We start from the raw sequence: 55,376 nt of genomic DNA on the forward strand, positions 1-55,376 counted from the left end.
TTCTGGCCTTCAGGACCGGTCTGGTGCGTCTTGAGCTGCATGCCGAGGATTTCGCCGGCGAGCTTCTTGACGTCTTCGATCGACTTGGCGACCTTGACGCCACCGCCCTTGCCGCGGCCACCCGCGTGGATCTGGGCCTTGACAACCCAAACCGGGCCGCCGAGCTTCTGAGCGGCTTCGACCGCCTCCTGCACTGTGTACGCCGGAATGCCGCGCGGCACAGGCACGCCGAACTTGGCAAGAATTTCCTTGCCTTGGTACTCGTGAATCTTCATGAGGGTGTCTCTCGGAACGAGGTTTAGAGAACGGGAGTATTTGGCTGTTGTCCACGGGCCACGGCGCCCAGAGGGCGGGGGCGGCGAACAGCGAAGGACTGTATCATGGGGCGCCGTACCAACGTCAGGCCCGCCACTGTGGTCAATACGTAGTTTCTCCAGAGGCACCCTCCGAGGCTCCCATCATGGTCAAGGTCTTCATCGACGGCGAAGCCGGTACCACCGGCCTTCAGATCCGCGAGCGGCTGCAGAATATGCCGCACATCGAACTGGTCAGCATCGCGCCCGAGCTTCGAAAAGACGTCTCGGCCAAGCGCGACCTGATGGCCGGCGTCGACCTCGTCGTGCTGTGCCTGCATGACGACGCGGCGCGCGAATCCGTGGCGCTCATCGACCAGCTCGAAGGCCGCCGCCCGAAGATCATCGACGCCTCCACCGCACATCGCACGGCTGCAGGGTGGACGTTCGGCTTTCCCGAACTCGTGGCCGGGCAGAAGGACGCCGTGGCCAAGGCCGAGCGCGTGGCCAATCCGGGCTGCTACGCAACCGGGGCCATCGCCATCGTCCGCCCGTTGATCGACGCAGGACTCCTGCCGCCCGACTTCCCGATCGCCCTCCCCTCGGTCAGCGGCTATTCCGGCGGCGGGCGCAGCATGATCGAGGCTTACGAGAGCGGCGCTGCGCCCCTGTTCGAGACCTATGCGCTGGGGCTCAAGCACAAGCACATTCCCGAGATCATGAAGTACACCGGGCTCACGCGCCGGCCTGTTTTCATCCCCTCGGTGGGCAACTTCAAGCAGGGCATGCTGGTGCAGCTTCCCCTGCATCTGGATGACCTGCCCGACCGTCCCAAGGCCAGCGACCTGCACGATGCGCTGGCGGCCCACTACGCCAAGAGCAACACGCCGGAACAGTTCGTGAAGGTGCTGCCGCCGACCGAGGACGGCAAGATCGACGCCCTGTCGCTCAACGACACCAACCAGCTCGACATTCGCGTGTTCCCGAACGAAGACCACCGCCATGCGGTCGTCATTGCCCGGCTCGACAATCTGGGCAAGGGCGCGAGCGGCGCGGCGGTGCAAAACCTTAAGCTGATGTTGGGGGTTTAGGCTCGCCCCCAGGCTTACTCACTTCGTGTAGACGCCACCCCCTGCCGGGGGCAACACCAGCGGCCCGGCGAAGCCGGTTCCGCGGTGTTTCACGAAGTGGCCTGGCCTCCCGGCCCTAAGGTCTACTCGTCTGGGTCGTGGCGCAGCACCTTCGCGACCACGGCACTGGCGAATCCGCGCGCAAGGAGAAATCGCACCTGCCTGGCGCGTTGTGTCGCGTCCTGCGGTAGTTCGCCGAAGCGGCGCCGCCAGACTTCCCGCGCCCGTTCCAGCTCGCTGCCTTGAAGGCTCGCGACCGCTTCCGCGACCGCCTCGGGGGCGATGCCCTTGTGCAGCAGTTCCTGGCGCACGCGTGCGGCACCGTGGCGCCCTGCCCGTTGGTGCAGGACTGACTGGACCACCCTCGCCTCGTTGATGAAATCCTTGGCGGCCAGTTCGTCGAGCGCGAGCGCCAGCGTGCCTGGCTGTTCCTCGTACTTCGCGAGCTTGCGTTCGAGTTCGGCGCGCGAATGCTCCCGCTGGCTCAGCAGTCGCAGTGCGCGCCCCTTGAGAGATGGAGCGGCAAATGCCATGGCTTGGATTGAATCGCTTCGGATCGAAGCGCACCCGCCGCTCAGGGCGGGTGGCGCGGGCGGGATCGCCCCTTACTTTTCAGCCGACGCGTCAGGCGCCTCGGCCAGGAGCAGCGGGATGCCCAGGGATTCGCGCACCTTGTTCTCGATCTCGCGCGAGAGCTCACGGTTCTCGCGCAGGAACTCGCGTGCGTTGTCGCGGCCCTGCCCGATCTTCTCGCCGTTGTAGGCGTACCAGGCGCCCGACTTGTCGACGATCTTGGCGGCCACGCCCATGTCGATGATCTCGCCTTCGCGGCTGATGCCCTCGCCGAACAGGATGTCGAACTCGGCCGTCTTGAAAGGTGGCGAGACCTTGTTCTTGACCACCTTGACCTTGGTCTCGTTGCCGATCGCCTCGTCGCCCTTCTTGATGGTGCCGATGCGGCGGATGTCCAGGCGCACCGAGGCGTAGAACTTCAGCGCATTGCCGCCGGTGGTGGTTTCGGGCGAACCGAACATCACGCCGATCTTCATGCGGATCTGGTTGATGAAGATGACCATGCAGTTGGTCTTCTTGATGGTGGCGGTGAGCTTGCGCAGCGCCTGGCTCATGAGGCGGGCCTGCAGGCCGGGCAGCGAGTCGCCCATCTCGCCTTCGATTTCGGCCTTGGGCGTGAGCGCGGCGACTGAGTCGACCACGATCAGGTCGACCGCGCCGGAACGCACCAGCGAATCGACGATCTCGAGCGCCTGCTCGCCGGTGTCGGGCTGGCTGATGAGCAGGTCGGAGAGATTCACGCCGAGCTTCTGCGCGTACTGCACGTCGAGCGCATGTTCCGCATCGACGAAGGCGCAGGTGCCGGCCTGGCGCTGCATTTCGGCGATGACCTGGAGCGTGAGGGTGGTCTTGCCGGACGATTCCGGACCGTAGATCTCGATCACCCGGCCGCGCGGCAGGCCGCCGACGCCGAGCGCGATGTCGAGGCCCAGCGAGCCGGTGGAGACCACCTGGATGTCTTCCAGCGCTTCGCCTTCGCCGAGCCGCATGATCGTGCCCTTGCCGAACTGCTTTTCGATCTGGGCCAGTGCGGCCTGGAGGGCCTTGGCCTTTTCGCTGTTGGCGACCGAGATGCTTGCGCCCTTGACGACTGCGTCCATGTGGAAAACTCCTTGAATATCAATGGGTTGTGTCGGATTCATCCCGCTGCTTTTAATTACAGGCTGGATGCTTGAACAGTAGTGTAGAGGGCAATGAAAGCGAGTAAGCCTGTTTTTTGGTCAGTTTGCTTTACTATCGAAGCCCCATGGTAGATCCCATTTTTCCGATCGATCACGACGCCTGGCGCCAGACCCACCTGGGACGCCTGCTCGGCCATGCGATGCGCCGTTTCGACGAGCGCGTGCTCGCATTGATGGCCCATGACGCCGACGTGCCGCTGGCGCTGTCGAACCTCGCGGCGCGCGCACAGGTGAGCGCCGCGCACATCCACATCACGCGCCACCTCTCCCGCGATGGTTCGCGCCTGACCGAACTCGCCGAACGCGCCGGCATGACCAAGCAGGCGATGGGCACGCTGGTCGACCAGTGCGAGGCTTGGGGTCTGGTCACGCGCGGGCCTGATCCGCTCGACGCACGCGCGCGCCGCGTGCTGTTCACCGCCGACGGCCTGGCGTGGCTGGAGGCCTTCCGCAACGCCGTCGCCCAGGCGGAAAGGGAGTTCCGCGCCAGCGTCGGCGACGAGATCGCCACCGTGGTAACCATCGGTCTCGAAGCCTATGCCGCAGCCTAGAATTCGCTGGGAGAGTCGGTGGGTGGAAGATCCGGCGGCAGTGCAAGCCGCGATGTCTGGAGGCACGGCATGCGAATACTGATTGCGGAAGATGACCAGGTGCTGGCGGATGCCCTCCTGCGCAGCTTGCGCACCTCCGGCTCGGCGGTCGACCACGTCGCGACCGGCTCGCAAGCCGACGCCGCGCTGATGACCAACAGCGAGTTCGACCTGTTGATCCTCGACCTCGGCCTGCCCAACCTGCACGGCCTCGAAATCCTCAAGCGGCTGCGCGCACGCGGCTCGCAGTTGCCGGTGCTGGTGCTGACGGCTGCCGACAGCGTCGAGGAGCGCGTCAAGGGTCTCGACTACGGCGCCGACGACTACATGGCCAAGCCCTTCTCCCTGCAGGAACTCGAGGCGCGGGTGCGTGCGCTCACCCGCCGCGGCATGGGCGGCACCAGCAACGCGATCAAGCATGGTCCGCTGGTCTACGACCAGGCCGGCCGCGTCGCCACCATCGACGGCAAGATGATCGAGCTCTCCGCGCGCGAACTCGGCCTGCTCGAAGTGCTGCTGCAGCGTGCTGGCCGCCTGGTGAGCAAGGACCAGCTGGTCGAGCGCCTGTGCGAATGGGGCGAGGAGGTCAGCCTCAACGCGATCGAGGTGTACATCCACCGCCTGCGCAAGAAGATCGAGAAGGGCCCCGTGCGCATCGCCACCGTCCGCGGCCTCGGCTACTGCCTCGAAAAAATCCCCTCTTGATGCCCCAGGGCACATCGCGCTTGAACTCCTCGGCCGGCGCAGCCCGGCCCGTTGGCGAAACACCGCGGAACCGGCTTTGCCGGGCCGCCGGTGTTGCCCCCGGCAGGGGGTGGGCGGCTACACGAAGTGAGCAAGCCTGGGGGCGAGCGTGAAACTTTTTCAGCGCGCGCAGCGTTCGCTCTTCGGCGAGATCCTCGACTGGATGCTCACGCCCTTGCTGCTGCTGGTGCCGGTCAGCATCGGCGTCACCTGGCTGGTGGCACAGGGCATCGCGAACGCGCCTTTCGATCGCGCGCTGGAATCCAACATCCAGATCCTCGCCAGACTGGTCGACGTCGAGAACGGGCGCGTCCAGTTCGTGCTGCCGCAGCCGGCACGCGAGATTCTCGGCGGCGACGACACCGACCACGTGTACTACCAGTTGCTCGACGAGCAAGGTACGTTGCTCAGCGGCGAGCGCGACATTCCGTTCCCGGGCACGGACGATGTGCCGACACCCGGCGTGGTCTACCTGAGCAACGGCCAGATCCATGGCAAGCCGGTGCGCGTGGCATCGCTCTGGCTGGCCGGCGCCACGCCGGATGCGCCGCCGACGCTGTTGCAGGTGGCCGAGACCCGCGAGAAGCAGTCGGTGCTGGCCACCGAGATCATCAAGGGCGTGCTCTTGCCGCAGTTCGCGATCCTGCCATTGGCAGTGCTGCTCATCTGGCTCGCCCTGGTGCGCGGCATCAAGCCGCTGTCCGTGGTGGAGGCGCGCATCCGCGAGCGCCGGCCGGGCGACCTGAGCCCGCTCGACGAATCCTCCGTGCCGCTCGAGGTGGTGCCGCTGGTGCTGTCGGTCAACGATCTGCTGAACAAGCTCAATGACTCGATCGGCACCCAGAAGCGTTTCCTGGCCGATGCCGCGCACCAGCTCAAGACGCCGCTGGCGGGCCTGCGCATGCAGGCCGACCTCGCGCAGCGCGAAGGCGCCAATGCCGACGAGCTGAAACAGTCCCTCAAGCAGATCGGCCGCGCGAGCGTGCGCGCGACGCACACGGTGAACCAGCTCCTGTCGCTCGCTCGCGCCGAAGGCAGCGGCGCCAATATCGGGCGGCAGCCTTGCGACCTTGCGCGGCTCACGATCGAGGTCGTGCGTGAAGCCGTGCCGCGTGCGATCGACAAGCGCATCGACCTGGGCTACGAAGGCGCGGAAGCGGGCGCGCCGGGCGTGACGCTCGAAGGCAACCCGACGCTCCTGAAGGAGCTGGTGCGCAACCTGCTCGACAACGCAATCAACTACACGCCCTCCACGCCGGAGCGGCCGGGCGTGATCACCGCCCGGATCCTGGCCGACCCCTTCGGCCGCATCGTCATGCTGCAGGTCGAGGACAACGGGCCGGGCATCCCGGAAAACGAGCGCGAACTTGTCTTCCAGCCCTTCTATCGCGTGCTGGGCAACGAGGCGGACGGCTCCGGCCTGGGCCTGCCGATCGTGCTGGAAATCGCGCGCCAGCATTTCGCGACGGCACGACTGGAAGACGCGCACCCCGGTCAGCATCCGCCGGGCACGCTGGTCAGCCTGCGCTTCGACGCGAATGAAAGCGAGCGTCCTGCCGGCCGGCCCCGCGTCTAGGGCTTCGAAGGCTCTTCCTTGCGAATCTGCAGCATCTGCGGCCGCACTTGCTGCGTCAGGCGCTGCGGCTCACGCTCGCTGAAACGGGCGGGCTCCGTGCCGAACAGGGCGAGCGCGCCGCGGGTCCAGGCGTAGTAACCCAGGTTTGCCGCCAGAAGCAGGACGACGATCAGACGCATCATCATCGCGGCGCGCGCACGGGCCGCACGCTGACTTCCGCGCTCGTGATCGTCTTCATGCCCGATGCCGTGCGGACCAGCAGCTCACCGCCCCAACCCACGCCCTCGCACAGGCCCTCGGTGCCGTCGCTGAGCTGAACCTCGCGGCCGCGCAGGATGTCGCGGGCTGCGAAGCGGGAGGCAAAAGGCACGAATCCCTTCTCGTCGAAGACCTGGATGTCGCGCACCAGTGGCAGCGCCACATCGCGCAGCACCTCGGATGGTGTCGCGAGCGGGCGCCATTCCTGCAGCCACGCCGGCGCAGTGCTCAGCCCGCTGGCCTCGCGCGGCCCGATGTTGATGCCGATGCCGATCACCAGATAGCGCTCCGCGGCATCCGGCTGGAGCAGGGCGGTCTCGATCAGGATGCCGCCGAGCTTGCGCTCATGGACCCACAGGTCATTGGGCCACTTGAGCGCGAGACCGGTCGTTCCGGAAGGATCGAGACTCTCCGCAATGCTGACGCCCACGGCGAGCGAGAGCCCTGACCAGTCGCGTGGCGCCAGCGGCAGGCCCAGCGAAAAAGTCAGCGATGCCGGTTCGAGCCCATCCTGGGCGCTTTGCCACTCTCGGCCCAGGCGGCCCCGTCCGGCGGTCTGCCGCTCGGCCACCAGGAGCACCGGCTCGCGGCGGCCGTCGCGAGCGCGTCGCATCAATTCGCTGCTGGTCGAATCGATCTCGCCGACGACCTCGACGCGCAAGCCGGGCAACAGCGGTGCCAGTGCGCCGGCGATCTCGTCCTCGAACCAGGGCGCGGCCATGGTCAGCCCTTGCCGGTCTTCGCAGACTTGCCGTCCTTGGCGGCCTTGGCCTTCTTCGATTCCTTGCGAGCCTCGCCGCTTTTCCTGCTCTGCTTCTTCTCGGCCTTCTTGCCGAGCTTGTCCTTCTTCTTGCCCTTCTTGTCCTTGTCGTCCTTCGGGGACAGCAAGGTGCCGCGGCATTTGTCGGAACCGCACCAGCACGGAAACTCCGCCTTGAGCTTCTTCGTGTACGGCTCGTCGATGATCAGCCCGTAGTCATAGCTCAGCTCTTCGCCGGCCGCGATGTTGCGCAGCGCCTTGATGAACACGCGGCCATCCTGCTCGTCGGCTTCGCAACTGGGTTCGCAGGAATGATTGATCCAGCGGGCCGCGTTGCCGTTCACGCCGCCGTCGATCACACGGTCGTCATCGATATGGAAGTAGAAGGTGTGATTGGGCTGGGCCGGATCGTGCGGATGGCGGCGAAGCGCCTCCTTCCAGCTGATGACCTCGCCCTTGTATTCGATGAGCGTTTCGCCCTCCGCTATATCCTGCACGGCAAAGACGCCGTTGCCATGCACGCCGGAGCGCCGGGTCTGGATGCGGCGGCCGCCGGAAATGGGAGATTTGGATGGCATCGCCGAAGTCTGTTAGTTTGAATATGTACGCATGCGCGTGCGCGTACGCACGCGAGAAGCGCCAGATTGTAAGGATGACTCGTTGATGAAAACGTTGGTGATTGCAGAGAAGCCGTCGGTGGCCCAGGACATCGTCCGGGCGCTCACGCCCGTGGCTGGCAAATTCGACAAGCACGAAGAACACTTCGAGAACGAGAAGTACGTCGTGACCAGCGCCGTGGGCCACCTGGTGGAGATCCAGGCGCCCGAGGAGTTCGACGTCAAGCGCGGCAAGTGGAGTTTTGCCAACCTGCCGGTGATTCCGCCGCGCTTCGATCTCAAGCCGGTCGACAAGACCAAGACCCGCCTGAACGCGGTCGTGAAGCAGGCCAAGCGCAAGGACGTGACCCAGCTCGTCAACGCCTGCGACGCGGGCCGCGAGGGCGAGCTGATCTTCCGGCTGATCGAACAGTACGCTGGCGGCAAGTCGCCGCTGGGCAAGCCGGTCAAGCGGCTGTGGCTGCAGTCGATGACGCCGCAGGCGATTCGCGACGGCTTCGACCAGTTGCGTTCGGAGCAGCAGATGCAGGGCCTGGCCGATGCCGCGCGCTCGCGCTCGGAGGCCGACTGGCTGGTGGGCATCAACGGCACGCGCGCCATGACCGCATTCAATTCGCGCGACGGCGGGTTCTTCCTGACCACCGTGGGCCGGGTGCAGACGCCGACGCTTTCGGTCGTCGTCGAGCGCGAGGAGAAGATTCGCAAGTTCGTCAGCCGCGACTACTGGGAAGTGCACGGCAGCTTCCTGGCCGAGGCGGGGGAGTATCCGGGCAAGTGGTTCGATCCGAACTGGAAGAAGCCGCCGCCCGGCCCGGACGGCGTGCCCGACCCCGAGCAGCGCGCCGACCGCGTATGGAGCGAGCGTGAAGCCCGCGAGATCGCCGACGCCGCGCGCGGCAAGCCCGCCACCGTCACCGAGGAAAGCAAGCCCACCACGCAGGCTTCGCCGCTCCTGTTCGACCTGACCTCGCTGCAACGCGAGGCCAACAGCCGCTTCGGCTTCAGCGCCAAGACCACGCTGGCGCTGGCGCAGAGCCTCTACGAACGTCACAAGGCGCTGACCTACCCGCGTACGGATTCGCGCGCGCTGCCCGAGGACTACCTGCCGGTCGTCAAGCAGACCATGGGCATGCTCGCCAACAGCGGCATGCGCCACCTCGCGCCCTTCGCGCAGCAGGCGATCGACGGCAATTACGTCAAGCCTTCGAAGCGCATCTTCGACAACGCCAAGGTCAGCGACCACTTTGCGATCATCCCGACGCTGCAGGCGCCGAGCGGGCTCTCCGACGCCGAGCAGAAGCTCTATGACTTCGTGGTCCGTCGCTTCATGTCGGTGTTCTTTCCGAGCGCCGAATACCAGGTGACCACGCGCATCAGCACCGTCGAGCAGGCAGGCAGGAAGTACCCGTTCCGCACCGACGGCAAGGTGCTCGTGAAGCCGGGCTGGCTCGCCATCTACGGCAAGGAAGCCCAGGACGACGAGAAGGAAGACGACAAGGACGGCAAGCGCCTCGTCCCGGTGAAGCCCGGCGAAGTGGTGAAGGCCGCGTCCGCGGACCTCAAGGCCCTGAAGACGCGCCCCCCGGCGCGCTATTCGGAAGCCACGTTGCTCGGCGCGATGGAAGGCGCCGGCAAGACCATCGACGACGATGAACTGCGCGAGGCCATGCAGGAGAAGGGCCTCGGCACCCCGGCCACGCGCGCGGCCATCATCGAAGGTCTGCTGGCCGAGAAGTACATGCACCGCGAAGGCCGCGAGCTGATCCCGACGGCCAAGGCCTTCCAGCTCATGACGCTGCTCCGCGGGCTCGGCGTGGAGGAACTCTCCAAGGCAGAGCTCACCGGCGAATGGGAATACAAGCTCGCGCAGATGGAACACGGCAAGCTCAGCCGCGAGGCCTTCATGCGCGAGATCGCCGAGATGACGGAACACATCGTCAAGAAGGCCAAGGAGTACGACCGCGACACCGTGCCCGGCGACTACGCCACGCTCGCCACGCCGTGCCCGAACTGCGGCGGCGTGGTGAGGGAAAACTACCGCCGCTACTCCTGCACGGGCAAGGCTGGACAGGAGCCTTGCGGCTTTTCCTTCGGCAAGTCACCTGCGGGGCGCACCTTCGAAGTCGCAGAGGCCGAGCAATTGCTGCGCGACAAGCACATCGGTCCGCTCGAAGGCTTCCGGTCCAAGGCCGGCTGGCCCTTCACCTCCGAAATCATCCTCAAGTTCGACGACGAGGCGAAGAACTGGAAGCTGGAGTTCGACTTCGGCGACGACAAGAACGCCGAGACCGGCGAGATCGTCGACTTCAGCGGCCAGGAGTCGCTCGGCCCGTGCCCGAAATGCGCCTCCCGCGTGTTCGAGTACGGCAGCAACTACGTGTGCGAGAAGTCGGTGCCGACGGAAGCCCAGCCCACGCCGAGCTGCGACTTCAAGACCGGCAAGATCATCCTGCAGCAGCCGGTGGAGCGCGCACAGGTCGAAAAGCTGCTCGCCACCGGCAAGACAGACCTGCTCGACAAGTTCGTCTCGATGCGCACGCGCCGCGCGTTCAAGGCTTTCCTGGCGTGGAACAAGGAAGAGGGCAAGGTGACCTTCGAGTTCGAGCCCCGCACCAGCAAGTTCCCGCCGCGCAAGACCTTTACCAAGGCCGCACCGGCCGCGGCAAAGAAGGCGGCCGCGAAGACGCCCGCAGCCAAGAAGGTCGCCGCGAAGAAGGCGGCCACCCCCAAGGCCCCCCGCAAGCCCGGCGCCGGCCTGAAGCCCAGCGACGCGCTGGCTGCAGTGATCGGCGCGGAACCCGTGGCGCGCACCGAAGTCATCAAGAAGCTGTGGGACTACATCAAGGCCAACGGGCTGCAGGATGCGACCAACAAGCGCGCCATCAACGCCGACGCCAAGCTGAAGCCCGTGTTCGGCAAGGACCAGGTCACGATGTTCGAGCTCGCCGGGATCGTCGGCAAGCACCTGGCCTGAGACAGGAGATTCACATGAGGCAATTCTTCGCCATCTCGTTCGCGACCGCCCTTTGCCTGCTTGCCGGCTGCGCGTCGGGTTCGGGCGGCAATGGCAGTTCGGCGAGCACGGACAACACGGGCGGCAGCGGCATCACCGTGTTCGGCACGATCGATGGCGGGGTGAGCCACTACAAGAACCAGAGCCGCTAGCCCATCAAGAGCGCCTGACGCAGCAGCCTCGCGGCGCGGTTGCGGATGCGGCCGGGGGCGGTGCGTAGCGGCCCCCGCGGACTGACCTTGGCGGTCGCGCAGGCCCAGAGGAAGTCCTCGAGGATGGCCGTATCGTCGACTGTATCGGTCGCCCCGTACTGGTGGAACTCAGGGTGCCATTGCGTCGCTGCGATGTAGCTGCGCCCACGGTCGGGGCGACGTCGGATGGCCTCGGCCACGTGGTCCGGAATGCTCCAGGCCTCGACCTCGAAGCCGGGAGCGAGGTCCTTCACGCCCTGGTGATGGATGCTGTTGACCCGCGCAGTCTCCATGCCCGGATAGAGGCTCGAAAGCCGGGATCCCGGGGTAACGCGAATTTCATGGAAGTTCTGGTCGTAGGTCACGGGGTCGCGATGCCGCTGCGCGTTGGGGTGCTGCACCTCGATATCCTGGTAGAGCGTCCCGCCAAAGGCCACGTTGATCAACTGCAAGCCACGACACACGCCGAAGATCGGCTTGCCGGCCTCCTCGAAGGCCTCGACCAGCGCCAGGTCGTAGAGATCGCGGACGCGGTCGCCGATCCATGCGTCCTTGAGCGGCACCTCGCCATAGCTGCCGGGCCAGACGTCGGCGCCGCCGTGCATCACGACGCCGTCGAGCCATTCCGCGTAATGGGAGAGCTTGGTGTCGCCACGCGCCGTTTCACCGGTCGGGCAGGGGACCATCACGACCATCGCGCCGGCGGACATCAGCCAGTGCGCGATCGATTGCTCCACGTACTGCAGCGTCTTGTTGGTGAACAAGGACCGTGCGGGGTCGGCATGGGAGAAGCAGGCGGACAGGCCAATCTTCAGGCGCCCGGAAACCGTTTGTGACATCGCTCTTTCGAGGCGCCGCGCGAGGCGAGACGCCCTCGGGTGGACAGACACCCGATTGTGAAACGTTCTTTCGCGGAACGCACCCGCCAAGCTCGTCGCGGCGTGTCGGACACCGCCTTGCGTTGCTTCGGCGCAAACCGGTGCATCATTTGCGTCGATTTGACCAGGAGACAACCGATGAAGACCATCAAGGGCCCTGCCATTTTTCTGGCCCAGTTCACCGGCGACACCGCGCCCTTCAACTCGCTCGATGCCATCGCCGGCTGGGCCGCGGGACTCGGCTACAAGGGCGTGCAGATCCCGAGTTGGGACGAACGCATCTTCAATCTGAAGAAGGCCGCGGAGAGCAAGACCTACTGCGACGAAGTGAAAGGCACGCTTGCGAAGCACGGGCTCGAGATCACCGAGCTCTCGACCCATCTGCAAGGCCAGCTGATCGCGGTGCACCCGGCTTACGACGCAGGCTTCGACGGCTTCGCCGCGCCCGAAGTCCGCAACGACCCGGTCAAGCGTCAGAAATGGGCAGTCGAACAGCTGCACTACGCCGCACGGGCATCGGCCAACCTCGGGCTGACGGCCCACGCCACCTTTTCCGGCGCACTGGCGTGGCCCTACCTGTACTCATGGCCCCCTCGCCCGCCCGGCCTCATCGAGGAGGCCTTCGACGAACTCGCCCGACGCTGGAAGCCGATCCTCGACCGCTTCGACGAGTTCGGCGTCGACGTCTGCTACGAGATCCATCCAGGCGAGGACCTGCACGACGGCGTAACTTACGAGATGTTCCTCGAGCGCGTGAACAACCACCCCCGCGCCTGCCTGCTGTACGACCCGAGCCATTTCGTCCTGCAGCAGCTCAACTACCTCGACTACATCGACCATTACCACGAGCGCATCAAGATCTTCCACGTGAAGGACGCCGAATTCAACCCGACCGGCAAGCAGGGCGTCTATGGCGGCTTCCAGTCCTGGCTGAACCGCGCCGGCCGCTTCCGCTCACTGGGCGACGGGCAGGTGGACTTCGGCGCCATCTTCTCGAAGATGGCCGCCTACGACTTCCCCGGCTGGGCGGTGCTGGAATGGGAGTGCTGCCTCAAGCACCCCGAAGACGGCGCACGCGAAGGTGCCGAGTTCATCGCAAGACACATCATCCGCGTGGCCGACCGCGCTTTCGACGACTTCGCCGCCGGCAGCATCGACAAAGCCGCCAACAGAAAAACCCTAGGCATCGCTTGAGCCAAGGCCCGCGAAGCGCGGCCCGTTCGTGAAACACCGCGGAACCGGCTCCGCCGGTCCGCCGGTGTTGCCCCCGGCAGGGGGTAGGCGAAGCGACACGAAGTGCGCGCAGCCTGGGGGCGAGCCTCTATATGCCTTCGGGCTTGCGCAAAGTCTGCATGCGATCGACCGCGTGCACCTTCACTTTTCGCACCTCGGATCCCTGCTGCACGGTGAGTTCGACATCTGCATCGGCATCCGGGCGCTTCCAGAGCTGCTTGTAGAAGGCCTCGAGCGTCGTGACCTCGATACCGTCGATTTCCAGCACTACGTCGCCGGGCTGCAGACCCGCTTCGAGCGCCGGCCCGGAGCGGTCGACCCGCACGATTTCCACATGTCCCCCTCGCTCCGAGGACGACAGGCCCAACCATGGCCGGATGCTGGCACGTGTCCTGCCGGTGGACTGCATCTCCGCCAGCACTGGGCGCAGAAGGTCGACGGGAACGAACATGTTGCCCGGCAAGGTGCGATCCGGCCCGCCGGCTTCCAGTACGAACAAGCTGCCAATGCCGAGCAACTCCCCATTGGCGTTGAAAAGCGAGGCGCCGCTGTGATTCGCGACCGGCGGGCTGGTGAAGATCGCGGCGTCGATGTGATATTCCCAGTAGCCGGAGAACGGGCGCGTCCCGACAAGTCGCGTGAATCCCACCTCCGTGCCGCTGCTGCTTCCGGTGGCCACGAGCAAGGGCTGCCCGGCCTTCAGGGTGGACACGCCGCCCAAGGGAACAGGCTCGACGCCCCGCAGCGGCACCAGGGGTCGAACCAGCCCGAACCCGGTCGCGATGTCATAGGCCACCTGGCGCGCGGGCAGGACACGCTCGTCCTGAGTGACGACTTCGATGGTTTCGGCTTCCAGCAACAGGTAGCCGATGGTGAGGATCAGCCCGTCGGACCCGATCACCACGCCCGAACCCGAGCGACGCTGACCCAGGCTGTCGGCCGAGGTGGCACCCTCGGTCGCGGTGACGTTGACGGCGACGACTGCGTCCCCGGCACGCTTGAGCGCCTTGATCTGCACCTTGGCGGATGGGCTCTCTGGCGAATTGGTGGCCGGAGCGGCCTGGAGGCACAGGAGCGCCGTGCTGCTCGCGAGCAGGCAGCCGATCCATCGAGCGCGAGCACCTGAAAGCCAGTGGGCCCGCGAAGATCGAACAGGTGATCCTTGCATTTGCATGGCCGCGCTCCTTGGAACGATGGTCCCCCCATGGTGCGCCGCAAGCGCCGTGCTCGCAAGTCCGGCTCTTGCGAGGCAATGCCGTCTACCGGCCGGCCTATGCCAGGCTGTCACGCCACTGAAATAGCAACTGTCGTGCCAGATCAGCTAGAATCGGGGGTTCGTTTCGATACCACGACGAAGCACTTCGTCAATTCGCTGGCTGGCCTGGAGATTCCAGGCCCTTTCATTTCAAGCCGGCCCTCACAGTGTGTTGGTGCGCCAGATCGGGCGCCCATGATTGCCACCACTGCCTTCGTACTTGTTGAAGCGAACAGCGCGCTGTCCGCTCCGGTGGGCGCCATTTCCGGCCGGCCTGCGCTCGTTTTTTCAATTGTTTTCAGCGTTACGCGGCGTCGCGTGGCGCAAGGCTTTCATGGACATCATTCAACACAGCATCGCAGTGGGCAAGTATCTGGTCTCACCGCTCATCAAGGACCTGGACGACGGCCGTTTCGCGGCATCCGTGTCGATCCGGTCCGGCCGCGGAAGTGGCATGCACGATCGCGTCATGCGCTTCACGCCAAGCTTCGGCAACCGCGCCGCCGCAGTGCGCTATGCCGTCGACCAGGGACTGGGCTGGGTGCGCGAGCGCACGGCCCCGAGAGTGCACTGCGCCGCTTGAACCGCCCCCCCTTTTTCCTATCCAATCACGACAACCATTCAAGAAGGTAATTCATGCCCAAGGAAGAACTGATCGAAATGAACGGTGCAGTCACCGAAGTGCTGCCTGACTCGCGCTACCGCGTGACCCTCGACAACGGCCACCAGCTGATCGCCTACAGCGGCGGCAAGATGCGCAAGCACCACATCCGCATCCTGGCCGGCGACAAGGTGTCGCTGGAGCTTTCGCCCTACGACCTGACGAAGGGCCGCATCACGTTCCGCCACCTGGAACGCCGCGGTCCTCCGCCGGTGAACAGCGGCGGCAACAACTCGCAGCGCCGCTGATCCTCGCAGTGACCGGTTCCGCCACCGACTTCGCCACGCTGCCGCTTTCGCCACAGACGCTGGCGAACCTGACGCAGCTCGGCTATTTGCAGATGACGCCGATCCAGGCGGCCAGCCTGCCCGTGGCGCTCCTCGGCAAGGACCTCATCGCTCAAGCCAAGACCGGCAGCGGCAAGACGGCCGCCTTTGCGCTGGCACTCCTGGCGAACCTCAACCCGCGGCGCTTCGCGGTGCAGGCCATGGTGCTGTGCCCGACGCGCGAACTGGCCGACCAGGTGACGACGGAAATCCGCCGCCTCGCGCGCGCCGAGGAAAACATCAAGGTGGTCACCCTCTGCGGTGGCGTCGCATTGCGCGGCCAACTCGCCAGCCTCGAGCACGGCGCGCACATCGTGGTCGGGACGCCGGGGCGGATCATGGACCACCTCGACCGAGGCAGCCTCGATCTCGAAGCCCTCAATACGCTGGTGCTCGACGAAGCCGATCGCATGCTCGACATGGGCTTCTTCGACGACATCGCCAAGGTCGCGCGGCTGTGCCCCAAGGAACGCCAGACGCTGCTGTTCTCGGCGACCTATCCCGAGGGCATCGCCAAGCTGAGCGCGCAGTTCATGAAGAGTCCGCAGCAGATCACCGTGCAGGCGCAGCACGACGAAGCCAAGATCCGCCAGCGCTGGTACGAGGTGAAGGACAGTGAACGTCTGCACACCGTGAGCCTGTTGCTGAATCACTTCCGCCCGCTCAGCACGCTCGCCTTCTGCAACACCAAGCAGCAATGCCGCGACCTCGTGCAGGTGCTGCAGGCCCAGGGCTTCAGTGCGCTGGCGCTCTTCGGCGAACTCGAACAGCGCGAGCGCGACCAGGTGCTGGTGCAGTTCGCCAACCGAAGCTGCTCCGTGCTGGTCGCCACCGACGTGGCGGCACGCGGCCTCGACATCGCCCAGCTCGAGGCGGTGATCAACGTCGATGTCACGCCCGACCCCGAGATCCACATCCACCGCATCGGCCGCACGGGCCGCGGCGATGCAGAGGGCCTGGCGCTGAGCCTGGCCAGCATGGACGAGATGGGCAGCGTCGGAAAGATCGAGCAGCTGCAAGGCCGCGAATCCGAATGGCATCCGCTCGACGAGCTCGCCGGTGACCCGACCCCACTGCAGCCGCCCATGGCCACCTTGCAGATCGTCGGCGGCCGCAAGGAGAAAATCCGGGCCGGCGACGTGCTCGGCGCGCTGACCGGAGACGCCGGCTTCACCAAGGAGCAGGTCGGCAAGATCAACGTCAACGAGTTCTCCACGTACGTGGCGGTCGACCGGCGCATTGCGCGCGAGGCCGCGCACAAGCTTTCCACCGGCCGCGTCAAGGGCAAGCCCGTCAAAGTGCGGCTGCTCGACGATGTGGCTTAATTACGTCCTTCGATTTCTTTTTACCGAGCTTTCCATGCCCAAGAAAATCCGCACCGAGGCAGACCGCATTGCCACCCCCAAGCCCGTTCCGATGGCCGGCTACAACGTCCCCAAGTCGGGCGGCGGCCAGAAGGTCAGCCTCGAACGCGGCACCGCAACCCGCAGCAAGAAGAACCCGGGCAAGCGCGCCAAGAAGGGCGGCTGATCGCAACTCGCGATTCCCGGGCTCCGGCCCTTGCCAGAACGCGCCTCCGGGCGCGTTTTTCTTTGGATGGTCCCGAAGCATGTCCGACGACTACCAGATCGACATTCCTCCCTCGTTCTTCGCGGTGTTCACCGACGCCAGACAGCGCCTGAGCGAGCCGATCGCCGTTGTCCGCCAGCGCTACGAAGTCTGCGAGGACCTCGCCAACCATCTGGTGCAGCACGCGCAGATCCTGCATCACGTCGAGGTGCCGTCGGAGAGCGAAATCCTGCGGCGAATTCTTGCGGGCCTGGAATCGCCGGATGCCGGCGTGTCGGGTGCGGAAGCACGCTGGATCGTGCAGCGGCTCGCCGAATTGCTCGGATGGGCCGCTCCTCCATTCGACGACACGCCCGCCCCCTGAGCGTCGTCAGGACGGCGCGCGCCTTGCCTTCTTCGCCGGAGCCCTCGACCTCGCGGACCAGCGTTGCCACGGCCCGAAGCTCGCCGGCGGAGGCGGAAGGGCGTCAGTCGACCTTTGCGCCCGACGCCTTCACCACCGCGCCCATCGCATCCCAATCGGCGCGCAGCAGCTTCTGGAATTCTTCTGCGCTCTGGCTTCGCGGCTCGACGCCCAGGCGCTTGAAGCGCTCCTGGATCGCCGGATCGGCCAGCACCTTGTTGGTCGCGGCGTTGAGGCGGTCGACCTCCGCCTTGGACGTGCCCGCCGGCGCGAGCAGGCCGATCCACGAGTCGAAGGCGTAGCCCGGCAGCCCGCTCTCTGCGACGGTCGGCAGATTCGGCAGGAAGGGGCTGCGCTCCTGGCCGGTAGATGCCAGCAGCTTCATGCGGGGATCGTTCTGGAAGCCGATCACGCCGATGCTCGACGAGATCACCGCCTGGACGCGGCCCGCGAGCACTTCATTGACCGCCTCGCCCGTCGACTTGGTCGGGATGTGCGTCATCTGCAGGCCCGACTTCGCCAGGAAGGAAGCCATCGCAAGATGGGTGGCGCTGCCATTGCCCGCCGAAGCGTAGTTGTACTTGCCCGGGTTGGCCTTGACCTCCTTGATGAAGTCGGCCGTGTTCGACACGTTGAGACCGCTCGCCACCGCGAGCACATAGCCAGCGTTGCCGATGTTGGCAACGCCCACGAAATCCTTCAGCGGGTCGTAGGGCAGCTTGCTGTAGAGGAAGCCCGCAATGTGATGGCTCGCCGCCGCGAGCACCAGCGTATTCCCGTCGGCCGGTGCCTTGGCCACGATGGCCGCACCCACCGTGCCGCCCGCGCCGGCGCGGTTCTCGACGATCACCGCGGCGTTGAGCGCGGTGCCCAGTTCGTTGTTGAAGGCGCGCGCGACCGTGTCCTGCACCGCGCCCGTTCCGAAAGGCACGACGATGTGGATCACGCGCTGCTGCGCAAGGACAGGGGCCGCGGCGCCGAGGGTGAGCGCGCCGGCTGCGGCGAGAAGGGCCGAACGTCGTGTGGTGTGGAGCGTCATCGTTGATTGCACTTTCCGGATCGGTGGTGGAGATTCAGGCGCCCGCGCCGACCGGGAGCCAGCGCTCCACCAGCTTCACGAAGTAGCTGGCACCGATCGGGATGATCTCGTCGTTGAAGTCGAACGAGGTGTTGTGGATGATGCAAGGTCCGGGTCCATGGCCGTCGAGCCGGTGGTCGCCGTCGCCATTGCCGAGGAAGGCGTAACAGCCCGGCCGTACCTGAAGCATGTGGGCGAAATCCTCCGCGCCCATCACGGCCGGAAAGTCGTCGGTCACCATGTCGTCGCCCACCACCTCGCGCATCACGCTCGCCGCGAAGCGCGCCTCGGCGGCATGGTTGACGACCGGCGGCGACGCGCGGTTGAAGGTGATCTCCGCCGTGCATTCGTGGGCAGCAGCCACCCCTTCGGCGACCGTGCGCAAGCGCGCCTCGATCTTGTCGAGCGCATCGAGCGAGAAGGTGCGGACCGTGCCGCCGACCGTGGCCGCATCGGGGATGACGTTGGGCGCGTCCGACCCGAGAAGCTGCGTGACGGCAAGCAGGGCCCGCTCCGTGCTCGCGATGGTGCGCGGCACGATGGTCTGCAACTGCTGCGCGAGCGTGACGACGGCGGCCACCGGGTCGATACCGGTGTGCGGCATCGAGGCGTGCGTGCCACGGCCGCGCAGGGTGATCCTGTAGGTGTTGCTCGACGCCATGAGCGCGCCTTCGTTGAGCGCAAAGCGCCCCACGTCGCCGACGGGGAAGTTGTGCAGCGCGAAGACCGCATCGCACGGAAAGCGATCGAACAGGCCGTCCTGGATCATCTTCTTCGCGCCTGCCTTGCCCATCTCCTCGGCGGGCTGGAAGATGAAGTGAACCGTGCCGTCGAACTGGCTGCCCTTCTGCGCGAGATGCCACGCGGCTGCCAGCAGCATGGTGGTGTGGCCGTCATGCCCGCAGGCGTGCATCCGCCCGGCGTTCGTTGATTTGTGGGCGAATTCGTTGGCCTCGTGCAGGGGGAGGGCGTCCATGTCCGCACGCAGTCCGATGGTGCGCTTGCCCGAGCCCCGACGCAGCACGCCGACAAGACCGGTGCCGGCGATGCCGCGATGGACCTCGATGCCCCATTCCTCCAGCAGCTTCGCGACTTTTTCCGACGTGCGGTGCTCTTCGAAGCCGAGCTCCGGATGGGCATGGATGTCGCGGCGGATCGCGACGAAACGGGTGACGTCCGCAAAGGAATCGGCAAGGTTCATGGGCGAGGCTGGAAAGAACGAGCCCGGATTCTGTCTCAGTCCGGCAACCCGCGCGCATCAGCAGTTGGCCCTGGCGACCCGAGGCCCTACGATGGCTCCAATTGCCCCCGATGGAGTTTCGACATGAGCAACGAGTTGCGCAACAAGCTGCACGAGCTGCAGGAGCTATCGAACAACGCGGCCGATCCGCAGACGCGGGCGATCATCGAGGCGCTGCGGTTGCAGACCGCGATCCTCAACGAGCGCCTGTTCCGGATCGAGCTTCAACTCACCGAAGTCACCAAGCGCTGGGACGCCGACCCCGCCTGAGCGGCGCCTTCGGCTCAGCCCCGGCGCTCGGCGTTGCGCTTGCGAGTGGCCGCGGCCTTCTTCGCCGAAGCGGACCGCTCCGCCGCGCTTCGGGACGCTGAAGCCGCGCCGCCCAGTCGCCCGCCCTTGTGGGCAGGCGCGTGGTTCTCCGCCTTGCCGCGGCCCGAGCCGCTCTTCTTGCCGCCGCCGGTTTCCGCGTTCACGGTCGCCCAGGCACGCCGCTCCGCTTCACCCTTCCCGACACCGCGATGCTCGTAGCCCTTCTCGATGTGCTCGGCCTGGCGCTTCTGCTTGTCCGTGTACGACGACTTGTCACCCCTTGGCATGGTGTTGCTCCTGTTGATCTGGGACGGCCTATGTTTGCCGGCCCGCGCGCGCAGCGGGTAGGAAGAGCAGGGCGGTCCGTGTCAGTGCCCGCTTTCACGGCGCGCAGCTGGCCGTTCGGCCGCTTCCTACAAGCGCGCGAACCGGCTACCTTTACGCTTGGGACATTCGACGAGGAAAGCGCGTGAAACGCCACAACACTTCAGCTATCGCCGGCCTCTCCGTGCTGATCGGACTGGCCGCGGCCACCGCGGGCTATGCCGCCCTTCGCCTGCGGGAATCGGCCCGGCTGGCACGCAAGAGCCACCCCTTCGACAAGCTCGCGAGCCCCGAGGGTGCCCGGCTGCTGGTGATCGGCGACAGCACCGCCGAAGGGACCGGCGCCAGCGATCCTGCGTACAGCCTGCCGGGCCTGCTGTGCCGCGCCAATCCGTCGCTCACGGTCGTCAACAGGGGCCTTGCCGGCGCGCGGTTCGAGGACTTCCTCCCCCAGCTGGAAGGCGACGAGCGCTTCGATGCCGTGCTGATCCTCGGCGGCGGCAACGACGTCATCCGCATGACGCGCGATGCAGCCCTGCGCGACAGCATCCGGCGCGTGGCCCAGCGCGCGCGTGTGCGGGCCGATCTGGTGGTGTTCATGCCGCCGGGGAATCTCGGGAGCGTGCGGTTCTTCTTCCCGCCGTGGAGTTGGTGGATGACCTACCAGTCGCGACGGCTGCATGCCATCGTCTCGGCCGAGGCCCAGGCCAACGGAGCCCTCCACGTCTCGCTGTTCCGCGAGCGTGAGGACGATCCGTTCGCGCGCCATCCCCACCGCATGAGTGCGCGGGACGGCCTTCATCCCAGCGATGCAGGCTACGAACTCTGGCAGCGTGAACTCGAAACGCAGGCGCAGTTGTCCGCCAAGCTCCGCAAGATCGGCCGCAACGCCGCCGCGCGCGGCTCCGCCTTCTGACCTTCCGAGAACGTCCTACCTTTGCGCCGCATACAGCGGCTGCACGCGCCACCATGCAGGCAGCAGCGCGCGGATTTCCTCCCGCGCAAAGCGGTCGTCCAGCAGGTACAGCACGCCCGCATCGGTCTCGGTGCGGATGACGCGGCCGGCCGCCTGCACGACCTTCTGCAGGCCGGGGTAGACGTAGGTGTACTCGTAGCCATCGCCGAACAGCGCGTGCATCCGTTCGCGCATGACCTCGTTCGGCTCGTTGTACTGCGGCAGCCCCAGGCTCGCGACGAAGGCGCCGACGAGTCGGTCGCCCGGCAGGTCGATGCCTTCGCTGAACGCACCACCCAGCACCGCGAATCCGATGCCCTTCCCGCCGGTCGCGAACCGCGCCAGGAAGCCATCGCGATCTGCTTCGCGCATCCCGCGTGATTGCGACCACGCCGGAATCTCCGGATGCCGTTCGGCAAATGCTGCCGACGCGCTCGCGAGGTAGTCGAAGCTGCTGAAGAAGGCGAGGTAGTTGCCCGGGCGCTCGGCATACTGGCTCGCAATGATGTCGACAAGCGCCGCCAGCGATCGGCCGCGGTCGCGGAAACGGGTGGAGACGTCCATCGCCACGCGCACCGTCAGTTGCTCGCTTCGGAAGGGAGAGCCCACGTCGAGCGTTGCCGTGTCCTCGGGCAGGCCCAGCGTGTCGCGATAGAACGAGAAGGGCGCCAGAGTGCCCGAGAAGCAGGCTGCCGAGTTGCAATCGGCGAATCGGCTCTGGAGGAACGGAGCAGGCACCAGGTTGCGGATCGCCAGGCTCCGTGCACCGTCATCGCCTACGCTGCATTCGAAGACCGAATGCTTGCCGAAGGAATCGGTGAGACGCGCGAAGCGGAGCAGTTCGAAAAAGGACTCCTGCAGCGGACCGTGTGCATCGTCCGGCCGCGACGTGAAGTGCTCGGCCATCGTGCCGACCGCATCGAGCAGCGCACGCGCGAAGCGTTCGGGGATCTCGTCGCGTGCCTCGTAGGCGACGACCTGGTCCCGCTGCAGAAGCTGCCATTCGCGCTGCAACTGCCCGAGCACCTTCTTGATGAAGGGCGGCGCCTTGCCCCGCACGGCATCCACGGCCGACGCCTCCAGTTGCGCCGAATACATGCCGCGCGCGCGATCCAGCAGGTTGTGCGCCTCGTCGACCAGCAGCGCGACGCGCCACTCTTCCTCCTTCATCAGTCCGAAGAGGAAAGCGCTGCCGTCGAAGTAGTAGTTGTAGTCGCCGACGATCACGTCGCTCCACTTCACCATCTCCTGCGCGAGGAAGTACGGGCAGACCTCGTGCGCGAGGGCGATGCGTCGCAGGGCGGCGCGATCGAGCCACGCGTCCCGCGCGGCCTCGCTGCGGGCCGCGGGAAGCCGGTCGTAGAAGCCGCGCGCCAGCGGGCAGGCATCGCCATTGCAGGCACGGCCGGGGTACTCGCAGGCCTTCTCGCGCGCAGTGAGTTCGAGCACGCGCAGCGGCGCCCGCTCGCGGTCCAGCGTGCGCAACGCGTTCAGCGCAATCGACCGGCCGGACGTCTTGGCAGTGAGGAAGTAGATCTTGTCCAGCTTCTGGGCAGGCCGGGCCTTGAGCAGGGGGAAGAGGGTGGCGACCGTCTTGCCGATGCCCGTGGGCGCCTGCGCGAGCAGGCAGCGCTCCGAGAGGGCCGAGCGATAGACGGCCTGGGCCAGGTCCCGCTGCCCCGAACGGAACTCGCCGTGCGGGAAGTTCAGCGCGCCGAGCGCCTGGTCGAGTTGCGCGCGATGCCCGACTTCCTGCTCGGCCCACGCGAGGAAGCGGCTGCCGAGCAGCTCGAAGTGCTCGCGCAAGCCTTCACGCGTGCAGGCATCTTCCAGCACCACTTCGCGTTCCGTGCCGAGGTCGAAATAGACGAGCGCCACTTCGACCCGCTCCAGCGCATCGCGCTCGCACAGCATCCAGGCGTAGGTCCGGGCCTGTGCCCAGTGCAGGGCGCGATGGTTGGCCTTGATGGCTTCGAAGTCGCCACGGAAGGTCTTGATTTCCTCGACGCGGCGGCGATGCGGGTCGTATCCGTCGGCACGCCCGCGCACGTGCAGCCGCTCGTATTGCGACGTGAGCGATATCTCCGTTTCGTAGGCCGGGCCTCGACGCGCCTGCACCGTGCGATGGCCGGCCTGCCCCTCCTGCGCGCTCGGTGCGGGGACGAAGCGCAGATCGAGGTCGCCCGCCTTCGCGGCGAATGCGCAAAGCGTCTTGACCGAAACGGTGAATGCTTGGGATGAAGAAATTGCGACGGCCATGCGAGGTCCAGCTCCTTGGGACACTGGATGGACGTACACATGTTAGCGGCGATTCGCGGCGCAGAATCCGGCTTTTCCAGGAGTCGCGATGGACCATCAGCAAACAGCCGAGCCCGTGAAAGCCGAGCTTGATCGCTTGATCTCCGAGTTTTTCGACGCCGTCTCGTTTGAAGCTGGCGCGCTGCCGGCCTACGAGCGCGTCCGATCGCTCTTCATCGAGTCCGGCTTGCTGATCAAGAACGTCGGCGCCACGCCGGAGATCTCGACAGTTCAAGGATTCATCGAGCCAAGGGAGGCCATGGTCCGCAAAGGCGAGTTGACGCGTTTCCGGGAAGAAGAGCTTTCCGAAGCCACGCAAGTGTTCGGCAATGTCGCCCAGCGCTTCAGCGCCTACGCCAAGTCCGGCACCGTGAACGGAAACGCTTTCGAAGCGCGCGGGATGATCTCGACCCAGTTCATCCTGACGCCTTCCGGCTGGAAGATGAGTGCAATGGCCTGGGACGACGAAAGACCCGGCCTTTCATTGGCAAGCCCGTTGGCAAAAGCCTGAGTTCGCCTACTTGGCCTTCAGCGTCAGCGCTGGTCCGCCTTCGACCGCGGTGGTCGCTGTCTGGCGACCATTCGAGGCTAGGTCGTTGCCAGGACTAGGCTTTCAAAGCCCGCTGTATCGATCTGCATGAAGGGGACCGTTTGCCTCACATGCAAACGAAATGGCCTCAGCGCAGCAGTCGTCCCACGAGGTGCGGCAGTGAACCGACGCCACTCGCCGCCCCACTGCCCTCGGCCCCAAAAACGCGCCGCACCAACGGCCCAACCTCTGTTCCCGACACCAGGCAGAGCGATCGCACCCCGATCAACCGCGCGGTCTGCACCGCATGCCGCGCGTCCTCCGCCAGATAGCCGGGCTCGTGGATATCAATGTCGTGCGGCTCGCCATCGCCCAGCACGATCGCGAAGCGGCGCGGTGTGGGCTCCCGGATGAGCGCGCGCGCAGCGTGGCGCAGCGCGGCACCCAGCCGGGTCGAGAAGCCCGGTTTCAAGCCCGCAAGGCGGCGCTGTGCCGACACATCCCACGGCTGGCCGAAGTCAAGCACGCGGCTGTGCCGGACGCCATGGCGGCCATCGGAGCAGAAGGCCTGGATCGCGACGCGCCATCCGGCGGCGGTCATGGCAGCTGCCAGTCCGGCGGCGAGGCGCTGCTGGAGTTCGAGCCCACTCTGCGCGTCGCCCGTGGTGTGCGGCTCGCCGCTTGATGCCGAAACGTCGACCAGCAGCATGGCAGCCGTTTGAGCGGGTGCGCGCCAGCGTCGCCGATGCACAGGCACATCATCAGCCGTGCGGCCCTGGCGCAGCGCGAGCATGGCCTGCACAGCGGCATCGAGGTCGATCTCTTCGCCCTCGCGCTCGCGTGGCTTCGCACAAGCCTGGCATGCGTTTGCGCGCAGTGCGCCCACGAGCCGGGCATCGACTTCCCGCCCGAAGTCCTTCGTCGTGGTGCCCTCGGCCGAAAGAATCTCAGCCACCGTGCTCCAGTCGCGCCGCTCGCGCGCGATGCGCCGATCCCATTCGGGGTAGCGCCACTGGAGCGACTCCGGCGACGACTCGGCCGTGGGCCGATCGCCATCGAAAGCCGCGCCAGTCGCAGCCCGCGCAGCGCCCGTGTGTTCCTCGTCGCTGTGCCACAGCCAGCGGTTGTCGTCGCGGTAGCTCGGCCCGGGTCGGTAGAGCCGCGCATTGAAGCCGATGCGCATCTGGCCAATGTCGTTGCCGAGGGCCGAGGCCAACTGCCGCAGCGCGCGCGGCGCCACCTGCGCGAGCACTTCGCCGCTGTCGTCCAGGTAGAAGCGGGCTCTGCCCTTGCGAACCCACGGATGCGGATCGTCGTAGGTCGGATCGATCAGTGCGCGCGCCAGGCGCAGCATCAAGGTTTCGAAATCGGTCCCGTCGGCGGGCGTCACCGTGTGCCAGGTGGCCCACAGCCGGCGTAGGCCCGGCAGGTCACGGCAGGCCAGGGCCTCGACCCTCGCGTCTTCCAGCAGGCCCAGGAGCGCCTGCGTGACCGGCGCGATCCCCTCGCGCACGAATACACTGCGCGAGAACACCAGATGCGCCGCCGCGTGGGCCGCCGCAGCACGCAGCCATTGGCCAGCGGTAGCCGCATCGAGGCCGGCGGGCGCGCCTGGCAGATGCAGGCCAAGCCGCGAGAGGAAGGGCAGTTCGGGCGGTTCGGCCTCGATGTCTGCTGGCGCAGCCGCACGCAGCAGCGGTGGCGTCACGTTCCACAGGAGGCGCAGATATGGGCCGAGCAGCGCCAGTTCAGAAGGAAGCATCGACGGCGGCCAGAAGGGCGTCGCGCAGCGGCGCGTCATCGGTGAGCGGCGCGACCAGCGCCATGCGGCAGGCGGCGGCAGGCGTCATGCCCGCGCGCACGAGTTGCGCGGTGCGCACGAGCATGCGGGTTGATGCGCCCTCCTCGAGCCCGTGGCCGGCCAGCCGGCGCGAGCGAACGCCGAGCGCCACCAACGCAGAGGCCAGCTCGACCTCAATGCCGGCTTCGTGCATGAGGATCTCGGCTTCCTCCTCGCACCCGGGATAGCCGAACTCGAAGCCGCAAAAGCGCTGGCGCGTCGATGCCTTGAGGCTGCGGCTGCCACCGGGGTTGTACGAAACGACCAGCGCGAAGTCGGCATGCGCGCGCACACGCTCGCCATGGCGCTCGAGCGGCAGCATGCGGCGCGTGTCGGTGAGCGGGTGGATCACCACCGCCGTGTCGGCCCGCGCCTCGACGATCTCGTCGAGGTAGCAGATGGCGCCATGGCGCGCCGCCAGCGTCAGGGGCCCGTCCTGCCAGCGCGTTCCTGCAGCATCGAGCAGCCAGCGGCCGACCAGGTCACCCGCGCCGGTGTCCTCGTTACAGGCCACCGTGACCAGCGGCTTGTCGAGACGCCAGGCCATGTGCTCGACGAAGCGGGTCTTGCCGCAGCCCGTCGGGCCCTTGAGCAGGACCGGCAAACGTTGCGACCAGGCGGCCTCGAAACGCTCGCATTCGTCGCCCGTGGCGCGGTAGTAGGGCTCCGCGTCGATACGCCAGGCGGCGAGCAAGTCGCTCATCACTTGTGGGTGCCTGCCGAATCTTCGTTCGGAATGCCTTCGACAGGCGCCTCGGCCGTGCCGACCGTGCTGCGCGTGAAGGACTCCACCATCTCGCGCGTGCCCTGGGGGTCGGCGATCCACTTGGCATAGAAGTCGTAGGGGCAGTCGGCCACGCCCTTGTCGCCCTCGCGCGAGTTGATCAAGCCGGTGTAGCCGCGGTGCACCAGCTTGAACAGGTGGTTCTCGGACTGCCCGTTTTTTCGGAAGTCGCGGATCAGCGATTTGCTGAGCGCCGCGTACTGGATGCCCATTTCCTCCTCACCGCATTCGCCCAGCGTGCGGCCGTCGAAGCCGATCAGCGCCGAGTGGCCGAAGTACGAATAGACGCCGTCGAAGCCCGCCGCATTGGCCACCGCCACGTACGTGTTGTTGGCGAAGGCCATCGCCTTGCTGATCAGGATCTGCTGCTCCTTGGCCGGGTACATGTAGCCCTGGCAGCGGATGATGAGCTCGGCGCCCTTCATCGCGCAGTCGCGCCAAATCTCGGGGTAGTTGCCGTCGTCGCAGATGATCAGGCTGATCTTCATGCCCTTGGGGCCGTCGCTCACGTAGGTGCAGTTGCCCGGGTACCAGCCCTCGATCGGCACCCACGGCATGATCTTGCGGTACTTCTGGACGATCTCGCCCTGGTCGTTCATGAGGATCAGCGTGTTGTAGGGCGCCTTGTTGGGATGCTCCTCGTGGCGCTCGCCCGTGAGAGAGAACACGCCCCACACCTTGGCCTTGCGGCAGGCCTCGGCGAAGATCTCGGTCTCTGCACCCGGCACCGCGGCGGCGTTCTCGTACATCTCGGCGCTGTCATACATGATCCCGTGGGTGCTGTATTCGGGGAAGATGACGAGATCCATGCCCGGCAGGCCTGCTTTCATGCCGACCACCATCCTGGCGATCGCCCTGCAGTTGTCGAGCACCTCGGCCCGGGTGTGCAGCCGCGGCATCTTGTAGTTCACGACCGCCACGCCGACGGTGTCCTTGCTGCTCGAGATATCGCCGTGAATCATCTGGACCTGCCTTGTCTTCGGGTTGGACAGGTCATTGTGCGAAGCGCCCCGACCCTGGCGAATACGTTGATTGACGTAGCACCTGCGAGGCGCAGAATGCCGGCGCAGGAGACAAGCGACGTGCGCATCAAGACGATGGCCTCGACTGTGGGAATCGCGCTCGCGCTCGCGGGCGCGCCGGTCTGCGCGCCTGCGGCGGGGGCGAAGCCTGCGCGCGCCATGCCTGTCGCAGTCAGCAAGGTACCGGCCCGCTCGCCGCTGGACAGCTACCCCGCCGAGATCCGCTACCTGTCGAACGATGCGCCCTTTGTGGTCTTCGACGTCTCCCCACGCAGCCTGGGCGGCACGTCGCGCGAGTCCGACGCGGTCACACTGAGCTTCGTGGCCACCGACACGCTGCGCCAGGTCCATGTCTTCGCCTTCGCGCGTGCTTCGCCCTCGGGGCCGACACAGATGGCCGCCGGCGTGCCTTGCGGCCCGCGCGAGGCCGGCTACTGGGAGTGCCGGGTGTCGGCACACGAACTGCTCGCGCGGCTCGATCCGGGCGACGGCGAATTTGGCCTGCGTATCGAGGCCGAGGGCACGGCCAAGGCGCACAGCACGGTACTGGTCACGATGCCGTTGAATCGGCCGCGAGCGCGCGGTCTCAGTGACTGATCATCCAGGGCCGCTTCGACGGAAATGCCTTGGCGCCGCTCGGCGCGGTCACGGTGGCGCCGCGCCGGGCGCCGCCGCAGCAGCCGCAACCCGAGGGATGGCGGAGTCGCGCGTAGTCGCCCGAGCGCTTGGGCTCGTGCGCGGCGCGCTCGTTGACCGCGATCGCGCGCCGGGTGCCATCCGCCATCAGCGCGAGCCGCGGCGCCGCCGACATCACGCGCGGCGAGTCCGCACCGCAGTCGGGGCAGGCGGCCGGCTCGTCGCGCCGGCTCACGCTGCGCAGGGCATCGAAGCCGCCACAGCCGGCACACTGGTAGTCGTAGGTCGGCATGGTGCTGCGGTCCTCAGAGGTCGTGCGACAGCGGCATGTCGATCTTGCCGTCGATGAACTTGGTCGGCCCGCTCGCGTTCGGGTTGATGTCGAAGTCGAAGATGCCGGTCGGCAGCCACAGGGTGGCGCAGGCGTTCGGCACGTCGACCACGCCGCTGATGTGGCCCTGCACCGGCGCGGTGCCGAGGATCGAGTAGGCCTGGGCGCCGGAATAGCCGAACTTCTTCAAGTACTCGATCGCGTTGAGGCAGGCCTGGCGGTAGGCAACGTTGACGTCGAGGTAATACTGCTTGCCGGCCTCGTCGACCGAGATGCCCTCGAAGATGATGTAGTCGTTGTAGGTCGGCGTGATCGGGCTCGGCTTGAAGATCGGGTTCTTGATTCCGTACTTGGCCATGCCGCCCTTGATCAGCGTGACCTTCATGTGGACCCAGCCCGCCATCTCGATGGCGCCGCAGAAGGTGATCTCGCCGTCGCCCTGGCTGAAATGCAGGTCACCGACCGACAGTCCCGCGCCGTCGACGTAGACCGGGAAGAACACCTTCGAGCCGCGCGACAGGTCCTTGATGTCGCAGTTGCCGCCGTGCTCGCGCGGCGGCACGGTGCGCGCGCCCTCGGCCGCGGCCTTGGCCCTCGCCTCGCCCGTGAGCTTGCCCATGTGGGCCGTGCCCGGCGATGGCGGGTTGGCCAGACCGGCGGTCGGCGCGCTGTCGATCAGCTGCTGCTCGCGCGCGTTCCACATGTCGAGCATCGGCTTGTCGGGCAGGCAGCCGATCAGGCCAGGGTGGATCAGGCCCGCGAAGTTGACACCCGGGATGTGGCGCGAGCTCGTGAACATGCCCTTGAAGTCCCAGATGGATTTCTGCGCCTCGGGGAAGTGCTCGGTCAGGAAGCCGCCGCCGTTCTTCTTCGAGAAGAAGCCGTTGAAGCCCCACAGGCTGTCTGGCTTGGCGCCGATGTCGAGCAGGTCGACCACCAGCAGGTCGCCGGGCTCCGCGCCCTTGACGCCCACGGGGCCCGACAGGTAGTGCACCGTCGTCAGGTCGATGTCGCGCACGTCGTCGGCGCTGTCGTTGTTCTTGATGAAGCCACCGGTCCAGTCGAAAGTCTCGAGAATGAAGTCGTCGCCCGGGTTGACCCAGCACGCCATCGGGATGTCCGGATGCCAGCGGTTGTGGATCATCTCGTTCTCGGTCGGCGACTTCGTCAGGTCGACCTTGATCAGCGTATCTGTCATTTGCAGTGGCTCCAGGGGTTGTGGTTGAACGAAAGGGTCATCAGACAGAGAGATAGGCCTTGATGTGGTTCACGTCGGTCTTGTCGCGCGCGGTCTCGTGCACGAGGCGGCCGCCCTCGATCACGAACAGCCGGTCGGCGACGTCGAGCGCGAAGCTCAGCACCTGCTCCGAGACCACGATCGTGATGCCGCGCATCTTGCGGATCTCGTTGAGCGCCTTCGCAATGTCCTTGATGATCGAAGGCTGGATGCCCTCGGTGGGCTCGTCGAGCAGCAGCACCTTGGGGTCGGTGACCAGCGCCCGCGCGATCGCGAGCTGCTGCTGCTGCCCGCCTGACAGGTTGCCGCCCTTGCGCCGCTTCATCTCCCACAGCACCGGGAACAGCGCGTAGATCTCCTCGGGGATGCGGCGCGTGGCGGAGTTCTCGAGCCCGGTCTGGATGTTCTCCTCGACCGTCAGGGTCGGGAAGATCATTCGGCCCTGCGGCACGTAGGCGATGCCCTTGGCGACGCGGCGGTAGCTTTCGTCGCGCGAGACGTCCTGGCCCGCGACCTCGATGCGGCCGCTCCTGATCGGCAGGATACCCATCAGGCTCTTGAACAGCGTGGTCTTGCCCATGCCGTTGCGGCCCATGATGGCCACGGTCTCGTTGGCGCGGCCCTCGAACGAGATGCCGTGCAGCGCCTCGCTCTGGCCATAGGCGACGTGCAGGTCGGTGACGTTCAGCATGCGAATTCCTTGATCGATCAGTGGCCGAGGTAGACGTCGATGACCTTGGGGTCGTTCTGCACCGCGTCCATGGAGCCCTCGGCGAGGATCTTTCCCTGGTGCATCACCGTGACCTTGTGCGCGATCTGCTTGACGAAATCCATGTCGTGTTCGATCACGATCACCGAGCGGTTGACGCAGATGCGCTTGAGCAGCTCGGCCGTGAGCTCGCGCTCGCGCGCGCTCATGCCGGCGATCGGCTCGTCGAGCATCAGTAGCTCGGGCTCCTGCATCAGCAGCATGCCGATCTCGAGCCACTGCTTCTGGCCGTGCGAGAGCAGGCCGGCCTCGGTGTCGAGCTTGTCGGCCAGCCAGATGTCCTCGGCCACCACCTGCACGCGCGCCTTGACGTCGTCGGTGCACTTGAAGGCCAGCGCGCCCAGCACGGAACGGCCGCTCGGGTAGGACACCTCGAGGTTCTGGAACACGCTGAGGTTCTCGTAGATCGACGGCGTCTGGAACTTGCGCCCGATGCCCAGCCGCACCCGCTTGTGTTCGGCCATCCTCGTGAGCTCGGTGTTCTTGAACTTGATGCTGCCGCCACTGGCCTTGGTCTTGCCGCAGATCAGGTCCAGCAGCGTGGTCTTTCCGGCGCCGTTGGGGCCGATGATCACGCGCAGTTCATTGCGGTCGATGTAGAGGGTCAGGTCCTCGATCGCCTTGAAGCCATCGAAGGAGACGGTCAAGTCTTCCACCGCGAGGGCGAAGTCGGTGTTGCTCATGGTGCGGTTTGCTCCGGGTGCGTCGGTGAAGATCAGGCGCGCTGGCTGCCGACGCCGTCGGGCAGCGGCGCGTCGTAGGCGACGCGCGCTGCGGCCGCCGCACCGGATGCGCCGGCCCGGGGCGGCAGCGCCTCGGGGTAGGCGGCGTGCGCCGCCGCCACGCGTTCGGCATTGGCCCTGCGGTCGGCCAGGCGGCCGAACCACCAGGGCTTGACCTTGTCTTCCCAGACGCCGGCCAGGCCCATCGGGAATGCCATCGTCACGCCGATGAAGAGACCCGCCATGAGGAACAGCCACAGGTCCGGGAAGCTCTCCGAGAACAGTGTCTTGCCCGCGTTCACGAGCAAGGTGCCGTACACCGCGCCCACCAGGCTCATGCGGCCGCCGACCGCGGCGTAGATCACCATCTCGATCGAGGGCACGATGCCCACGAAGCTCGGCGACATGAAGCCCACCTGCAGCGAGAACAGCGCGCCGCCGATGCCCGACAGCGCGGCCGCGAGGCAGAAGGCGAAGACCTTGAAGTTCGAGACGTCGTAGCCCGAGAACCGCACCCGGTCTTCCTTGTCGCGCATCGCCAGCAGCAGGGTGCCGAGCTTGCTGGTCTGGATCCAGCGGCACAGCACGATGCTCGCGATCAGCAGCGCCACGCAGAGGTAGTAGAGGATGTACTTCGCGCTGTCGGTGCGCGTGTCCCAACCGAGCACCGTCTTGAGGTCGGTCATTCCGTTGACGCCGCCGGTGTAGCCCTGCTGGCCAATGATCAGCACCGTGACGATCAGCGCCACCGCCTGCGTGATGATCGCGAAGTAGACCCCGCCGACGCGCCGCTTGAACATCGCGTAGCTGATGATCCAGGCCAGCAGCGTCGGCACCGCGATCACGAGGATCAGGGTCAGCGGCAGGCTCTTGAACGGCAGCCACATGAGCGGCAACTCGGTGATCTGGTTCCAATCCATGAAGTCCGGGATGCCGGGGGTCGACTGGATCTTGGTGGTCGCGGGGTCGGAGGCCTCGAGCTTCAGGAACATCGCCATGGCGTAGCCGCCGAGGCCGAAGAAGACGCCCTGCCCCAGGCTCAGCACGCCGCCGTAGCCCCAGACCATCACGAGGCCGACCGCGACGAAGGCGTAGGTGAGGTATTTGCCGACCAGGTTGAGCCGGAAGATGTCGAGCGTGAGCGGCAGCACCACGGCCAGCAGCAGCACCAGCAGCAGCAAGCTGCCGAGCTGGTAGCGTTTGACGAGCGACTTGATCGTGTTCATGAAGAAGGCTTTCGGAAAATCAGCGACGTACCTTGGAAGCGAACAGGCCCTGCGGGCGCATCATGAGGATCAGCACGATGATCGACAGCGTGAGCACCTTGGCCATCGAGCCGGTCATGAAGAACTCCGCGATCGACTGCGTCTGCGCAATGCCGAAGGCCGAGACCACGGTGCCCAGCAGGCTGGCGGCGCCGCCGAAGGTGACGACGAGGAAGGCGTCGACGATGTAGAGCGAGCCCGAGGTCGGCCCGGTCGAGCCGATGGTGGTGAAGGCGGCCCCCGCCACGCCCGCGATGCCGCAGCCGATGGCAAAGGTGAGGCGGTCGGTGCGCTTGGTGTCGATGCCGGTGGCGTTGGCCATCACGCGGTTGGCGACCGTGGCGCGCACCCGCAGGCCCCAGCGACTGCGGTGCAGCGCGAGCAGCACGCCGAGCGTGACCACCGTGGTCAGCGCCAGCACGAACAGGCCGTTGATCGGGATGTCCAGCCCCTCGGCCGGCGCCCACGAGCCCATGAGCCATTCGGGCAGGGTCGGGCTCACTTCCTTGGGGCCGATGAAGGTGCGGAAGATCTGCTGCAGCCCGAGGCTGACACCGAAGGTGGCGAGCAGCGTATCGAGCGGTCGCTTGTAGAGGTGGCGGATCAGCGCCCATTCCACGATCCAGCCTGCGATGAAGGCGAACACGAAGGCCAGCCCGATCGCCAGCGGGAAGTAATAGGGCATGAGCGAAGGCGCCAGGTGCTCGGTGAGCCGCGCCGACATGTAGATCGTGTAGGCGCCGATGGTCATGAACTCGCCATGCGCCATGTTGATCACGCCCATCTGGCCGAAGATGATCGCCAGCCCCAGGCCCATCAGCAGCAGCACCGCGAACAGGCTCAGCCCCGCGAAGCCCTGCATCAGGCTGATGTTCATCATTTCCGAAAAATTCACAGCAAGACTCCAAAAGTGGGCCGGGCGGCACCCTTCGGGGGATACCGCGGAACCGGCTTCGCCGGTCCGCAGGTATCGCCCCCTTGAGGGGGATCCGGCTACACGAAGTGAGCCGGACCGGGGGTGGTTATTGGTACCCCTTGGGGAACGGATCCGGCTTGATCAGGTCCGGGGACTCGGCCACGACCTTGAAGGTGCCGTCGGGCTGTCCCTGGCCGATGCGCGCCTTGCTCCACAGGTGGTGGTTCTCGTCGAGCTTCACGTAGCCTTCGGGCGCGTTCTTGAGTTCGATGCCCGGCGAGGCGGCAACCACCTTGTCGACGTCGAAGCTGCCGGCCTTCTCGACCGCAGCCTTCCAGAGCCACGGACCCAGGTAGCCGGCCTGCGTGACGTCGCCGATCACCGCGTCCTTGCCGTACTTGGCCTTGAAGGCCGCGACGAACTTCTTGTTGTTCTCGTTCGGAAGGCTCTGGAAGTACTTCATCGACGAATAGAAGCCCGCGAAGTTCTCGCCGCCGACACCGGTCATCTCGTCCTCGGTCACGGCCAGGGTCAAGAGGAACTGTTTGTCGCCCGTGATGCCTGCGGCCTTGAGCTGCTTGTAGAAGGCCACGTTCGAGCCGCCCACCACCGCCGCGAAGATGCAGTCGGGCTTGGCGACCTTGATCTTGTTGATCAGCGAATTGAAGTTGGTGTGGCCCAGCGGGTAGTACTCCTCGCCCTTGACCGAACCCTTCTGGAAGTTCTCGATGTGCTTGCGCGCGATCTTCATCGAGGTGCGCGGCCAGATGTAGTCGGAGCCGACCAGAAAGAAGGTCTTGGCCTTCTTCTCCTTCGCGCCCCAGTCCAGGCCCCAGATGATCTGCTGCGTGGCTTCCTGGCCCGTGTAGAACACGTTCTTGCTCTGCTCCAGGCCTTCGTAGAAGGTGGGGTAGTAGAGCAGGCCGTTCTCCTTCTCGAACACCGGCAGCACCGCCTTGCGCGAGGCCGAGGTCCAGCAGCCGAACACGGTCGCGACCTTGTCGTTGACCAGCAGCTTCTTGGCCTTCTCTGCGAAGGTCGGCCAGTCGGAGGCGCCGTCTTCCTTGATCACCTTGATCTTGCGGCCGAGGATGCCGCCCATCGCGTTGATCTCGTCGATCGCGAGCTGCTCGGCCTGGATCGAGCCGGTCTCGGAGATCGCCATCGTGCCGGTGCTCGAGTGCAGCTGGCCGACCGTCACTTCCGTGTCGGTCACGGCCAGCTTGGTGGTGTTGACTTTGGCGGTCGGAAACTGCTGCGCGAAAGCCAGGCCACCGAGGCCCATGATCGGCAGGGCGGCGGCGCCCTGCAGCAGCCGGCGGCGGCCCAGCGCGATGCGCTCGATTCGCTCGAACGAGGGGTCGATCGACGGGTCTTGATGATCGCTAGACATGAAGGAATCTCCAGGCAGGGTTGAAAGGGGCGGCAGGCACCACCGCGACGCACGCACCACCGCTGTGCGGCGTGCGGCGCGACAGGCACCATGGACTGCACTCTAGGAACGGAGTGCGTGCATCCGAATACGTCAATCAACGTAGCCGCGCTCGGGGCACGCCCGGCGACACTGGCCAGCCGTCCTCCCCAGCGGCTGACGGAACAAGGAGCGCTTCTTGCAGAGTCACCGGCAAACCCCTTTCCTGAAAGAACGGAACATGCCGCCCGCCCGCTCGCCTGTGACAGGCCAGAAGATCTTCCGCATCCGGCGCGACTACAACGCCTGGGTCGCCGACGAGACGCTGGAGGACTACGCGCTGCGCTACACGCCGCGCAGCTTCCGCAAGTGGAGCGAGTTCCGGGTCGGCAACGCGGCCTTCGGCGCGACCTCCTTCCTCGCGCTGGAGGCGATCGGCGGCGCGATCGCGCTGAGCTACGGCTTCGAGAACGCGCTCTGGGCGATCCTGGTGGTCGGCATCGTCACCTTCCTGACCGGACTGCCGATCTGCTATTACGCGGCGCGCTACGGCGTCGACATGGACCTGCTCACGCGCGGCGCCGGCTTCGGCTACCTGGGCTCGACGCTCACCTCGCTGATCTACGCCAGCTTCACCTTCATCTTCTTCGCGCTCGAGGCGGCAATCCTCGCCCTGGCGCTGCAGATGTTCTTCGACTGGCCGCTGTGGGCCTGCTACCTGGTGTCGTCGGTGGTGATCATCCCGCTCGTGATGCGCGGCATCACGATGATCTCGGCGCTGCAGCTCTGGACCCAGCCGATCTGGCTGCTGCTGTTCGTGATGCCCTTCATCGCGGTGCTGGTCAAGAACCCCCAGGCCTTCGCGGACTTCACGGGCCTGGTGGGCCGCATCTCGGGCAGCAACGGCTTCGACCCGCTGATGTTCGGCGCCGCCGCCACCGTGGCTTTCTCGCTCGTGGTGCAGATCGGCGAGCAGGTCGACTACCTGCGCTTCCTGCCGGAGAAGACCCAGGCCAGTCGCGTGCGCTGGTGGACTGCGGTGCTGGTCGCCGGGCCCGGCTGGATCGTGCCGGGCATGCTCAAGATGCTCGGCGGCGCCTTCCTGGCCTTCCTCGCGCTGCAGCACGAGATCAAGCCCGAGCACGCCGTCGAGCCTACGCGCATGTACCTCGCGGGCTTCGCCTACGTGTTCGACAACCCGGCCTGGGTGCTCGGCGTGACGACCCTGTTCGTGGTGATCTCGCAGATGAAGATCAACCTCACCAACGCCTACGCGGGCTCGCTCGCCTGGTCGAACTTCTTCGCCCGCCTCACGCACAGCCATCCGGGGCGGGTCGTGTGGCTGGTGTTCAACGTGATGATCGCGATCCTGCTGATGACGCTGGGCGTCTTCGCCGCGCTCGAGAAGGTGCTGGGCTTGTACAGCAACATCGCGATCGCCTGGGTCGGCGCGCTGGTGGCCGACCTCGTCATCAACAAGCCGCTGGGCTGGAGCCCGCGCTCGATCGAGTTCAAGCGCGCCCACCTCTACGACATCAACCCGGTCGGGCTGGTGTCGATGCTGGTCGCGGCGACGCTCGCGATGGTCGCCTACGCAGGCGTGCTCGGGCGCTGGGCCGAATCGTTCTCGCCCTTCATCGCCCTGCTGACCGCGCTGGTCGTGTCGCCGCTGATGGCCTGGCGCACGCGCGGGCGCTACTACCTCGCGCGCAGCGACGTGCAGCGCTGGGCGCCGGGGCAACAGGTGCGCTGCTCGGTCTGCGACAACAGCTTCGAATCGGAGGACATGGCGCACTGCCCGGCCTACGGCGCGCCGATTTGCTCGCTATGCTGCACGCTCGAATCGCGCTGCCACGACGCCTGCAAGAAGGATTCGCGCGCCTCCGAGCAGATCGCGGTTTGGCTCAAGGCGCTGCTGCCACCGCCGCTGGCGCTGCGGCTGAACTTCCGCGTCGCGCACTACCTGCTGGTCGCGACCTCGCTGATCGCCATGCTGGCCACCGTCATGGGCATCGTCTATGCGCAAGAAGGGCTGCTCAACGCGACCGCGGCCGGCATCTTCCTGCAGGCGCCCTTCCTCAAGGTGTTCGCCATGCTGTCGATGGTGGCGGCCGTTTCCGCCTGGTGGATCGTGCTGGGCAGCGAGAGCCGCAAAATGGCGCAGGAGGAATCGAACCGCCACAACCACCTGCTCACGCTCGAGATCGAGGCCCACAAGCGTACCGACGCCGCGCTGCAGAGCGCCAAGGAGGCGGCCGAGGCCGCCAATCAGGCCAAGACCCGCTACGTGGCCGGCATGACGCACGAGCTGCGTACGCCGCTCAACAGCATCCTGGGCTACTCGCAGATCCTGCTCAAGAAGGACGGCAGCGCGGCGCCGCCGCCGCGCGCCGCGCTGCAGACCATCCACAAGAGCGGCGAGCACATGCTGGGTCTGATCGACGGGCTGCTCGACCTCGCGCGCATAGAGGCCGGCCGGCTGCAGTTGGAGCCGATGCCGCTCGCGCTGCCGACTTTCCTCGACGAGGTGGTCCGCATGGTCCGCCCGCAGGCCGAGGCCAAGGGCCTGGCCTTCGTCTACACCGAGAGCGGCCGGCTGCCGGCCTGGGTCCAGGCGGATGCCAAGCGGCTGCGCCAGATCCTGATCAACCTGCTGAGCAACGCCGTGCGGTTCACCGACGCAGGCACGGTCACGCTGCACGTCGATGCACGCCACCAGGTGCTGCGCTTCGACGTCGTCGACACCGGCATCGGCGTGGCTGCGCAAGATCTGCAGCGCATCTTCCTGCCCTTCGAGCGTGGCGCCGCGGGGCGCCGCCATGGCGGCGAGCCCGGCACCGGGCTCGGCCTCACGATCACCGGGCTCTTGACCTCGCTGATGGGTGGCGAGTTGCGGCTGTCGGCCACCTCGGCCGCTGGCAGCACCTTCAGCGTGCGGGTCTACCTGCGCGAAGTGGCGGACCCGGGGCCGCAGGCTGAGCCGCAGCGCGCGATCTCGGGCTACTTCGGGCCGCGCCGCACGCTACTGGTGGTCGACGACCAGCCGGTGCAGCGCCAGATGCTGGCCGGCATGCTGATGCCGCTGGGCTTCGACGTGCGCGAGGCCGCGAGCGGCACCGAATGCCTGGACAGCCTGCGTGCCCACGTGCCCTCGGCGATTCTGCTCGACCTCAGCATGGACGACATGGACGGCTGGGAGACAGCCGACCGCGTACGCACGGCCGGCTTCACCCTGCCGATCATCATCGTCTCTGCCAACGTGTTCGAGAATCAGGCCGCGCGCCTGCGCGCCAGCGACTGCCAGGCCTTCGTCGGCAAGCCGGTGATCGAATCGGAGCTGATTGCCACGCTGGAGCGCAACCTCGGCCTCGAATGGCTGCAGCACGCACCGGCGCCGGCATCGGGGGCCGCGGCGCTCGCTCCCCCCGAACTCGCGAGCCTGCCCGAGGAGGCCAGGCTCGAGCTGATGCGGCTGGTGCAGGTCGGCCACGTGCGCGGCCTCCAGCAGGCGCTCGACCGCCTGGCCAACGATCATCCCGAGCTGGCCGCCACCTGCACGCACCTGCGCGCGCTGGTGGCCCGCTTCGACCTCGACAGTTTCAAGCGAACCCTTGCAGAGGAGGCCCATGCGTCCCAACCCTGAGACCGAACGCCCCGTGGTGCTGGTGGTCGACGACGCGCCCAGCAGCCTGGGCATGCTGTGCGACACGCTCGAGGCCAGCGGCTACACCGTGCTGGTGGCGCCGGACGGCGAATCGGCGCTGCAGCGCCTCGAACTCGTGGTGCCCGATGCGATTCTGCTCGACGGCATCATGCCTGGGCTGTCGGGCTTCGAAACCTGCCGTCGCATCAAGGCCGACCCGGCGCTGGCCCACATCCCAGTGCTGTTCATGACCGGCATGTCGGATTCGCAGGACGTGGTGGAGGGCTTCGCGAGCGGCGGTGTCGACTACGTGGTGAAGCCGATCCGCGCGCAGGAGGTGCTCGCGCGGTTGCACACCCACACTCGCAACGCGCGCATCACGCGCATGGCGCGCGACGCGGTCGACGTCGCTGGGATGGGCGTCGTGTTCGTCGATGCGCACGGCCGCCTGGCTTGGCGCTCGCCCCAGGCCGCGCTGTGGCTGCAGGATATCGGCACGCCGACGCTGCCGGGCCAGCTGCCGGGAGCCTTGGCCGACGCACTGCAGCCCGATGCCCACGTGCGGGTCACCACCCACGGAGGCATCCGGCTGACGGTGCGCAACCTCGGCACCGCGACGCTCGGTGAAACCATGCTGCTGTTGGCGGTGCAGCGCGACGAGCCCGGCCACTCGGCGCGCCTCGCCGAAGCCGCGCTCACGCCGCGGGAGACCGAGGTGCTTTCGTGGCTGGCCAAGGGCAAGACCAATCGCGACATCGGTGACATTCTCGGCACCAGCCCGCGCACCGTGAACAAGCACCTCGAGCACATCTTCGAGAAGCTCGGCGTGGAAACGCGCGCGGCCGCAGCGGCGCTAGCGAGCGGCTTCCTAGCCTGAGGCGGCCCGCGGAGGGGCGGCAGCAACGGATTTCCCCGGAGGCTGAACTGCCGGAAGCCAGCACGCTCTTGATCCACCCGTTGGGTGCCTCCACGATCCACTTCTGGAAAACTCAGTCGCTGGAACGACGACCGCGGGTTCGGCTTCATTGCGCCGCGCAATGGTGGCCGCGAGCTATTCGTCCACATCAGCGCGTTTACAAGGGACGGATCGCGTCCAACGGTGGGCGAGACGCTCACCTATGAACTGGGCCGAGGCGAGCGCTATGGCAGACGCACGCCGGCCGCCTCGGCCGCGGCACGAACCTGCGGCGGCCAATTGATGTTGCCCGGATCGCGGCCGCTGGCCATGCCGATCAGATAGGCGGGCTCGGCGGCAATGTTCCTGAAGCCGCGGGACACGCCCGGCGGTATCGCGATCGTGTCCCAGGTCTCGAGCACCACGCTGCGCTCGCCGGCCGGTCCCCAGAAGATCTCCCACCGTCCGGAGAGCGCGACAAAGACTTCCTGCGTCAGGTGGTTGTGAAGCGGTGCCGACTTGCCGGGATCGCAGCACACGATGTTGAGATGAAAGTCCTCTGCCGGAAGGGGCGCACCGGGCGGGTTTCCAACGACGCGCCAGGTGGTTCGCTCGCAGCCCGGGATGGCTGAGTCCTGGTAGTCGTTCGTCGGGCTGAGCGAACGGAATCGTGCAACGCGAGCTTCCATCTCCGCGACCGTAGGGTTCGCGTCCGTGATCGGGGCCGTGGGTGACATGGGTTGCTCCGCAGGCATTGGAGTTCCAGTGTAGTTTCGTACCGGCTTCAGCGCGGCTGGGCTATAAAGTGCATCCGGAAGATCACCGACGTCAGGCCGGGAGACACCTTGAGAGACAACGCCTTTGCTGCCTTGGCAGCAGCCCCGCTGGGCCGGTACCAGACCCTCCAGGCCGGGCTGGACCTGCTCGACCAGGGACTCTCGATCTTCGACGCCGACCTGCGGCTGGTGGCATGGAACCGCGCCTACGAGCGGCTGCTCGATTTCCCGGATGGCATGGCCCACCTCGGCACGCCCTTCGAGACCTTCATACGCTACAACGCGCGGCGCGGTGAATACGGTCCGGGCGATCCGGAGGCGCTGGTGGCCGAGCGCGTGGCCGCAGCGCTCACCTTCGAGCCGCACGACATCGAGCGAACCCGCCCCGACGGCCGCGTGCTGCACATCCACGGAGAGCCTCTGCCCGGCCACGGATTCGTGACGCTGTATTCCGATGTCACCGCGCAGCGCAGCGCCGAGCGCACGATCCGCGAACAGAACGCCGATCTGGAGAGTCGTGTTGCCGCCCGCACCGCCGAGCTGGTGAGCAGCGAGCAGCGCGTGCGACTGGTGATGGATTCGATCCCGGCCTTGGTGGCCTACTTCAACCGACGCCGCGTCTACGGCTATCTCAACCGGGCCTACCACGACTGGTTTCGTGTCGACACGTCGCGCCCCGAAGGCGTCAGCGCGCGAGCCTTTCTGGGTGACGAGGTCTATGGGGTGGTCAGGCCGCACGTGTTGCGGGCGGTGGCCGGCGAATCGGTGAGCTTCGAGTACGAACTGGTCGTTCACACCGGCGAGCGCCGGACCGTGCGTACCTCGCTGGTTCCCGAGCGTGCGGGTGACGGCACGGTCGCTGGCTGCTTCGAGCTCACCTTCGACATCACCGAGCAAAGACGGTCCCAGGAACTGATCGCGCGCGCCCAGAAGCTGGAGGCCCTGGGCCACCTGACCGGCGGCCTGGCGCACGACTTCAACAACATCCTGACGGTCGTGATCGGCAATCTCGGCGCCTTGAAGAAGGCCCAGCCGGACGATCCGCTCGTGCCCGAGTACATCCAGCCGGCATTGGATGCGGCGCGCCGGGGAGCGGGTCTGGTGAACGGACTGATGCACTTCGCGCGCCGGCAGCCGCTCCAGCCGGGCGCGGTGGATGTCAGGGCCGTGCTGCACGCGGTCGAGAGCCTGCTCAGGCACTCCCTGCCCGAGCGCGTCCAACTCACGGTCGACGTCACAGGCGCCGCCCCGCAGCCCCTCAGAACCTGGATCGACGCCGGCCAGTTCGAACAGGCGCTCATCAACATGATCCTCAATGCGCGCGATGCCATACCGTCTCAGGGCCGCATCACGTTGCGCGCGTGTGCAGCCTGGCTCGACGCCGATGCAGCCACGGCGCTGCAGACTTCGCCCGGTGATTGCGTGCGCGTCGATGTACACGACGACGGCGTCGGCATGGACGGGCACACGCTGGCGCACATGTTCGAACCCTTCTTCACCACCAAGCAGCCGGGCAGCGGCACCGGCCTCGGCATGGCGATGGTCTACGGCTTCATCAAGCAGTCGGGCGGCGCGATCGATGTCCGGAGCGCACCGGGGCGTGGCACGACCATATCGCTGTGGTTGCCCGCGGCCGCGCGCGCCGGGGAAGGTCAATCCACCTCGTCGTCCCGGCCGGCGGCATCGGGCCAGAACGGACTCGCGTTGCTCGTGGACGACGACCCGCAGGTGCGCCATGTCGTCCGTCGCGACCTGCTCGACCTGGGCTACGCCGTGCTCGAAGCCGGCGACGGCGTGGAGGCGCTGGCCTTGCTCAGGCAGGCATCCGACATCGCATTGCTGGTGTCGGATGTATCCATGCCCGGCGGCATCGACGGATACGAGCTCGCGTCCACGACACGGCACGACCACCTGGCGCGGGCGGTGGTGCTGATGAGCGGCAATGCCACCGGGGAGCGCTCGGTGCCCGGCGTGCCGTGGCTGACCAAGCCCTTCTCGGCCGCCCAACTGGCGAGCGCGATCGAGGCGGCGCGATCATGAGCACGTACGCAAATCGCCCCCCGTCGGACGAGAGCGCACCGCGCTCCCTGATCTTTCTGGTGGAAGACGATCCGGCCGTGGCGAAGCTCGTTCTCGATGCATTGGACGAATTCGGATTCACCGCCGAAGGCTTCCAGACCGGAGCGTCCGCGTTGCGCCGCATGCAGATCGAGAAGCCCGACCTGTGCATCGTCGACCTCGGCCTGCCGGACATGGACGGCATCGACCTGATGCGCCGCATCACGGCGCACTGCAGCGCCGGTGTGCTGATCCTCACCGGTCGCGGCCACACGGCCGATCGCGTGAGGGGACTCGAGCTCGGCGGCGACGACTACATGACCAAGCCCTTTGAGTCGCGGGAGCTGGTGGCGCGCGTGCGCAGCATCCTGCGCAGGCGCTTGGCCGCAGCGGGCGCGACCGCCGGACGGCCACGCCGCTTTGCCTCGTTCCTCGGCTGGCGCATCGATTGCGAGACCCACATCCTGCGCGCACCCGATGGCGAGGAACACCTGCTCGGCACGGCCGAGACGCAGGTGCTGCGCTGTTTCGTGGAGCGCCCGCACCAGATCCTCACGCGCGAGCAATTGATCGGCGCGAGGGACCTGCTGCCGACCGACCGCAGCATCGACGTGCGCATCTCGCGCCTGCGCCGCAAGCTGGAGACCGATCCTCACGACCCGGTCATCATCAAGACCGTCTATGGCGCGGGCTACATGTTCGCCGCCTCCGTCACCTGGGAATGACGCGCGTCGATGCAATGTGACGAATGTTTGCATGCGCCCCCGCGGCCCGACGCCGCGGTCAAGAATCGTCCCGACCCCACCCCGGCGAAGTGCTCTCTTGGTGTGCTAGCGCACAGACTCGAACCCATGGCGCGCGCAGGGTAGGGCAGTTGGCTGCACGCAAAGGAGATATCAGTGAGCGAAGAAGCGATCATCTACCCGGTACCCGACGCCGTCATGAAGGATGCGTACGTATCCGGCATGCCCGCCTACCAGAAACTGGTGGCCGAGGCCGACGCCGACCACAGCGCCTACTGGGCGCGCCTGGCCCGCGAGTTCGTGACATGGAAGAAGCCTTTCACGAAGTCGCTCGACGAAAGTGGCGCGCCCTTCTTCAAGTGGTTCGAGGACGGAACCCTCAACGTCTCGTACAACTGCCTCGATCGGCAGGTGGAGCGTGGCCTCGGCGACAAGGTCGCGATCATCTTCGAGGCCGACGATGGCCAGGTCAGCCGCGTCACTTACAGCGACCTGCTGACGCGCACCTGCCGCCTCGCCAATGCGCTGAAGGCCCGTGGCGTGAAGAAGGGTGACCGCGTGGTCATCTACATGTCGATGAGCGTCGAGGGTGTGGTCGCGATGCAGGCCTGCGCGCGCATCGGCGCCACGCACTCCGTGGTGTTCGGCGGCTTCTCGGCGCAGAGCCTGCACGACCGGATCGAAGGGGCGGGCGCGGTGATGGTCATCACCGCCGACGAGCAGGCGCGCGGCGGCAAGCATCTGCCGCTCAAGGCCATCGTCGACGAGGCCATTTCACTCGGCGGATGCGAATCGGTGAAGGACGTGATCGTCTATCGCCGCACCGGCGGCAACATCGCCTGGGATGCGTCCCGCGACCGCTGGATGCACGAGGAAACGCAAGGGCAGGGCGATACCTGCGAGCCTGAATGGGTGGGCGCGGAGCACCCGCTGTTCCTGCTCTACACGTCGGGCTCGACCGGCAAGCCGAAAGGCGTGCAGCACTCGACGGGCGGCTATCTGTTGCACGCGGCGCTCACCACGAAGTGGACCTTCGACCTGAAGGACGACGACGTGTTCTGGTGCACCGCCGACATCGGCTGGGTCACGGGCCACACGTACATCGCCTACGGCCCGCTGGCGCTGGGCGCGACCGAGGTGGTCTTCGAAGGCGTGCCGACGTACCCGGATGCGGGCCGCTTCTGGAAGATGATCCAGGACCACAAGGTGACGGTGTTCTACACGGCGCCGACCGCCATCCGCTCGCTGATCAAGGCGGCCGAGTCCAACGAGGCGGTGCATCCGAGGAGCTATGACCTGGGCAGCCTGCGCATCCTGGGTACGGTGGGCGAGCCGATCAATCCCGCCGCCTGGGAGTGGTATCACAAGCACGTGGGCGGCGGCCGATGCCCGATCGTCGATACGTTCTGGCAGACCGAGACCGGCGGCCACATGATCACGCCGCTGCCCGGCGTCACGCCGCTGGTGCCCGGCTCCTGCACGCTGCCGTTCCCGGGCATCGCGGCGGCCATCGTCGACGAGACCGGCAACGACGTGCCGAACGGGCAGGGCGGCATCCTCGTGGTGAAGAAGCCCTGGCCGAGCATGATCCGCACCATCTGGGGCGACCCGGAACGCTTCAAGAGCAGCTACTTCCCGCCCGAACTCAAGGGCTACTACCTCGCGGGTGACGGCGCGATCCGCGACGCGGAAACGGGCTACTTCACCATCACAGGCCGCATCGACGACGTGCTCAATGTCTCGGGCCATCGCATGGGAACGATGGAGATCGAATCGGCACTGGTGTCGTGCACCGACCTGGTCGCCGAGGCGGCGGTGGTGGGCCGGCCCGACGACACGACGGGTGAAGCCGTCTGCGCCTTCGTCGTGCTGAAAGGCGTGCGCCCCACCGGCGACGAGGCCAAGAGGCTCGCGAACGAACTGCGCAACTGGGTGGGCAAGGAAATCGGTCCCATCGCCAAGCCCAAGGACATCCGTTTCGGCGACAACCTGCCCAAGACACGCAGCGGCAAGATCATGCGCCGCCTGCTGCGCTCGATCGCCAAGGACGAAGCCATCACGCAGGACATCTCGACGCTGGAGAACCCGGCCGTCCTCGAGCAACTCATGGAAAGGAACTGACCATGGAAAACGATCTGACATCGAGGATCCTGCGCGACCCGAACTACCAGGCGCTCAAGTCGAAGCGTTCGCGCTTCGGCTGGTGGCTGGCCGCGGCCATGATGGTTGTCTACTACGGCTTCATCCTGCTGGTCGCTTTCGACAAGCCCTTCCTCGCGACCCGCATGGGCAGCGGCGTCATGACGATCGGCATGCCAATCGGGCTCGGAGTCATCGTCTTCACCATCGTCATCACCGGCATCTACGTGCACCGGGCCAACGGCGAATACGACAGGCTGACCGAAGAGATCGCCAAGGCGGTCCTGAAATGAGCCGCTCACACCTTGCAAAGACGCTGGGCCTTCTGGTCCTGATGGCAGCGGGCGGCGCGGCACAGGCTGCCGGCGGCGATCTCGGCCAACTCGAGAAGCAAGCCACCAACTGGACGGCAATCGGCATGTTCGCCGCCTTCGTCGTCGGCACGCTCTTCATCACCAAGTGGGCCGCGGCCAAGACCAAGAGTGCGGCCGACTTCTACACCGCCGGCGGCGGCATCACCGGCTTCCAGAACGGCATGGCGATCGCGGGCGACTACATGTCGGCCGCTTCGTTCCTGGGCATCTCCGCCGCAGTGATGGTCGGCGGCTTCGACGGGTTGATCTACTCGATCGGCTTCCTGGTCGGCTGGCCGGTGGTGACCTTCCTGCTGGCCGAGCGGCTGCGCAACCTCGGCAAGTTCACCTTTGCCGACGTCGCGGCCTTCCGCTTCGAGCAGACGCCGGTGCGCGTGTTCGCGGCGTCCGGCACGCTGGTCGTCGTGGCCTTCTACCTGATCGCGCAGATGGTGGGCGCGGGGCAGCTCATCAAGCTGCTCTTCGGTCTGGAGTACTGGATCGCGGTGGTCATCGTCGGTGCGCTGATGATGGTCTACGTGCTGTTCGGCGGCATGACCGCGACCACCTGGGTGCAGATCATCAAGGCCTGCCTGCTGCTCGCCGGTGCGACCTTCATGGCCTTCATGGTGCTGTGGCACTTCGGTTTCAGCCCCGAGGCGATGTTCGCGAAGGCCGTCGAGGTGAAGACCGCCATCGCGACCGCTGCGGGCAAGCCGCCGGCAGCCGCTGCGGCGGAGGGCTTCTCGATCATGGGCCCGGGCGGCTTCATCAAGGACCCGATCTCGGCGATCAGCTTCGGCATGGCGCTGATGTTTGGCACCGCCGGCCTGCCGCACATCCTGATGCGCTTCTTCACCGTGCCCAACGCCAAGGAGGCGCGCAAGTCCGTGCTGTGGGCAACCACGTGGATCGGCTACTTCTACGTACTGACCTTCATCATCGGATTCGGCGCGATCACCTTCGTGCTGACCGATCCGCAGTTCCTCGATGCCAAGGGCGGCCTGATCGGCGGCGGCAACATGGCGGCGGTGCACCTCGCGAAAGCGGTGGGTGGCAACGTGTTCCTCGGCTTCATCTCGGCGGTGGCCTTCGCGACCATCCTGGCCGTGGTGGCGGGGCTCACCTTGTCCGGTGCATCGGCGGTGTCGCACGACATCTATGCCACGGTGCTCAAGAAGGGCAAGGCTGACAGCGTGTCCGAGTTGAAGGTGTCGCGCATCACGACCGTGGCGCTGGGCATCGTCGCGGTCGTCCTGGGGATCGTCTTCGAGAAGCAGAACATCGCGTTCATGGTGAGCCTGGCCTTCGCCATCGCCGCATCGGCCAACTTCCCGGTGCTGCTGATGTCGGTGCTGTGGAAGGACTGCACCACCCGCGGTGCGGTCATCGGCGGCTTTCTCGGGCTCATCTCGTCGGTGGTGCTGACCGTGGTGTCGCCGGCCGTGTGGGAAGCGACGCTGGGCCATCCCCCGGGCTCGGCGTTGTTCCCCTACCAGTCGCCCGCGCTGTTCTCCATGACCATCGGCTTCGTCGGGATCTGGCTCTTCTCCATTCTCGACCGGAGCCCGCGCGCGGCCAAGGACCGTGCCGGCTTCCTCGCGCAGCAGGTGCGCTCGGAGACCGGCATCGGCGCGGAGGGCGCTTCCGGACACTGAGGTCGATGGGGCCTTCCTGAAGCTGCGAAGCCTGCTGTGAGCGGGGCATTTGCGGCATGATGCTCCGTCATCGACAACGGGGATTGAAATGACCGATTCGTCTGCCATCAAGGTTGGCCAACTGTCCATTCGCTATCTGGTGGACGGCTCCCGCACCGACAGCGTCGGCATGTTCGAACTCACGGTTCCGCCGAGCTCGAACGTGCCGCCCCCGCACAGCCATACGAAGAACGACGAATGCGTCTACGTTCTGGAGGGAACCCTGCGTTATTCGGTGGACGCCGAAGTCCGGGACCTTGCTGCAGGAGAGAGCATGTTCAGCCCGAAGGGGAGCGTTCACCAGTTCTCGAATCCCTTCGGGTCGGAAGCCCGGGCTCTCATCGTGCAGTCGCCGGATATCGGTGCCCAGTACTTTCGAGATGTGGCCGCGGTCGTGAAGCCAGCGGGAGGGCCACCGGACAAGGCGGCCCTGATCTCCGTCATGACTCGCTATGGCCTCGTGCCGGCCGCGCCAGCCGGAACGTAGCGACCCGGCTTGCACGGCGGCAGCCTACTGCCACCTGACCCGTATGCCCAGGCTGCCCTGCACCGAAGAACGGACGCGGGCATCGCCCGAGACGTCGAACACGTGCCCGACTTCGCCATAGAGGCTGGTGGTCGGGCTCAGCGCCAGCGTCATGCCCGCCGCGACCTCGGCCGAGGTGTAGCCGGTGCCGCTGGGGATGTCGGTGATCGCCGCCGGGGAGACGAAGCGCGCGATGTCGGTGCCTGAGCTTGCGTAATACAGGTTGACCCGTCCGTAGGGCTGCAGGCGTCCCACGCCGGTCATCATGTCGCCCTTGATCCGCACGCCGAGCCGGCCGATCCAGCCGGCATCGGTCTGTTGCTGCACCAGCGCGCCGCCAAGTTGCAGATCATCGAAGCTGCTGCGCTGGTAGCCCAGTTGCGCTTGCGGCTCGATGGTCCAGCCTTCGGCGAACGCGAAGGGCTGCCCCACTTCGATCGAGGCGGTCAGGCTGCTGGCCTTGCCCGAGACCTCGGGGTTGAGGTCGGGACGCACGTCGTAGCGGTGGCTGCCGCCCTGCAGCACGATGTCGGCATAGCGCCCGTCCGTGTCGGTCCAGGTCGCGTAGCCGCCCAGGTAGCGCGACTGCAGGGTGTTGTAGCCGACGCGCCCGATCACGCCGTGGGCGTTGCCCGTGACGTCCGCGCTGCCCTGGAGGTAGCCGACGTACAGCCCGGCGCGCCACGAAGCGTCGGACCACAGGTCGATGCCGCCCTGCATCCCGCTCAGGGAGCCGTCGCTCACGGGCTGGACGGTGCCTTGCTGGCGGATGTTCAGGTCGGTGTAGACGGCCCGGCCCCACACGCGGCGATCGAGTTGATTCGGCGTGGCGCCGGTCGCTTCCCTTGTCACATCGTCATCGCCCAGCCTGCGATGCAGGTTGCCGAGCATGGCCAGGTCGCCCTGGCGGGTCTGGGAAGGGAGCCCTGAAACCATCGGGACCTCGGCACGGTAGGTGGGGCACGACGACTGCGGGCGGTGCCGGTGGCGGTGGCGGCGGCGTTGCCTCGCCCACGGGCGGTTGCGGCGACGGCGGCGGCGCGTCGCCCACGGGAGGCGCCGGTGGTGGTGCCGGCGGGGGTACGGTCGGCGGTACCGGTGGCGGCGATGGCGGCGCAACGACGGTGGTGGTCGAGCGCAAGTACCAGTTCTCCCCAGCCCCACTGGCATCGGCGGCGTAGAGACGGTATTCGTAGGCGCCGACGTCGACGTGGGGCGCCGCCAGCACGCCGCCTGCGTTCGCGATGCCGGGGAGGGTCGCGCCACCGGCCAGTACAAAGGCGTCCTTGGTGGTCTGCGCCGTCGTGGTGGCGCCGTTGCGCGCGCTGATCGCTTCGATGCCATTGCCGCTGGTGAGGGCGCCCAGGCCGCCGATGTTGGTGATCTGGACGTGGGTGGTGCCGCTGGCGCTGGCGCCGGGACCATCGAGCACGAGTCGATCGCTTGCGCTGGCACTGTCACCGAGTACCGTGCCCATGAGCAGCGTGCCGCCGCGACCGACGTAAGGACCGGTCACGGTGAATGTTCTGCCCGCTGTTGCACTGAGCAGTTTGACGGTGCCGGCGTTGTCGAGGCCCGCGATGGCCTGGTCGAGTCCGGATGCGTCGAGCGTGGCACCGCTGCCCACGGTGAGTGTCGAGTTGGGGCTCAAGGTGTTCGCAATGCCGGTCCTGAGAACCCCGTCCAGCACGCTGGTAGCGCCGCTGTAGGTGTTGTTGGCTGTCAGCGTCAGCGCTGCGGGCCCCGTCTTGATCAACGCGCCGGTGCCGCTGATCAGGCCGCCGAAAGTCGTGTCCGCGGTGTTGTTGGCTGTCAGTGCAGCACCGCTCAGTGTGACGTTGCCTGTACCGGTCAGGTTGTTGGCTGCCTGGGCAAAGTTGTTCAAGTCCAGCGTGGCGCCACTCGCCACGCTCACCGCACTGCTGCTCGCGAACGCATTGGGGATGCCGGCTTGCAACGTGCCGGCATTGATCGCCGTGGGCCCCGTGTAAGTGTTGGCCCCGGAGAGCACCAGCGTGCCGGCGTTCTGCTTCGCAAGGGCGCCTGCGCCCTCGACGGCGCCACTGATGGTCAATGAAGTTCCGTCAGCGACATCGAGGACACCACCTCCCGTTCCGAGCACCACGGGCCGCGGCATGGTGAAGGATGCCGTGGTGGCGAGTGTCCCTCCGTTCTGAAAGGTGAGGGGTGCCGGGCCACCGCCAAGTGCTGCGTTGGAGGCGATCTGCAGCGTTCCTTCAGCAATGGTCCACGGCATCAGCTCCGCCACCGCGCCAGTCACGGTCCAAGTACTGGCGCCAGTCTTCATGTAACTTGAGAAGGAGCGGAACTGCGAGCCGATCATCGTAGTTGCGAAAGTGGCATTGCCTGTCCCGCCCAGAATCAGCGTATTGGTGCCTGCCCCTCCGACCGAGCCGACGATGGAATATCCGGGCTGCAGTTCGAGGCTGTTGACTCCGCCGGTGAAGGAGATGGCATTCGCCCGCGTGCTTCCATCGCCGCTCAAGCCACCGGAGATCGAGCCTGCGTTCACGATATGAATGTCGCTCCCCCGAACGCCGACGCCCCCCACGGCAAGGCCGGCGGCCGGCCCGCTTGCACCGATGCCACTTGCCCCGCCGTTGCCGCCCTGGATCGTGCCGAGATTGGTCAGCACGAAAGAAGAGCCCGTGACACCCGCGCCACCATCCCCGCCAGCCCTGCTGTGTTGCGGGGAGGTGGTGTTCGTGCCACCCGTGCCGCCGTCGCCGCCGGTAATGGTGTGGCTGTTTGTCAGGTTGATGCCGTTGCTGACGACGCCGCTTCCACCGCCGCCGCCGAACCCGGACCCACCGTCGCCGCCCCCGTTGCCGCCATCGCCGCCACGACCGCCGACGATGTTCGCGTTGGTGCTTGTGCCGCCGCTGCCGCTCAGAAAGGCGCCTGCCCCACCTCCGCCACCGCTGCCCGCATCTGCGGCAGCAGAGAACGAAACAACGGCGCCACCATGGCCACCATTGCCGCCCGTGATGACGCCACTCGTGCCGCTCAGCGTGCCTGCATGGATGCCGTCACCGCCGCCGCCGCCGCCGCCCGCCCCGAATCCCGCGGAACAGCTTGGAACGCACACGGCATCTGTGCCGGCGCCGCCGACTCCACCCGTCGGGCTGCCGCTGGTTCCGGCGATACCACCGCCACCGCCTGGAGCAAGAGGATCATCAGTTTCAGAGTGGCCTCCATCCGCACCAGCGCCACCCATGCCGCTGGGAAGACCATCTGATCCGGGCAGCGACCTGTCGGCGGGACCACCGGCGCCACCCACGCCGCCGGCACCCCCGCCGCCACCGGCACCGCCGTACGCTCCATTGCCACCCAGGAAGGCCCCGTTGTTGCCACCGCCTCCATCTGCCCAGACGGACGAGGAAAGGACAAGCAGCAAAGCCGCAGTCAATGGCGACAGCTCCAGCCTGCCTCTGGGCTCCCCGCGCACGTGAACACTTCGTCGTGTGGGACGATCAAGAGAAGTCATATTGCCTCGTTCATGCGAATTGAAGAACCGGCATGTCTCGGAGCGTCGGCGTCCGCCGACCCTCATCGATAGCCCGGCTGTGCGTTGTATCGAGTCCGGACCTATGGCTCCACCTGATCGAATAGTTGAATCGGCGACCTTGCCGACCGCCTGCGCATTTGCTATGCGACGACGGGCTGGTGCGCTTTCGTATGCCAGACTGCTTCAGTCCACACGACGAATTCCGCAACTGCCAAGGAACAACCGACAACCATGAAGGCTCAAGAGCGACACGATTTGCTGCTGGCGCTGGAGGCCCGCTTCGAGAAGAACATGCGCCGCCATATCGGAGTCGCATGGGGCGAAGTGCGAGCCAGGCTCGAGGGCGATCCGGGTGCCCTGAGGTCACTGCGCGAAATGGAGACAACGGGTGGTGAACCGGACGTCATTGGTCTCGAACAGGGGACCGATCGTTTCATCTATTGCGACTGTTCCCCGGAAACTCCTGCGGGTCGCAGAAGTGTCTGCTACGACGGTGAGGCCCTGGCGTCTCGAAAAGAGCACAAGCCAATGAACAGCGCTATCGACATGGCGGCAGCGATGGGCATTGCGCTACTCACGGAGGATCAATACCGCGCGTTGCAGAAGCTCGGCGCCTTCGACACGAAGACTTCCAGCTGGATCGAGACGCCGCCGGACGTGAGGGCACTCGGCGGGGCCCTCTTCTGCGACAGACGCTATGGCAGGGTCTTCCTGTATCACAACGGAGCGCAGTCGTACTACGCTGCAAGAGGCTTCCGAGGCTCGATTCGGATCTGATTCCCGGGTCTTCGCAGCCGCTCACCCGATGGACACCACGCCCAGCGCCACCGAAGCCGCCGCCATCGCCCCTGTGGCAAGCCAGCCCAGCACCTTCCACTTGCGCGGCAGCACCATGTCGCGCATCACCCTGGGGCTCGAAGCCGCGATCATCACGGCCGCCATCACCGGCACCGAGATGACGGCATTGATCACCGCAGCCCAGTAGAGGGCCGAGATCGGGTTGAGACCCGAGAGGCTGATCGCGACACCGATCGCCATGGCGGCAGCGAGGATGCCGTAGAAGCTGCGGCCCTGCGCCAGCGTGAGATCGAGGCCCTTGCGCATGTGGAAGTAGCTTGCGACCGCCTCTGCCGCGGAGCCGGCCAGCACGGGCAGTGCCAGCATGCCGGTGCCGATGATGCCTAGCGCGAACAGCATGAAGGCGGCATCGCCTGCAATCGGGCGCAGCGCGGCAGCGGCCTGTGCGGTGGAATCGATCTGCGTCTGGCCGTTCGCATGCAAGGTCGCGGCCGCGGCGGTGATCACGAAGAAGGCGATCAGGTTCGAGAAGCCCATGCCCACCGCCGTGTCGATGCGCAGTCGGCGCAACTGGCGCCGTGCCTGTTCGGGCGCGATGCGCAGCGGTTGGTCCTCGGGGACGCGCTTGATGTCCTGCACCTCCTGCGAGGCCTGCCAGAAGAAGAGGTAAGGACTGATGGTCGTCCCGAGGATGGCGACGACGGTCGTCACGTACTCCTTGCTCCAGTGGAAGGACGGTGCGAACACGCCCCGCATCGCCGCACCCCAGTCCACATCGACCGCGAACACGACGCCCACGTAGGCGAAGAGCGACAGCGTCAGCCATTTGAGCACGCGCACGTAGCGCTCGTAGCTCATGAAGACCTGCAACAGCAAAGACAGGGCCCCGAAGCCCGCCGCGTACCAGGTCGCATGGCCGTGGAGCACGAGGGCGGCCGAGTCGCCCATCGCGCTCAGGTCCGCGCCGAGGTTGATGACGTTGGCGACCAGCAGCAGCAGCACCAGCGCCGCCACCATCCATCGCGGGCAGAAGCACGCGAAAGTCTCTGTGAGGTTCTTGCCGGTGACGCGTCCGATGCGCGCACTGGCGAGCTGGATGCCCATCATCAGCGGATAGGTGATCAGCAGTGTCCATCCCACGCCATAGCCGAACTGGGCACCAGCCTGCGAATAAGTGGCGATCCCGCTCGGGTCGTCATCCGCCGCGCCCGTGATCAGTCCCGGCCCGAGTTTGGACCACCAGCGTTCGCTCCCCGGTGAGGTAGCGCCGGTCGCAAGGTTCGAAGGGGTGCTCATGAGGACTCCGCAAGTCGCAGCGTCCGGACATTGATGCGTAGCCGCGGCGCGGGAGATAGGTGCGGGCCCTGGCGCGCTGTGGGACGTCATCGACGTCTGCGCGGGGGAAGCGGTCTTGGATGACACGGCGCGCAGCAAGGCGTGCCTACGGTGGGGCATTCTTTTCAGGAGCGCCCATGACTTCACACCACGACCCATCGAATCCCGACGCCGGCGACGTTGCCGTGCAGCACCGCAAGGTGCAGCGCGAGCAGGACGCCAAGGACCGCGCCACCGACACCAAGGCCAGGAGCAAGAAGCCGGTGCAGGCCGGGCACGTGCCCGAACCCGAGAACCCGATGCCCGCACAGCACCTGAAGAAGCCCGGCATCGAGGCCGACATGGACCTGCAGCCGCGCTTCAAGGCGTCCGGTTATCTCGGCAGCGGCAAGCTCAACGGCATGGTGGCGCTCGTGACTGGCGGCGACTCGGGCATCGGTCGCGCGGTGGCTCTGCTGTATGCGCGCGAAGGCGCGGAGGTCGCGATCGTCTACCTCGCGGAAGAGCAGGTCGACGCGGAGGAAACCAAGCGCTGCATCGAGGCCGAAGGCCAGCACTGCGTGCTGATTCCCGGCGACGTGCGCGATCCGGCCTTCTGCAAGCAGGCGGTGCAGGAAACGCTGCAGGCTTTCGGCAAGCTCGACATCCTCGTGAACAACGCGGCGTTCCAGCTGCATGCGGCATCGATCGAAGACATCACGGACGAGCGGCTCGACCTCACGTTGCGGACCAACGTGATGGGCTACTTCCAGATGGCGCGCGCGGCGGTACCGCATCTGCCGAAGGGTGGCTCCATCATCAACACAGGCTCCGTGACCGGGCTGGAAGGCAGCGCGCAATTGATCGACTATTCGACCACCAAGGGCGCAATCCACGCGTTCACCAAGTCGCTCGCGAGCAACCTGCTGGACAAGGGCATCCGCGTCAACGCGGTCGCACCCGGCCCGGTGTGGACGCCGCTGAATCCGGCCGACCGCTCCGGCGACGAGGTAAAAGACTTCGGCAAGGACACCGACATGAAGCGGCCCGCCCAACCCGAGGAGCTGTCGCCGGCCTATGTGTTCCTGGCGGCGCCGTGCTGCGCGAGCTACATCACCGGCATCGTGCTGCCGATCACGGGGAGTGTGGGCGCGGTCTAGCGTGGGGCGGGGTCGGCACGCGGTCGGTGCCGGCTTCTGCTTCCCTGGCCGTCGCCTTGGTGGCCGCAAGGGCCTTGGCGCCCGCGACCGAGCCGTGCTCGTTCGCGTACACCTTGGTGAACTCCGCGCCGAGCAGGAAGATCTGCGCGGCGTAGTAGACCCACGCGAGCAGCACCACGAGCGAGCCCGCGGCGGCGAAGGACTCGGTGACGCCGCTCTTGCCGATATAGAGCCCGATCAGCAGCTTGCCGATCTCGAACAGCACCGCGGTCACGGCTGCACCGATCCACACATCGCGCCAGGTGATCGACGCCGTCGGCATGAACTTGAAGATCATCGCGAACAGCAGCGTCGTGATCGACAGCGACACCCCCACGTTCAGGACCTGCAGCAGCAGTTCCCAGCCCGGCAGCATGCCGCCGGCCCAGGTGCCGAAGGCGGCCACGGCGGCGCTCACGATCAGCGACACCATCAGCAGGAAAGCGAGCCCCAGGATCAAGCCGAAGGACAACAGCCGCGCGCGCAGCACAGCCCAGACGCCGGAGGGCTTGTCCTTCTCCGGCACGTGCCAGATCCGGTCGAGCGCACTCTGCAGTTCGGCGAAGACAGTGGTGGCGCCCACCACCAGCACGGCGATGCTGACCGCCCCGGCGATCAGGCCCCGCTCGGGCTCGCTCGCGCTGCGCACCAGCCCCTGCACCGCGATCGCCCCATCGCGGCCGATCAGCCCGGTGAGCTGCGCGACGATCTCGCCCTGCGCGGCCTCGCGTCCGAACAGCGCGCCCGCGATCGCGATGACGATCACGAGCAGCGGGGCGAGCGAGAACA

At 66.6% G+C, this 55,376-nt stretch carries 54 protein-coding genes (1 of these 54 running past the window's edge); 27 read left to right on the top strand and 27 right to left on the bottom strand.

Annotated features, from left to right (window positions below):
• Positions 1 to 275 (bottom strand): ATP-grasp domain-containing protein (locus AC1D3B_RS13570; protein WP_478191192.1); only part of this gene is annotated, 275 nt, incomplete at its 3' end.
• Positions 276 to 460: 185 nt separating this feature from the next.
• Here AC1D3B_RS13570 and argC point away from each other — a divergent pair.
• Complete coding sequence (gene argC / locus AC1D3B_RS13575) at positions 461 to 1,384, top strand: N-acetyl-gamma-glutamyl-phosphate reductase (RefSeq protein WP_478191193.1); 924 nt, start codon at positions 461 to 463, stop codon at positions 1,382 to 1,384.
• 122 nt (positions 1,385 to 1,506) lie between these two features.
• On the opposite strand, the gene recX is transcribed toward argC, so the two are convergent.
• Together recX and recA are read right to left on the bottom strand one after the other, a co-directional pair.
• Positions 1,507 to 1,956, bottom strand: coding sequence for a recombination regulator RecX (recX, locus tag AC1D3B_RS13580; RefSeq protein WP_478191194.1), 450 nt, complete (start codon positions 1,954 to 1,956; stop codon positions 1,507 to 1,509).
• Between the two features lie 72 nt (positions 1,957 to 2,028).
• Positions 2,029 to 3,096: a recombinase RecA gene (gene recA, locus AC1D3B_RS13585; protein WP_028249926.1), complete on the bottom strand. Its 1,068-nt coding sequence runs from the start codon at positions 3,094 to 3,096 to the stop codon at positions 2,029 to 2,031.
• 146 nt (positions 3,097 to 3,242) lie between these two features.
• On the opposite strand from recA, the gene AC1D3B_RS13590 reads away from it, so the two are divergent.
• The 3 genes from AC1D3B_RS13590 (at position 3,243) to AC1D3B_RS13600 (ending at position 6,087) form a co-directional block, all read left to right on the top strand.
• Entirely contained in the window at positions 3,243 to 3,728 is a 486-nt protein-coding gene (locus AC1D3B_RS13590) for a MarR family winged helix-turn-helix transcriptional regulator (RefSeq protein ID WP_478191195.1), read from the top strand.
• A gap of 69 nt (positions 3,729 to 3,797) precedes the next feature.
• Positions 3,798 to 4,472 (top strand): response regulator, encoded by a 675-nt coding sequence (locus AC1D3B_RS13595; protein ID WP_286371827.1) that lies wholly within the window; start codon positions 3,798 to 3,800, stop codon positions 4,470 to 4,472.
• A 148-nt stretch (positions 4,473 to 4,620) separates the two neighbouring features.
• Positions 4,621 to 6,087 carry a sensor histidine kinase N-terminal domain-containing protein gene (locus tag AC1D3B_RS13600; RefSeq protein ID WP_478191196.1) on the top strand — a complete coding sequence of 489 codons (1,467 nt, stop codon included), beginning with the start codon at positions 4,621 to 4,623 and terminating at the stop codon, positions 6,085 to 6,087.
• Here AC1D3B_RS13600 and AC1D3B_RS13605 read toward each other — a convergent pair.
• From AC1D3B_RS13605 to AC1D3B_RS13615, 3 genes are read right to left on the bottom strand one after another with little or no spacing between them, the layout of a single operon-like run.
• On the bottom strand, positions 6,084 to 6,266 hold the full coding sequence (locus AC1D3B_RS13605; RefSeq protein WP_478191197.1) for a sporulation protein: 183 nt from the start codon (positions 6,264 to 6,266) through the stop codon (positions 6,084 to 6,086). The two genes, AC1D3B_RS13600 and AC1D3B_RS13605, sit on opposite strands and share 4 nt — an antisense overlap.
• A gap of 2 nt (positions 6,267 to 6,268) precedes the next feature.
• On the bottom strand, positions 6,269 to 7,066 hold the full coding sequence (locus tag AC1D3B_RS13610) for a biotin--[acetyl-CoA-carboxylase] ligase (protein WP_478191198.1): 798 nt from the start codon (positions 7,064 to 7,066) through the stop codon (positions 6,269 to 6,271).
• 2 nt (positions 7,067 to 7,068) lie between these two features.
• Complete coding sequence (locus AC1D3B_RS13615; protein WP_478191199.1) at positions 7,069 to 7,683, bottom strand: SET domain-containing protein; 615 nt, start codon at positions 7,681 to 7,683, stop codon at positions 7,069 to 7,071.
• Between the two features lie 85 nt (positions 7,684 to 7,768).
• On the opposite strand from AC1D3B_RS13615, the gene AC1D3B_RS13620 reads away from it, so the two are divergent.
• Both AC1D3B_RS13620 and AC1D3B_RS13625 read left to right on the top strand, forming a co-directional pair.
• The gene (locus AC1D3B_RS13620) at positions 7,769 to 10,696 is read left to right on the top strand and encodes a DNA topoisomerase III (protein ID WP_478191200.1); all 2,928 of its coding nucleotides are present in this window, start codon (positions 7,769 to 7,771) and stop codon (positions 10,694 to 10,696) included.
• Positions 10,697 to 10,710: 14 nt separating this feature from the next.
• Positions 10,711 to 10,887: a hypothetical protein gene (locus tag AC1D3B_RS13625; RefSeq protein ID WP_478191201.1), complete on the top strand. Its 177-nt coding sequence runs from the start codon at positions 10,711 to 10,713 to the stop codon at positions 10,885 to 10,887.
• Here AC1D3B_RS13625 and AC1D3B_RS13630 read toward each other — a convergent pair.
• Positions 10,884 to 11,765: a gamma-glutamyl-gamma-aminobutyrate hydrolase family protein gene (locus tag AC1D3B_RS13630; protein ID WP_478191202.1), complete on the bottom strand. Its 882-nt coding sequence runs from the start codon at positions 11,763 to 11,765 to the stop codon at positions 10,884 to 10,886. The two genes, AC1D3B_RS13625 and AC1D3B_RS13630, sit on opposite strands and share 4 nt — an antisense overlap.
• A 177-nt stretch (positions 11,766 to 11,942) precedes the next feature.
• Here AC1D3B_RS13630 and AC1D3B_RS13635 point away from each other — a divergent pair, with 177 nt between their 5' ends.
• Positions 11,943 to 12,998, top strand: coding sequence for a sugar phosphate isomerase/epimerase family protein (locus AC1D3B_RS13635; RefSeq protein WP_478191203.1), 1,056 nt, complete (start codon positions 11,943 to 11,945; stop codon positions 12,996 to 12,998).
• 127 nt (positions 12,999 to 13,125) lie between these two features.
• On the opposite strand, the gene AC1D3B_RS13640 is transcribed toward AC1D3B_RS13635, so the two are convergent.
• Positions 13,126 to 14,211 carry a S1C family serine protease gene (locus tag AC1D3B_RS13640; RefSeq protein WP_478191204.1) on the bottom strand — a complete coding sequence of 362 codons (1,086 nt, stop codon included), beginning with the start codon at positions 14,209 to 14,211 and terminating at the stop codon, positions 13,126 to 13,128.
• Between the two features lie 415 nt (positions 14,212 to 14,626).
• Between AC1D3B_RS13640 and AC1D3B_RS13645 the strand changes: the two genes are divergently transcribed.
• The 5 genes from AC1D3B_RS13645 (at position 14,627) to AC1D3B_RS13665 (ending at position 17,212) form a co-directional block, all read left to right on the top strand.
• Positions 14,627 to 14,875 (top strand): hypothetical protein, encoded by a 249-nt coding sequence (locus AC1D3B_RS13645; RefSeq protein WP_478191205.1) that lies wholly within the window; start codon positions 14,627 to 14,629, stop codon positions 14,873 to 14,875.
• A gap of 53 nt (positions 14,876 to 14,928) precedes the next feature.
• A complete protein-coding gene (gene infA / locus AC1D3B_RS13650; protein ID WP_286519699.1) occupies positions 14,929 to 15,201 on the top strand; it encodes a translation initiation factor IF-1 in 273 nt (90 codons plus the stop codon).
• An 8-nt stretch (positions 15,202 to 15,209) separates the two neighbouring features.
• Positions 15,210 to 16,604: an ATP-dependent RNA helicase DbpA gene (gene dbpA / locus AC1D3B_RS13655; RefSeq protein ID WP_478191206.1), complete on the top strand. Its 1,395-nt coding sequence runs from the start codon at positions 15,210 to 15,212 to the stop codon at positions 16,602 to 16,604.
• A gap of 34 nt (positions 16,605 to 16,638) precedes the next feature.
• On the top strand, positions 16,639 to 16,809 hold the full coding sequence (locus AC1D3B_RS13660; RefSeq protein WP_286610847.1) for a hypothetical protein: 171 nt from the start codon (positions 16,639 to 16,641) through the stop codon (positions 16,807 to 16,809).
• Positions 16,810 to 16,888: 79 nt separating this feature from the next.
• Positions 16,889 to 17,212, top strand: coding sequence for a hypothetical protein (locus AC1D3B_RS13665; protein ID WP_478191207.1), 324 nt, complete (start codon positions 16,889 to 16,891; stop codon positions 17,210 to 17,212).
• Positions 17,213 to 17,315: 103 nt separating this feature from the next.
• Here the strand turns inward: AC1D3B_RS13665 and AC1D3B_RS13670 are convergent, their stop codons facing one another.
• Positions 17,316 to 18,290, bottom strand: coding sequence for a tripartite tricarboxylate transporter substrate-binding protein (locus AC1D3B_RS13670; RefSeq protein WP_478191208.1), 975 nt, complete (start codon positions 18,288 to 18,290; stop codon positions 17,316 to 17,318).
• A 34-nt stretch (positions 18,291 to 18,324) separates the two neighbouring features.
• The gene (locus AC1D3B_RS13675; protein WP_478191209.1) at positions 18,325 to 19,530 is read right to left on the bottom strand and encodes a M20 aminoacylase family protein; all 1,206 of its coding nucleotides are present in this window, start codon (positions 19,528 to 19,530) and stop codon (positions 18,325 to 18,327) included.
• 123 nt (positions 19,531 to 19,653) lie between these two features.
• Here AC1D3B_RS13675 and AC1D3B_RS13680 point away from each other — a divergent pair, with 123 nt between their 5' ends.
• Positions 19,654 to 19,839 carry a hypothetical protein gene (locus AC1D3B_RS13680; RefSeq protein ID WP_478191210.1) on the top strand — a complete coding sequence of 62 codons (186 nt, stop codon included), beginning with the start codon at positions 19,654 to 19,656 and terminating at the stop codon, positions 19,837 to 19,839.
• A gap of 14 nt (positions 19,840 to 19,853) precedes the next feature.
• On the opposite strand, the gene AC1D3B_RS13685 is transcribed toward AC1D3B_RS13680, so the two are convergent.
• Entirely contained in the window at positions 19,854 to 20,165 is a 312-nt protein-coding gene (locus tag AC1D3B_RS13685; protein ID WP_478191211.1) for a plasmid stabilization protein, read from the bottom strand.
• Between the two features lie 182 nt (positions 20,166 to 20,347).
• On the opposite strand from AC1D3B_RS13685, the gene AC1D3B_RS13690 reads away from it, so the two are divergent.
• Positions 20,348 to 21,118 carry an SGNH/GDSL hydrolase family protein gene (locus AC1D3B_RS13690; protein WP_478191212.1) on the top strand — a complete coding sequence of 257 codons (771 nt, stop codon included), beginning with the start codon at positions 20,348 to 20,350 and terminating at the stop codon, positions 21,116 to 21,118.
• Between the two features lie 15 nt (positions 21,119 to 21,133).
• Here AC1D3B_RS13690 and AC1D3B_RS13695 read toward each other — a convergent pair whose 3' ends face one another.
• Complete coding sequence (locus AC1D3B_RS13695; protein WP_478191213.1) at positions 21,134 to 23,416, bottom strand: helicase C-terminal domain-containing protein; 2,283 nt, start codon at positions 23,414 to 23,416, stop codon at positions 21,134 to 21,136.
• An 88-nt stretch (positions 23,417 to 23,504) separates the two neighbouring features.
• Between AC1D3B_RS13695 and AC1D3B_RS13700 the strand changes: the two genes are divergently transcribed.
• A complete protein-coding gene (locus AC1D3B_RS13700; protein ID WP_478191214.1) occupies positions 23,505 to 23,966 on the top strand; it encodes a hypothetical protein in 462 nt (153 codons plus the stop codon).
• A gap of 166 nt (positions 23,967 to 24,132) precedes the next feature.
• Here the strand turns inward: AC1D3B_RS13700 and AC1D3B_RS13705 are convergent, their stop codons facing one another.
• From AC1D3B_RS13705 to AC1D3B_RS13715, 3 genes are read right to left on the bottom strand one after another with little or no spacing between them, the layout of a single operon-like run.
• On the bottom strand, positions 24,133 to 25,746 hold the full coding sequence (locus tag AC1D3B_RS13705) for a nitric oxide reductase activation protein NorD (RefSeq protein WP_478191215.1): 1,614 nt from the start codon (positions 25,744 to 25,746) through the stop codon (positions 24,133 to 24,135).
• Positions 25,733 to 26,527, bottom strand: coding sequence for an AAA family ATPase (locus AC1D3B_RS13710; RefSeq protein WP_478191216.1), 795 nt, complete (start codon positions 26,525 to 26,527; stop codon positions 25,733 to 25,735). The genes AC1D3B_RS13705 and AC1D3B_RS13710 overlap by 14 nt, the downstream gene beginning before the upstream one ends.
• Positions 26,527 to 27,570, bottom strand: coding sequence for an aliphatic amidase (locus AC1D3B_RS13715; RefSeq protein WP_478191217.1), 1,044 nt, complete (start codon positions 27,568 to 27,570; stop codon positions 26,527 to 26,529). Before AC1D3B_RS13715 ends, AC1D3B_RS13710 begins: the two co-directional genes overlap by 1 nt.
• 120 nt (positions 27,571 to 27,690) lie before the next feature.
• Between AC1D3B_RS13715 and AC1D3B_RS13720 the strand changes: the two genes are divergently transcribed.
• Positions 27,691 to 28,227: a hypothetical protein gene (locus AC1D3B_RS13720; RefSeq protein WP_478191218.1), complete on the top strand. Its 537-nt coding sequence runs from the start codon at positions 27,691 to 27,693 to the stop codon at positions 28,225 to 28,227.
• Here the strand turns inward: AC1D3B_RS13720 and AC1D3B_RS13725 are convergent.
• From AC1D3B_RS13725 to urtA, 7 genes are all read right to left on the bottom strand, one after another.
• On the bottom strand, positions 28,217 to 28,558 hold the full coding sequence (locus AC1D3B_RS13725; RefSeq protein ID WP_478191219.1) for a zinc ribbon domain-containing protein: 342 nt from the start codon (positions 28,556 to 28,558) through the stop codon (positions 28,217 to 28,219). The genes AC1D3B_RS13720 and AC1D3B_RS13725 overlap by 11 nt on opposite strands.
• Positions 28,559 to 28,571: 13 nt before the next feature.
• Positions 28,572 to 29,795, bottom strand: coding sequence for a formamidase (gene fmdA, locus AC1D3B_RS13730; protein WP_478191220.1), 1,224 nt, complete (start codon positions 29,793 to 29,795; stop codon positions 28,572 to 28,574).
• Positions 29,796 to 29,835: 40 nt separating this feature from the next.
• On the bottom strand, positions 29,836 to 30,525 hold the full coding sequence (urtE, locus tag AC1D3B_RS13735; protein ID WP_478191221.1) for an urea ABC transporter ATP-binding subunit UrtE: 690 nt from the start codon (positions 30,523 to 30,525) through the stop codon (positions 29,836 to 29,838).
• A 17-nt stretch (positions 30,526 to 30,542) separates the two neighbouring features.
• Positions 30,543 to 31,286: an urea ABC transporter ATP-binding protein UrtD gene (urtD, locus tag AC1D3B_RS13740; RefSeq protein ID WP_478191222.1), complete on the bottom strand. Its 744-nt coding sequence runs from the start codon at positions 31,284 to 31,286 to the stop codon at positions 30,543 to 30,545.
• Between the two features lie 32 nt (positions 31,287 to 31,318).
• The gene (gene urtC / locus AC1D3B_RS13745; RefSeq protein WP_478191223.1) at positions 31,319 to 32,551 is read right to left on the bottom strand and encodes an urea ABC transporter permease subunit UrtC; all 1,233 of its coding nucleotides are present in this window, start codon (positions 32,549 to 32,551) and stop codon (positions 31,319 to 31,321) included.
• 19 nt (positions 32,552 to 32,570) lie between these two features.
• Positions 32,571 to 33,485, bottom strand: coding sequence for an urea ABC transporter permease subunit UrtB (urtB, locus tag AC1D3B_RS13750; RefSeq protein ID WP_478191224.1), 915 nt, complete (start codon positions 33,483 to 33,485; stop codon positions 32,571 to 32,573).
• Positions 33,486 to 33,612: 127 nt separating this feature from the next.
• A complete protein-coding gene (gene urtA / locus AC1D3B_RS13755; RefSeq protein ID WP_478191225.1) occupies positions 33,613 to 34,899 on the bottom strand; it encodes an urea ABC transporter substrate-binding protein in 1,287 nt (428 codons plus the stop codon).
• Between the two features lie 259 nt (positions 34,900 to 35,158).
• Between urtA and AC1D3B_RS13760 the strand changes: the two genes are divergently transcribed.
• From AC1D3B_RS13760 to AC1D3B_RS13770, 3 genes are all read left to right on the top strand, one after another.
• Positions 35,159 to 38,560, top strand: coding sequence for a hybrid sensor histidine kinase/response regulator (locus tag AC1D3B_RS13760; protein ID WP_478191226.1), 3,402 nt, complete (start codon positions 35,159 to 35,161; stop codon positions 38,558 to 38,560).
• Positions 38,544 to 39,437, top strand: a complete 894-nt coding sequence (locus AC1D3B_RS13765) for a response regulator (RefSeq protein ID WP_478191227.1) — start codon at positions 38,544 to 38,546, stop codon at positions 39,435 to 39,437. The genes AC1D3B_RS13760 and AC1D3B_RS13765 overlap by 17 nt, the downstream gene beginning before the upstream one ends.
• 84 nt (positions 39,438 to 39,521) lie before the next feature.
• Positions 39,522 to 39,800 (top strand): cold shock domain-containing protein, encoded by a 279-nt coding sequence (locus tag AC1D3B_RS13770; RefSeq protein WP_478191228.1) that lies wholly within the window; start codon positions 39,522 to 39,524, stop codon positions 39,798 to 39,800.
• Here AC1D3B_RS13770 and AC1D3B_RS13775 read toward each other — a convergent pair.
• Positions 39,701 to 40,192: a cupin domain-containing protein gene (locus tag AC1D3B_RS13775; protein WP_478191229.1), complete on the bottom strand. Its 492-nt coding sequence runs from the start codon at positions 40,190 to 40,192 to the stop codon at positions 39,701 to 39,703. The two genes, AC1D3B_RS13770 and AC1D3B_RS13775, sit on opposite strands and share 100 nt — an antisense overlap.
• Positions 40,193 to 40,300: 108 nt before the next feature.
• Between AC1D3B_RS13775 and AC1D3B_RS13780 the strand changes: the two genes are divergently transcribed.
• From AC1D3B_RS13780 to AC1D3B_RS13805, 6 genes are all read left to right on the top strand, one after another.
• The gene (locus AC1D3B_RS13780) at positions 40,301 to 42,271 is read left to right on the top strand and encodes a hybrid sensor histidine kinase/response regulator (protein ID WP_478191230.1); all 1,971 of its coding nucleotides are present in this window, start codon (positions 40,301 to 40,303) and stop codon (positions 42,269 to 42,271) included.
• Complete coding sequence (locus tag AC1D3B_RS13785) at positions 42,268 to 43,014, top strand: response regulator transcription factor (protein ID WP_478191231.1); 747 nt, start codon at positions 42,268 to 42,270, stop codon at positions 43,012 to 43,014. The genes AC1D3B_RS13780 and AC1D3B_RS13785 overlap by 4 nt, the downstream gene beginning before the upstream one ends.
• 174 nt (positions 43,015 to 43,188) lie before the next feature.
• A complete protein-coding gene (gene acs / locus AC1D3B_RS13790; RefSeq protein ID WP_478191232.1) occupies positions 43,189 to 45,153 on the top strand; it encodes an acetate--CoA ligase in 1,965 nt (654 codons plus the stop codon).
• Positions 45,154 to 45,155: 2 nt separating this feature from the next.
• Complete coding sequence (locus AC1D3B_RS13795; protein WP_478191233.1) at positions 45,156 to 45,464, top strand: DUF485 domain-containing protein; 309 nt, start codon at positions 45,156 to 45,158, stop codon at positions 45,462 to 45,464.
• Positions 45,461 to 47,182 (top strand): cation acetate symporter, encoded by a 1,722-nt coding sequence (locus tag AC1D3B_RS13800; protein WP_478191234.1) that lies wholly within the window; start codon positions 45,461 to 45,463, stop codon positions 47,180 to 47,182. The genes AC1D3B_RS13795 and AC1D3B_RS13800 overlap by 4 nt, the downstream gene beginning before the upstream one ends.
• Before the next feature lie 88 nt (positions 47,183 to 47,270).
• Complete coding sequence (locus AC1D3B_RS13805; RefSeq protein WP_478191235.1) at positions 47,271 to 47,708, top strand: cupin domain-containing protein; 438 nt, start codon at positions 47,271 to 47,273, stop codon at positions 47,706 to 47,708.
• 24 nt (positions 47,709 to 47,732) lie between these two features.
• On the opposite strand, the gene AC1D3B_RS13810 is transcribed toward AC1D3B_RS13805, so the two are convergent.
• Positions 47,733 to 48,683 (bottom strand): autotransporter domain-containing protein, encoded by a 951-nt coding sequence (locus AC1D3B_RS13810; RefSeq protein WP_478191236.1) that lies wholly within the window; start codon positions 48,681 to 48,683, stop codon positions 47,733 to 47,735.
• Positions 48,604 to 51,177, bottom strand: coding sequence for an autotransporter-associated beta strand repeat-containing protein (locus tag AC1D3B_RS13815; protein ID WP_478191237.1), 2,574 nt, complete (start codon positions 51,175 to 51,177; stop codon positions 48,604 to 48,606). The genes AC1D3B_RS13810 and AC1D3B_RS13815 overlap by 80 nt, the downstream gene beginning before the upstream one ends.
• 354 nt (positions 51,178 to 51,531) lie before the next feature.
• Between AC1D3B_RS13815 and AC1D3B_RS13820 the strand changes: the two genes are divergently transcribed.
• Positions 51,532 to 52,053, top strand: coding sequence for a DUF4256 domain-containing protein (locus AC1D3B_RS13820; RefSeq protein ID WP_478191238.1), 522 nt, complete (start codon positions 51,532 to 51,534; stop codon positions 52,051 to 52,053).
• A 21-nt stretch (positions 52,054 to 52,074) separates the two neighbouring features.
• On the opposite strand, the gene AC1D3B_RS13825 is transcribed toward AC1D3B_RS13820, so the two are convergent.
• The gene (locus AC1D3B_RS13825) at positions 52,075 to 53,370 is read right to left on the bottom strand and encodes an Nramp family divalent metal transporter (RefSeq protein WP_478191239.1); all 1,296 of its coding nucleotides are present in this window, start codon (positions 53,368 to 53,370) and stop codon (positions 52,075 to 52,077) included.
• A gap of 176 nt (positions 53,371 to 53,546) precedes the next feature.
• Here AC1D3B_RS13825 and AC1D3B_RS13830 point away from each other — a divergent pair, with 176 nt between their 5' ends.
• Complete coding sequence (locus tag AC1D3B_RS13830) at positions 53,547 to 54,548, top strand: SDR family oxidoreductase (RefSeq protein WP_478191240.1); 1,002 nt, start codon at positions 53,547 to 53,549, stop codon at positions 54,546 to 54,548.
• On the opposite strand, the gene AC1D3B_RS13835 is transcribed toward AC1D3B_RS13830, so the two are convergent.
• A protein-coding gene (locus tag AC1D3B_RS13835) for a YihY/virulence factor BrkB family protein (RefSeq protein ID WP_478191241.1) crosses the window boundary here: on the bottom strand, positions 54,523 to 55,376 show its 3' portion. It continues 100 nt past the right edge of the window; 854 of the gene's 954 nt are visible here — the last part of the coding sequence; its start codon lies off the right edge, out of view; it ends in the stop codon at positions 54,523 to 54,525. The two genes, AC1D3B_RS13830 and AC1D3B_RS13835, sit on opposite strands and share 26 nt — an antisense overlap.

The organism is Variovorax sp. P5_A3, from assembly GCF_056400665.1.

Bases quoted from the DNA above. Each gene is read 5' to 3' on its own strand.
- AC1D3B_RS13675 (WP_478191209.1), bottom strand. From the start codon at position 19,530: ATGAACCTTGCCGATTCCTTTGCGGACGTCACCCGTTTCGTCGCGATC.
- AC1D3B_RS13785 (WP_478191231.1), top strand. From the start codon at position 42,268: ATGAGCACGTACGCAAATCGCCCCCCGTCGGACGAGAGCGCACCGCGC.
- AC1D3B_RS13670 (WP_478191208.1), bottom strand. From the start codon at position 18,290: ATGACGCTCCACACCACACGACGTTCGGCCCTTCTCGCCGCAGCCGGC.
- AC1D3B_RS13695 (WP_478191213.1), bottom strand. From the start codon at position 23,416: ATGGCCGTCGCAATTTCTTCATCCCAAGCATTCACCGTTTCGGTCAAG.
- AC1D3B_RS13760 (WP_478191226.1), top strand. From the start codon at position 35,159: ATGCCGCCCGCCCGCTCGCCTGTGACAGGCCAGAAGATCTTCCGCATC.
- AC1D3B_RS13800 (WP_478191234.1), top strand. From the start codon at position 45,461: ATGAGCCGCTCACACCTTGCAAAGACGCTGGGCCTTCTGGTCCTGATG.
- urtD (WP_478191222.1), bottom strand. From the start codon at position 31,286: ATGAGCAACACCGACTTCGCCCTCGCGGTGGAAGACTTGACCGTCTCC.
- AC1D3B_RS13620 (WP_478191200.1), top strand. From the start codon at position 7,769: ATGAAAACGTTGGTGATTGCAGAGAAGCCGTCGGTGGCCCAGGACATC.
- AC1D3B_RS13805 (WP_478191235.1), top strand. From the start codon at position 47,271: ATGACCGATTCGTCTGCCATCAAGGTTGGCCAACTGTCCATTCGCTAT.
- recX (WP_478191194.1), bottom strand. From the start codon at position 1,956: ATGGCATTTGCCGCTCCATCTCTCAAGGGGCGCGCACTGCGACTGCTG.
- AC1D3B_RS13605 (WP_478191197.1), bottom strand. From the start codon at position 6,266: ATGCGTCTGATCGTCGTCCTGCTTCTGGCGGCAAACCTGGGTTACTAC.
- AC1D3B_RS13595 (WP_286371827.1), top strand. From the start codon at position 3,798: ATGCGAATACTGATTGCGGAAGATGACCAGGTGCTGGCGGATGCCCTC.
- AC1D3B_RS13810 (WP_478191236.1), bottom strand. From the start codon at position 48,683: ATGGTTTCAGGGCTCCCTTCCCAGACCCGCCAGGGCGACCTGGCCATG.
- argC (WP_478191193.1), top strand. From the start codon at position 461: ATGGTCAAGGTCTTCATCGACGGCGAAGCCGGTACCACCGGCCTTCAG.
- AC1D3B_RS13795 (WP_478191233.1), top strand. From the start codon at position 45,156: ATGGAAAACGATCTGACATCGAGGATCCTGCGCGACCCGAACTACCAG.
- AC1D3B_RS13775 (WP_478191229.1), bottom strand. From the start codon at position 40,192: ATGTCACCCACGGCCCCGATCACGGACGCGAACCCTACGGTCGCGGAG.
- infA (WP_286519699.1), top strand. From the start codon at position 14,929: ATGCCCAAGGAAGAACTGATCGAAATGAACGGTGCAGTCACCGAAGTG.
- AC1D3B_RS13700 (WP_478191214.1), top strand. From the start codon at position 23,505: ATGGACCATCAGCAAACAGCCGAGCCCGTGAAAGCCGAGCTTGATCGC.
- AC1D3B_RS13660 (WP_286610847.1), top strand. From the start codon at position 16,639: ATGCCCAAGAAAATCCGCACCGAGGCAGACCGCATTGCCACCCCCAAG.
- urtA (WP_478191225.1), bottom strand. From the start codon at position 34,899: ATGTCTAGCGATCATCAAGACCCGTCGATCGACCCCTCGTTCGAGCGA.
- AC1D3B_RS13640 (WP_478191204.1), bottom strand. From the start codon at position 14,211: ATGCAAATGCAAGGATCACCTGTTCGATCTTCGCGGGCCCACTGGCTT.
- AC1D3B_RS13825 (WP_478191239.1), bottom strand. From the start codon at position 53,370: ATGAGCACCCCTTCGAACCTTGCGACCGGCGCTACCTCACCGGGGAGC.
- AC1D3B_RS13625 (WP_478191201.1), top strand. From the start codon at position 10,711: ATGAGGCAATTCTTCGCCATCTCGTTCGCGACCGCCCTTTGCCTGCTT.
- AC1D3B_RS13685 (WP_478191211.1), bottom strand. From the start codon at position 20,165: ATGCCAAGGGGTGACAAGTCGTCGTACACGGACAAGCAGAAGCGCCAG.
- urtE (WP_478191221.1), bottom strand. From the start codon at position 30,525: ATGCTGAACGTCACCGACCTGCACGTCGCCTATGGCCAGAGCGAGGCG.
- AC1D3B_RS13645 (WP_478191205.1), top strand. From the start codon at position 14,627: ATGGACATCATTCAACACAGCATCGCAGTGGGCAAGTATCTGGTCTCA.
- AC1D3B_RS13635 (WP_478191203.1), top strand. From the start codon at position 11,943: ATGAAGACCATCAAGGGCCCTGCCATTTTTCTGGCCCAGTTCACCGGC.
- recA (WP_028249926.1), bottom strand. From the start codon at position 3,096: ATGGACGCAGTCGTCAAGGGCGCAAGCATCTCGGTCGCCAACAGCGAA.
- AC1D3B_RS13710 (WP_478191216.1), bottom strand. From the start codon at position 26,527: ATGAGCGACTTGCTCGCCGCCTGGCGTATCGACGCGGAGCCCTACTAC.
- AC1D3B_RS13680 (WP_478191210.1), top strand. From the start codon at position 19,654: ATGAGCAACGAGTTGCGCAACAAGCTGCACGAGCTGCAGGAGCTATCG.
- AC1D3B_RS13705 (WP_478191215.1), bottom strand. From the start codon at position 25,746: ATGCTTCCTTCTGAACTGGCGCTGCTCGGCCCATATCTGCGCCTCCTG.
- AC1D3B_RS13630 (WP_478191202.1), bottom strand. From the start codon at position 11,765: ATGTCACAAACGGTTTCCGGGCGCCTGAAGATTGGCCTGTCCGCCTGC.
- AC1D3B_RS13665 (WP_478191207.1), top strand. From the start codon at position 16,889: ATGTCCGACGACTACCAGATCGACATTCCTCCCTCGTTCTTCGCGGTG.
- AC1D3B_RS13765 (WP_478191227.1), top strand. From the start codon at position 38,544: ATGCGTCCCAACCCTGAGACCGAACGCCCCGTGGTGCTGGTGGTCGAC.
- AC1D3B_RS13615 (WP_478191199.1), bottom strand. From the start codon at position 7,683: ATGCCATCCAAATCTCCCATTTCCGGCGGCCGCCGCATCCAGACCCGG.
- fmdA (WP_478191220.1), bottom strand. From the start codon at position 29,795: ATGACAGATACGCTGATCAAGGTCGACCTGACGAAGTCGCCGACCGAG.
- AC1D3B_RS13610 (WP_478191198.1), bottom strand. From the start codon at position 7,066: ATGGCCGCGCCCTGGTTCGAGGACGAGATCGCCGGCGCACTGGCACCG.
- AC1D3B_RS13725 (WP_478191219.1), bottom strand. From the start codon at position 28,558: ATGCCGACCTACGACTACCAGTGTGCCGGCTGTGGCGGCTTCGATGCC.
- AC1D3B_RS13590 (WP_478191195.1), top strand. From the start codon at position 3,243: ATGGTAGATCCCATTTTTCCGATCGATCACGACGCCTGGCGCCAGACC.
- AC1D3B_RS13830 (WP_478191240.1), top strand. From the start codon at position 53,547: ATGACTTCACACCACGACCCATCGAATCCCGACGCCGGCGACGTTGCC.
- urtC (WP_478191223.1), bottom strand. From the start codon at position 32,551: ATGAACACGATCAAGTCGCTCGTCAAACGCTACCAGCTCGGCAGCTTG.
- AC1D3B_RS13715 (WP_478191217.1), bottom strand. From the start codon at position 27,570: ATGATTCACGGCGATATCTCGAGCAGCAAGGACACCGTCGGCGTGGCG.